Annotated in this window: 50 protein-coding genes and 3 pseudogenes (1 of these 53 cut by a window edge); 27 read left to right on the top strand and 26 right to left on the bottom strand. The window is 71.3% G+C overall.

Annotated features, from left to right (window positions below; genetic code table 11):
* Positions 1-45 precede the first annotated feature (45 nt).
* Both ACFVT5_RS20330 and ACFVT5_RS20325 read left to right on the top strand, forming a co-directional pair.
* Positions 46-417, top strand: a complete 372-nt coding sequence (locus ACFVT5_RS20330) for a helix-turn-helix domain-containing protein (protein ID WP_389889395.1) — start codon at positions 46-48, stop codon at positions 415-417.
* A gap of 210 nt (positions 418-627) precedes the next feature.
* On the top strand, positions 628-1,098 hold the full coding sequence (locus ACFVT5_RS20325; protein ID WP_389889393.1) for a Dps family protein: 471 nt from the start codon (positions 628-630) through the stop codon (positions 1,096-1,098).
* A gap of 460 nt (positions 1,099-1,558) precedes the next feature.
* On the opposite strand, the gene ACFVT5_RS20320 is transcribed toward ACFVT5_RS20325, so the two are convergent.
* The 3 genes from ACFVT5_RS20320 to ACFVT5_RS20310 form a co-directional block, all read right to left on the bottom strand.
* Positions 1,559-2,323: an SDR family NAD(P)-dependent oxidoreductase gene (locus ACFVT5_RS20320; RefSeq protein WP_389889390.1), complete on the bottom strand. Its 765-nt coding sequence runs from the start codon at positions 2,321-2,323 to the stop codon at positions 1,559-1,561.
* Between the two features lie 119 nt (positions 2,324-2,442).
* Positions 2,443-3,270: an Fpg/Nei family DNA glycosylase gene (locus ACFVT5_RS20315; protein WP_389889387.1), complete on the bottom strand. Its 828-nt coding sequence runs from the start codon at positions 3,268-3,270 to the stop codon at positions 2,443-2,445.
* Positions 3,271-3,343: 73 nt separating this feature from the next.
* On the bottom strand, positions 3,344-8,260 hold the full coding sequence (locus ACFVT5_RS20310; RefSeq protein ID WP_389889384.1) for an ATP-dependent helicase: 4,917 nt from the start codon (positions 8,258-8,260) through the stop codon (positions 3,344-3,346).
* Between the two features lie 80 nt (positions 8,261-8,340).
* Here ACFVT5_RS20310 and ACFVT5_RS20305 point away from each other — a divergent pair.
* The 3 genes and pseudogenes from ACFVT5_RS20305 to ACFVT5_RS20295 all read left to right on the top strand — a co-directional run.
* Positions 8,341-9,234 (top strand): annotated as a pseudogene (locus ACFVT5_RS20305) (AraC family transcriptional regulator); the annotation flags it as partial.
* Complete coding sequence (locus ACFVT5_RS20300) at positions 9,207-10,157, top strand: AzlC family ABC transporter permease (protein WP_389889381.1); 951 nt, start codon at positions 9,207-9,209, stop codon at positions 10,155-10,157. The pseudogene ACFVT5_RS20305 and the gene ACFVT5_RS20300, both read left to right, overlap by 28 nt.
* Positions 10,154-10,462, top strand: coding sequence for an AzlD domain-containing protein (locus tag ACFVT5_RS20295; RefSeq protein ID WP_389889378.1), 309 nt, complete (start codon positions 10,154-10,156; stop codon positions 10,460-10,462). The genes ACFVT5_RS20300 and ACFVT5_RS20295 overlap by 4 nt, the downstream gene beginning before the upstream one ends.
* Positions 10,463-10,534: 72 nt before the next feature.
* Here the strand turns inward: ACFVT5_RS20295 and ACFVT5_RS20290 are convergent, their stop codons facing one another.
* On the bottom strand, positions 10,535-11,527 hold the full coding sequence (locus tag ACFVT5_RS20290) for a hypothetical protein (RefSeq protein WP_389889375.1): 993 nt from the start codon (positions 11,525-11,527) through the stop codon (positions 10,535-10,537).
* Between the two features lie 79 nt (positions 11,528-11,606).
* Here ACFVT5_RS20290 and ACFVT5_RS20285 point away from each other — a divergent pair, with 79 nt between their 5' ends.
* Both ACFVT5_RS20285 and ACFVT5_RS20280 read left to right on the top strand, forming a co-directional pair.
* A complete protein-coding gene (locus ACFVT5_RS20285) occupies positions 11,607-11,801 on the top strand; it encodes a DUF3046 domain-containing protein (RefSeq protein ID WP_389889372.1) in 195 nt (64 codons plus the stop codon).
* 96 nt (positions 11,802-11,897) lie between these two features.
* Positions 11,898-13,223: an AI-2E family transporter gene (locus tag ACFVT5_RS20280; protein WP_389889368.1), complete on the top strand. Its 1,326-nt coding sequence runs from the start codon at positions 11,898-11,900 to the stop codon at positions 13,221-13,223.
* A gap of 65 nt (positions 13,224-13,288) precedes the next feature.
* On the opposite strand, the gene ACFVT5_RS20275 is transcribed toward ACFVT5_RS20280, so the two are convergent.
* Positions 13,289-14,029 carry a hypothetical protein gene (locus ACFVT5_RS20275; RefSeq protein WP_389889365.1) on the bottom strand — a complete coding sequence of 247 codons (741 nt, stop codon included), beginning with the start codon at positions 14,027-14,029 and terminating at the stop codon, positions 13,289-13,291.
* A gap of 412 nt (positions 14,030-14,441) precedes the next feature.
* Here ACFVT5_RS20275 and recA point away from each other — a divergent pair, with 412 nt between their 5' ends.
* Together recA and recX are read left to right on the top strand one after the other, a co-directional pair.
* Complete coding sequence (gene recA / locus ACFVT5_RS20270; protein WP_389889362.1) at positions 14,442-15,566, top strand: recombinase RecA; 1,125 nt, start codon at positions 14,442-14,444, stop codon at positions 15,564-15,566.
* Between the two features lie 3 nt (positions 15,567-15,569).
* Positions 15,570-16,388 (top strand): recombination regulator RecX, encoded by an 819-nt coding sequence (recX, locus tag ACFVT5_RS20265; protein WP_389889359.1) that lies wholly within the window; start codon positions 15,570-15,572, stop codon positions 16,386-16,388.
* A 45-nt stretch (positions 16,389-16,433) separates the two neighbouring features.
* Here recX and ACFVT5_RS20260 read toward each other — a convergent pair.
* Positions 16,434-17,260, bottom strand: a pseudogene (locus ACFVT5_RS20260) (M55 family metallopeptidase).
* A gap of 118 nt (positions 17,261-17,378) precedes the next feature.
* Between ACFVT5_RS20260 and ACFVT5_RS20255 the strand changes: the two are divergent.
* Both ACFVT5_RS20255 and ACFVT5_RS20250 read left to right on the top strand, forming a co-directional pair.
* Positions 17,379-18,038, top strand: coding sequence for an ArsR/SmtB family transcription factor (locus tag ACFVT5_RS20255; RefSeq protein ID WP_389889356.1), 660 nt, complete (start codon positions 17,379-17,381; stop codon positions 18,036-18,038).
* The gene (locus tag ACFVT5_RS20250) at positions 18,035-20,581 is read left to right on the top strand and encodes an FtsX-like permease family protein (protein WP_389889353.1); all 2,547 of its coding nucleotides are present in this window, start codon (positions 18,035-18,037) and stop codon (positions 20,579-20,581) included. Before ACFVT5_RS20255 ends, ACFVT5_RS20250 begins: the two co-directional genes overlap by 4 nt.
* A 100-nt stretch (positions 20,582-20,681) precedes the next feature.
* Here ACFVT5_RS20250 and ACFVT5_RS20245 read toward each other — a convergent pair whose 3' ends face one another.
* The 7 genes from ACFVT5_RS20245 to ACFVT5_RS20215 all read right to left on the bottom strand — a co-directional run bounded on the left by ACFVT5_RS20245 (position 20,682) and on the right by ACFVT5_RS20215 (position 27,547).
* Positions 20,682-21,077 carry a rhodanese-like domain-containing protein gene (locus ACFVT5_RS20245; RefSeq protein WP_389889350.1) on the bottom strand — a complete coding sequence of 132 codons (396 nt, stop codon included), beginning with the start codon at positions 21,075-21,077 and terminating at the stop codon, positions 20,682-20,684.
* Entirely contained in the window at positions 21,074-21,613 is a 540-nt protein-coding gene (locus ACFVT5_RS20240; RefSeq protein ID WP_389889347.1) for a cysteine dioxygenase, read from the bottom strand. The genes ACFVT5_RS20245 and ACFVT5_RS20240 overlap by 4 nt, the downstream gene beginning before the upstream one ends.
* Before the next feature lie 508 nt (positions 21,614-22,121).
* Positions 22,122-23,708, bottom strand: a complete 1,587-nt coding sequence (locus ACFVT5_RS20235; RefSeq protein ID WP_389889344.1) for an FAD-dependent monooxygenase — start codon at positions 23,706-23,708, stop codon at positions 22,122-22,124.
* A gap of 329 nt (positions 23,709-24,037) precedes the next feature.
* Entirely contained in the window at positions 24,038-24,973 is a 936-nt protein-coding gene (locus ACFVT5_RS20230; protein ID WP_389889341.1) for an amino acid ABC transporter permease, read from the bottom strand.
* On the bottom strand, positions 24,970-25,617 hold the full coding sequence (locus ACFVT5_RS20225) for an amino acid ABC transporter permease (RefSeq protein ID WP_389889338.1): 648 nt from the start codon (positions 25,615-25,617) through the stop codon (positions 24,970-24,972). Before ACFVT5_RS20225 ends, ACFVT5_RS20230 begins: the two co-directional genes overlap by 4 nt.
* Before the next feature lie 131 nt (positions 25,618-25,748).
* On the bottom strand, positions 25,749-26,669 hold the full coding sequence (locus tag ACFVT5_RS20220) for a glutamate ABC transporter substrate-binding protein (RefSeq protein WP_389889335.1): 921 nt from the start codon (positions 26,667-26,669) through the stop codon (positions 25,749-25,751).
* Between the two features lie 101 nt (positions 26,670-26,770).
* Positions 26,771-27,547 carry an amino acid ABC transporter ATP-binding protein gene (locus ACFVT5_RS20215; protein WP_389889333.1) on the bottom strand — a complete coding sequence of 259 codons (777 nt, stop codon included), beginning with the start codon at positions 27,545-27,547 and terminating at the stop codon, positions 26,771-26,773.
* A gap of 271 nt (positions 27,548-27,818) precedes the next feature.
* Between ACFVT5_RS20215 and ACFVT5_RS20210 the strand changes: the two genes are divergently transcribed.
* Positions 27,819-28,517 (top strand): response regulator transcription factor, encoded by a 699-nt coding sequence (locus ACFVT5_RS20210; protein WP_389889330.1) that lies wholly within the window; start codon positions 27,819-27,821, stop codon positions 28,515-28,517.
* A gap of 9 nt (positions 28,518-28,526) precedes the next feature.
* Positions 28,527-29,927, top strand: a complete 1,401-nt coding sequence (locus tag ACFVT5_RS20205) for an ATP-binding protein (RefSeq protein WP_389889327.1) — start codon at positions 28,527-28,529, stop codon at positions 29,925-29,927.
* A gap of 54 nt (positions 29,928-29,981) precedes the next feature.
* Here the strand turns inward: ACFVT5_RS20205 and ACFVT5_RS20200 are convergent, their stop codons facing one another.
* Both ACFVT5_RS20200 and ACFVT5_RS20195 read right to left on the bottom strand, forming a co-directional pair.
* Positions 29,982-30,977 carry a TAXI family TRAP transporter solute-binding subunit gene (locus tag ACFVT5_RS20200; RefSeq protein WP_389889324.1) on the bottom strand — a complete coding sequence of 332 codons (996 nt, stop codon included), beginning with the start codon at positions 30,975-30,977 and terminating at the stop codon, positions 29,982-29,984.
* Between the two features lie 97 nt (positions 30,978-31,074).
* Positions 31,075-31,341 (bottom strand): annotated as a pseudogene (locus ACFVT5_RS20195) (hypothetical protein); the annotation flags it as partial.
* A gap of 80 nt (positions 31,342-31,421) precedes the next feature.
* Here ACFVT5_RS20195 and ACFVT5_RS20190 point away from each other — a divergent pair.
* Complete coding sequence (locus tag ACFVT5_RS20190) at positions 31,422-32,117, top strand: hypothetical protein (protein ID WP_389889321.1); 696 nt, start codon at positions 31,422-31,424, stop codon at positions 32,115-32,117.
* Between the two features lie 61 nt (positions 32,118-32,178).
* Here the strand turns inward: ACFVT5_RS20190 and ACFVT5_RS20185 are convergent, their stop codons facing one another.
* The gene (locus tag ACFVT5_RS20185; RefSeq protein WP_389889318.1) at positions 32,179-32,631 is read right to left on the bottom strand and encodes a hypothetical protein; all 453 of its coding nucleotides are present in this window, start codon (positions 32,629-32,631) and stop codon (positions 32,179-32,181) included.
* A 67-nt stretch (positions 32,632-32,698) separates the two neighbouring features.
* On the opposite strand from ACFVT5_RS20185, the gene ACFVT5_RS20180 reads away from it, so the two are divergent.
* The 3 genes from ACFVT5_RS20180 to ACFVT5_RS20170 all read left to right on the top strand — a co-directional run bounded on the left by ACFVT5_RS20180 (position 32,699) and on the right by ACFVT5_RS20170 (position 34,066).
* Positions 32,699-33,100 carry a hypothetical protein gene (locus ACFVT5_RS20180; protein WP_389889315.1) on the top strand — a complete coding sequence of 134 codons (402 nt, stop codon included), beginning with the start codon at positions 32,699-32,701 and terminating at the stop codon, positions 33,098-33,100.
* Between the two features lie 116 nt (positions 33,101-33,216).
* Positions 33,217-33,495, top strand: coding sequence for a hypothetical protein (locus ACFVT5_RS20175; RefSeq protein WP_389889312.1), 279 nt, complete (start codon positions 33,217-33,219; stop codon positions 33,493-33,495).
* On the top strand, positions 33,488-34,066 hold the full coding sequence (locus ACFVT5_RS20170; RefSeq protein WP_389889309.1) for a GNAT family N-acetyltransferase: 579 nt from the start codon (positions 33,488-33,490) through the stop codon (positions 34,064-34,066). Before ACFVT5_RS20175 ends, ACFVT5_RS20170 begins: the two co-directional genes overlap by 8 nt.
* Positions 34,067-34,125: 59 nt before the next feature.
* Here the strand turns inward: ACFVT5_RS20170 and nhaA are convergent, their stop codons facing one another.
* Positions 34,126-36,030, bottom strand: coding sequence for a Na+/H+ antiporter NhaA (nhaA, locus tag ACFVT5_RS20165; protein WP_389889306.1), 1,905 nt, complete (start codon positions 36,028-36,030; stop codon positions 34,126-34,128).
* A gap of 36 nt (positions 36,031-36,066) precedes the next feature.
* Entirely contained in the window at positions 36,067-36,750 is a 684-nt protein-coding gene (locus ACFVT5_RS20160) for an NADPH-dependent F420 reductase (protein ID WP_389889303.1), read from the bottom strand.
* Between the two features lie 84 nt (positions 36,751-36,834).
* Between ACFVT5_RS20160 and miaB the strand changes: the two genes are divergently transcribed.
* From miaB to ACFVT5_RS20145, 3 genes are all read left to right on the top strand, one after another.
* Positions 36,835-38,373, top strand: coding sequence for a tRNA (N6-isopentenyl adenosine(37)-C2)-methylthiotransferase MiaB (gene miaB / locus ACFVT5_RS20155; protein ID WP_389889300.1), 1,539 nt, complete (start codon positions 36,835-36,837; stop codon positions 38,371-38,373).
* Between the two features lie 29 nt (positions 38,374-38,402).
* A complete protein-coding gene (locus ACFVT5_RS20150) occupies positions 38,403-38,669 on the top strand; it encodes a hypothetical protein (RefSeq protein WP_389889297.1) in 267 nt (88 codons plus the stop codon).
* A 97-nt stretch (positions 38,670-38,766) separates the two neighbouring features.
* Positions 38,767-39,537: a class III extradiol dioxygenase subunit B-like domain-containing protein gene (locus tag ACFVT5_RS20145; RefSeq protein WP_389889294.1), complete on the top strand. Its 771-nt coding sequence runs from the start codon at positions 38,767-38,769 to the stop codon at positions 39,535-39,537.
* A 150-nt stretch (positions 39,538-39,687) separates the two neighbouring features.
* Here the strand turns inward: ACFVT5_RS20145 and ACFVT5_RS20140 are convergent, their stop codons facing one another.
* On the bottom strand, positions 39,688-40,059 hold the full coding sequence (locus tag ACFVT5_RS20140; protein WP_389889291.1) for an antitoxin: 372 nt from the start codon (positions 40,057-40,059) through the stop codon (positions 39,688-39,690).
* Positions 40,060-40,114: 55 nt separating this feature from the next.
* Positions 40,115-40,498, bottom strand: coding sequence for a hypothetical protein (locus tag ACFVT5_RS20135; protein WP_389889288.1), 384 nt, complete (start codon positions 40,496-40,498; stop codon positions 40,115-40,117).
* 180 nt (positions 40,499-40,678) lie between these two features.
* On the opposite strand from ACFVT5_RS20135, the gene miaA reads away from it, so the two are divergent.
* The 6 genes from miaA (at position 40,679) to hflX (ending at position 48,932) form a co-directional block, all read left to right on the top strand.
* A complete protein-coding gene (miaA, locus tag ACFVT5_RS20130) occupies positions 40,679-41,617 on the top strand; it encodes a tRNA (adenosine(37)-N6)-dimethylallyltransferase MiaA (protein WP_389889285.1) in 939 nt (312 codons plus the stop codon).
* A 107-nt stretch (positions 41,618-41,724) separates the two neighbouring features.
* Complete coding sequence (locus ACFVT5_RS20125) at positions 41,725-42,231, top strand: hypothetical protein (RefSeq protein ID WP_389889458.1); 507 nt, start codon at positions 41,725-41,727, stop codon at positions 42,229-42,231.
* Between the two features lie 96 nt (positions 42,232-42,327).
* Positions 42,328-43,227: a diaminopimelate epimerase gene (gene dapF, locus ACFVT5_RS20120; protein ID WP_389889282.1), complete on the top strand. Its 900-nt coding sequence runs from the start codon at positions 42,328-42,330 to the stop codon at positions 43,225-43,227.
* Positions 43,228-43,415: 188 nt separating this feature from the next.
* A complete protein-coding gene (locus ACFVT5_RS20115) occupies positions 43,416-45,518 on the top strand; it encodes a RelA/SpoT family protein (protein ID WP_389889280.1) in 2,103 nt (700 codons plus the stop codon).
* Between the two features lie 145 nt (positions 45,519-45,663).
* Positions 45,664-47,166, top strand: a complete 1,503-nt coding sequence (locus ACFVT5_RS20110) for a M1 family metallopeptidase (RefSeq protein WP_389889277.1) — start codon at positions 45,664-45,666, stop codon at positions 47,164-47,166.
* Between the two features lie 257 nt (positions 47,167-47,423).
* Positions 47,424-48,932, top strand: coding sequence for a GTPase HflX (gene hflX, locus ACFVT5_RS20105; protein ID WP_389889274.1), 1,509 nt, complete (start codon positions 47,424-47,426; stop codon positions 48,930-48,932).
* 80 nt (positions 48,933-49,012) lie between these two features.
* On the opposite strand, the gene ACFVT5_RS20100 is transcribed toward hflX, so the two are convergent.
* The 6 genes from ACFVT5_RS20100 to ACFVT5_RS20075 all read right to left on the bottom strand — a co-directional run bounded on the left by ACFVT5_RS20100 (position 49,013) and on the right by ACFVT5_RS20075 (position 55,676).
* Positions 49,013-50,197 (bottom strand): trypsin-like serine peptidase, encoded by a 1,185-nt coding sequence (locus ACFVT5_RS20100; RefSeq protein WP_389889271.1) that lies wholly within the window; start codon positions 50,195-50,197, stop codon positions 49,013-49,015.
* Positions 50,198-50,492: 295 nt separating this feature from the next.
* Positions 50,493-51,713 carry a trypsin-like serine peptidase gene (locus ACFVT5_RS20095; protein ID WP_389889268.1) on the bottom strand — a complete coding sequence of 407 codons (1,221 nt, stop codon included), beginning with the start codon at positions 51,711-51,713 and terminating at the stop codon, positions 50,493-50,495.
* A 246-nt stretch (positions 51,714-51,959) separates the two neighbouring features.
* Positions 51,960-52,508, bottom strand: coding sequence for an MSMEG_1061 family FMN-dependent PPOX-type flavoprotein (locus tag ACFVT5_RS20090; protein ID WP_389889264.1), 549 nt, complete (start codon positions 52,506-52,508; stop codon positions 51,960-51,962).
* A 124-nt stretch (positions 52,509-52,632) separates the two neighbouring features.
* A complete protein-coding gene (locus ACFVT5_RS20085; RefSeq protein WP_389889260.1) occupies positions 52,633-53,598 on the bottom strand; it encodes an ABC transporter ATP-binding protein in 966 nt (321 codons plus the stop codon).
* Positions 53,595-54,677 (bottom strand): FecCD family ABC transporter permease, encoded by a 1,083-nt coding sequence (locus tag ACFVT5_RS20080; RefSeq protein WP_389889257.1) that lies wholly within the window; start codon positions 54,675-54,677, stop codon positions 53,595-53,597. The genes ACFVT5_RS20085 and ACFVT5_RS20080 overlap by 4 nt, the downstream gene beginning before the upstream one ends.
* 60 nt (positions 54,678-54,737) lie before the next feature.
* Positions 54,738-55,676, bottom strand: coding sequence for a FecCD family ABC transporter permease (locus ACFVT5_RS20075; protein WP_389889455.1), 939 nt, complete (start codon positions 55,674-55,676; stop codon positions 54,738-54,740).
* Positions 55,677-55,792: 116 nt separating this feature from the next.
* Here ACFVT5_RS20075 and ACFVT5_RS20070 point away from each other — a divergent pair, with 116 nt between their 5' ends.
* Positions 55,793-56,627: the 5' portion of a diaminobutyrate--2-oxoglutarate transaminase family protein gene (locus tag ACFVT5_RS20070; protein ID WP_389889254.1), read on the top strand. It continues 536 nt past the right edge of the window; 835 of the gene's 1,371 nt are visible here — the first part of the coding sequence; it begins with the start codon at positions 55,793-55,795; its stop codon lies beyond the right edge, outside the window.

Raw genomic sequence — 56,627 nt, 5'->3', positions numbered from 1 at the left:
GGGGCGTGAAGGATGCGGCTACACGGTCCGAGGAGGGAGCCACCGATGATTCTGCTCCGTCGCCTGCTGGGTGACGTGCTGCGTCGGCAGCGCCAGCGCCAGGGCCGTACTCTGCGCGAAGTCTCCTCGTCCGCCCGAGTCTCGCTCGGCTATCTCTCCGAGGTGGAGCGGGGGCAGAAGGAGGCTTCCTCCGAGCTGCTCTCCGCGATCTGCGACGCGCTTGACGTACGGATGTCCGAGCTCATGCATGAGGTGAGCGACGAGCTTGCCCTCGCCGAGCTGGCCGAGTCTGCGGCAGCCGAGCCGGTCCCCGCGCCGGTACGCCCGATGCTCAATTCCGTATCGGTGGCCGGTGTGCCACCGGAACGGGTCACGATCAAGGCCCCATCGGAGGCGGTCGACGTAGTCGCCGCCTGATTCGCTTGGGATGCCCCGGCCGGGGCGGCTCCGTGGGAGACCACGGGGGCGCTGTGGTCGGGGTTTTCGCATGTCCGGAGGCTTTCTCGCGTCTTCGGATGATTTGGCGTCGAGTGACCCGTTTCGGGCGGTTGTGCCATGGTTGACGGGGGAGTCGATTCAGGCAAAACCCGATCAAGAAAACCCGATCAAGGAAGCCGGAGGATTCGGATGTACGTCGTGAAGAGCCCGTTGTCCGACGCGGACCTGAAGACCGTGGCCGACGCCCTCCAGGGCGCGCTCGTGGACCTGGTGGACCTCTCCCTGGTCGCCAAGCAGATCCACTGGAACGTGGTCGGCCCCCGCTTCCGCTCGGTCCACCTTCAGCTCGACGAGGTCGTCGACACCGCCCGGAAGCACTCCGACACCGTCGCGGAGCGGGCCTCCACGCTCGGTGTCTCCCCGGATGGACGTGCCGGCACTGTCGCGCGTACCAGCGGCATCGGTGCCGTACCGGAGAGCTGGGTCAAGGACGCCGACGCCGTGGGCACCCTCGTCGGCGCGCTCGCCGCGGTGATCACCCGCATGCGTGAACGGGTCGAGGCGACCGCCGAGCCCGACCCCGTCAGCCAGGACATCTTCATCGGCATCACCGCCGACTTGGAGAAGCATCACTGGATGTTCCAAGCCGAGAACGGCTGACGCCCTCTCCGGGCCGGATTCATGACAGGGCGAATAGCGTGGCGGGCCACCGCGGTGGCCGTGGGCGCAATGTGGTGGTGGGCCGTGCTGCGCCTCGCCCTGGCGCCTGACGCGGGCGTCCTGGAGGGCATGGTGGCCGCCGGCGGTTGGGGGCTGAGCCTGTTGCCGGTGCATTGCGTGCCCAAGCCGCAGTCGAAGTCGAAGTGGCGGCGGAGGGCGGGGTCGGGACAAGGGGCGGGATCGGATGCTCCGGATGTTCCGGCGGTGGGGTCGGTGGGGCTGGGGTTCGCGGGTGCCGGGGACGATGGCGGGGCCCCGTACGGCGAGGATGCGGCTCGTGCGGCTGGTGGGCCCGGCGGGTCCTGTAGGACCGGTGAGGCCGGTGGGGCTGCCGTGTACGGCACTGATACGCGACCTGCGGTGGATGCGGCCGGCGGGGTCTCGTCGCGTCTGGGGCGGGTCACCAGGGCATGGCGACGCCGCCGTTCGGACGGAGGATCTGACCCGTCGTGAAGGCGGAGGCGTCGGACGCCAGATACAGCACGGCGTGCGCGATGTCCTCCGGTTCGCCGACCCGGCCCAGAGGTGTCCTGCGGATCATCGCGGCCTCGCTGTGCGCCTGCGCCGCCGCGTCGTGCCGGTCGGTCATCGGCGTACGGATCCAGCCCGGCGCGACCGCGTTCACCCGGATGCCCTGCGGCCCGATCTCCGTCGCCAGGGTCTTGGTGAGTTGGACGACGGCGGCTTTCGCGGCGCTGTAGCAGAGCAGACCGGGGCCTCCGGTGTCGATGGCGCCCGAGGCCATGGTGACGATGCTGCCGGGCACGCCGTTCGCGATCATCGAGTGGGCGGCCTCCTGGCATGCGTACAGGACGCCCTTGAAGTTGACGTTCAGAACGCGGTCCAGGTCCTCGTCCCGGGTCTCCAGGACCGTACTGCTGTGCATGATGCCCGCGACCGCCGCCATGACGTCGAGCCGGCCGCACCCCTCGACGGCCTCCTTGAGGCGCGCGCGGTCGGTCACGTCGAGCGGGTGGAGGTGGGCGGTTCCGCCGTCGCCCTTGATGACGGTGGCGGTCTCGTGCAGTCCCTGGGCGTCGCGGTCCGCGCAGTGCACGGTGGCACCGGCACGGGCGAGCAGCGCGGCACTGGCGCGCCCGATGCCGCTCGCGGCTCCGGTGACGAAGGCGGTGCGTCCGGTGAGGTCGTACGCGTCGACGGGCATGCAGCGACCGTACGGGCAGATCTGACGGTCCGTCAATTGGTCGTAAGTGAGAGGTATGGAAGGGGATCGAGGGGGATGTCGAGGGGGGTACGGAGTTTCAGATCCGAGTCAGATCCGTGTCAGATCCGTCCTCGGAACGGGGTCGCGCGGCGGCCCGGCGCCGGGCCGGACTGACAGGTGGGGCACCAGTACGTGGGGCGTTCGCGGGAACCGTCGCCCTGGTCGGCCTGTCGGACGGGTGTTCCGCAGCGCAGACAGGGGCGCGGGGCGCGGCCGTAGACGAAGTGGTTCTGGTCGCGGACGCCTGTCGTGGAACGCGCCGGCCGGTCCCGGTTCGCTTCCAGCAGCTTCTTCGCGAGGCCCGGGATTCGGGCGGCGGTGTCGGCGGGCAGCTCTCCGATGGGCAGCCAGGGGGTCGCGCGGAGCAGGAAGCACAGTTCGGACTTGTAGACATTGCCGATTCCGGCGAGGTTGCGCTGGTCGAGCAGGGCTTCGCCGAGGGGACGGGCGGGGTCCGTGAGGAGGTTCGTCAGGGCTTTGTCGGGGTCCCAGTCCGGGCCGAGGAGGTCGGGGCCGAGATGTCCGACGGCCCGCTGTTCGTCGGCGGTACGGAGGAGTTCGAGTACGGGGAGTCGGTAGCCGACGGCCGTGTGGTCGGCGGTGCCCAGGATCGCGCGGATCTGGTGGGTGGGGCCGCCGCGCCAGGGTTCCCCGGGGGCGTAGATCTTCCAGGAGCCGTCCATCCGCAGATGGGAATGCAGGGTCAGGCCGCCCTCGATCCGGGTGAGCAGGTGTTTGCCGCGCGGGGTGACGTCCAGGACCGTACGGCCGGTGAGGTCGGCCGTGGCGAACTTGGGGACGCGCAGGTCGGAGCGGGTGAGGACGTGCCCCGCCAGGGCGCGGTGCAGACGCCCTGCGGCCTGCGAGACGGTGTCTCCTTCGGGCATGGGTACAGGGTTGCATGGCGCGGTGACATGTCGGGCTCGCAGCTTCTCGGGAGTCTCTCGGGCCCTCAAGCCGTCAAGCCCTCAGGCGCAACCCCCTCGGTGTCGCGTGGAAGCCCGCCGTTTCGAGGAGGGTGCCGAGGGGTGACGTCAGGGACGATGCGCCGTTGACGCGTTCCACGGTGACCGTGCCGAGGGAACCCGCGCGCGCGGCGGCGGCGAGGGCGTCGGCCGCCGCGGTGAGGCGTCGGTCGTCGGGGTCCGCCGGAGCGTCCGGCTGTGCGGGCCAGGCCAGCAGTGTCTTGCCGCCGCGCTCCATGTACAGCGTCAGCTCGCCGTCGACCAGGACGACGAGGGACCCCGCCTTGCGGCCCGGTTTGTGCCCCGCACCGGTCGGCGGCTCGGGCCAGGGCAGCGCGGCACCGTACGCGTTCGCGGGGTCGGCGGCGGCCAGGACCACCGCGCGCGGTCGGTCCGCGGCGTGGTTCCCCCGGGCGCGGAAACGGTTCGGGGCGGTGTACGGGACCGGGTCGGTGTACGGGAGCGGGCCCGGGAAGCCGTCTGTGTCGCCGGTGTTGTCGGAGTCCATGGCGTCCCCGGAGTCCATGCCGCGCCGGGCGTGCGTGCCGTCCGTGGGGAAGCCGTGCGGATTGGTGCCGGGGAAGCCATGGGCGCCGTCGGCAGGGAAACCGTACGCGCCGGCGTTTGCGTCGCCGCCGGACGGCCCCGGTAGCGTTTCTCCCCGCTCGCGGGCGTTGGCCGTGGCCCGCAGGCGGTCGACGGCGCCGTCCATCGCGAACTGCGCGGCGCCCAGTCCCTCCACGACATAGCCGCGTCGCGCCTGACCGCTGTCCTCGAACGCCGACAGCACGCGATACACCGCCGAGAACCCGCCCTCGACGCCTTCCGCCGCGACCGCGCCCCTGGTCACCACGCCGTGCCGGTCGAGGAGGGTGCGGGCCAGGGCGTGCGCGCGCAGCGTCGTGTCGGGCTCGACCGGCGGCAGCAGGGACCACCGTCCGGCGACGGTCGGCGGGCCCGTACGCGACGCGGGGCGCGCGGCGGCCGTCAGGCTGCCGTACCGCCCGCGGGGCACGGCGCGTTTGGCGCGGTGGGCCGTGGAGCCCGCAGTACGGCCCGAGCCGAGCAGGGAGCGCATCGGGGCCAGCGTGTCGTTCGTGAGGCGTCCGGACCACGCCAGGTCCCAGACGGTGTCCGCGAGTTGGGGGTCGGTGGCGTCGGGGTGCGTGGTGGCGCGGACCTGGTCGGTGATCTGACGGAAGAACAGCCCGTACCCCCCGGAGAGGGCGTCCAGGACGGACTGGTGCAGCGGCGTCAGCTCCAGGGGGTGCGCGGGTGGCAGCAGGAGCGGCGCCGCGTCGGCCAGGTAGAGCGAGACCCAGCCGTCCTTGCCCGGCAGGGCGCCCGCACCGGCCCACACCACCTCGCCCGCCGCGGTGAGTTCGTCGAGCATCGCGGGCGTGTAGCCGGACACCCGCGAGGGCAGGACGAGTTTCTCCAGCGCCGACGCGGGCACCGACGCGCCCTGCAACTGCTCCACCGCGCGGACCAGACCGTCGACCCCGCGCAGCCCGCCGCGCTCGCCGACGTGCTGCCACTGCGGCAGGAACTGGGCGAGCGCCGCGGGCGGTACCGGCTCCAGCTCGTGGCGCAGCGCGGCCAGGGAGCGCCGCCGCAGCCGGCGCAGGACGGTCGCGTCGCACCACTCCTGGCCGATGCCCGAAGGATGGAACTCTCCCTGCACGACCCGGCCGCTCGCCGCCAGCCTCTGCAGCGCGCCTTCCGTGACGGCGATGCCCAGGCCGAAGCGGGCCGCTGCCGTCGCCGAGGTGAACGGGCCATGGGTACGGGCATGGCGCGCGAGGAGGTCGCCCAGCGGGTCCTTGACCGGCTCCGTGAACGCCTCGGGGACGCCCACCGGCAGCGCCGTCCCCAGGGCGTCCCGCAGCCGTCCCGCGTCCTCGATCGCCGCCCAGTGGTCGATACCGGCGATACGGACCCGGATCGCGCGCCGCGCCCCCGCCAACTCCTCGGCCCAGCCCGCTTCGGCGCCGCGCTCGGTCAGCTCACCGGGCGTCAGCGGGCCGAGGACGCGCAGCAGGTCGGCGACGCCCTCCGTGTCCTTCACCCGGCGGTCGTCGGTGAGCCATTGCACCTCACGCTCCAGCTCCGTGAGGACGTCCGCGTCGAGCAGCTCCCGCAGCTCGGCCTGGCCCAGGAGTTCGGCGAGGAGCCGCGAGTCCAGCGACAGGGCGGCGGCGCGCCGCTCGGCGAGCGGGGAGTCACCCTCGTACAGGAACTGGGCCACATACCCGAAGAGCAGGGAACGCGCGAAGGGGGACGGCTCGGGGGTGGTGACCTCGACAAGGCGGACCTTGCGGGACTCGATGTCGCCCATCAGCTCGCTCAGGCCGGGCACGTCGAAGACGTCCTGGAGGCACTCCCGCACGGCTTCGAGCACGATCGGGAACGAGCCGAACTCGCTTGCCACCTGGAGCAGTTGCGCGGCACGCTGGCGCTGCTGCCAGAGCGGGGTGCGCTTGCCGGGGCTGCGGCGCGGCAGCAGCAGCGCGCGGGCGGCGCACTCACGGAACCGGGACGCGAACAGCGCGGAACCGCCGACCTGGTCGGTGACGACCTGATCGACCTCGCCTTTGTCGAAGAGGACGTCGGCGGCTCCTACGGGCGCCTGCTCCGCGTCGTACTCCGTGCCGGCCTTCAGCGGCTCCTGGTCGAGCAGGTCCAGGCTCATCAGATCGGCGTCCGGCAGGCGCAGCACGATGCCGTCGTCGGCATGCATGACCTGTGCGTCCATGCCGTACCGCTCGCTGAGGCGGGCGCCCAGGGCGAGGGCCCACGGCGCGTGCACCTGGGCCCCGAACGGGGAGTGCACGACGACCCGCCAGTCGCCCAGTTCGTCGCGGAACCGCTCCACGACGATCGTGCGGTCGTCCGGGACGTGCCCGCACGCCTGGCGCTGCTCGGCGAGATACGCGAGGACATTGTCGGCGGCCCACGCGTCGAGCCCCGCGGCCAGCAGCCGCAGCCGGGCGTCGTCCTTCGGCAGCGCGCCGACCTCCCGCAGGAACGCGCCGACCGCGCGCCCCAGTTCGAGAGGGCGGCCCAGTTGGTCGCCCTTCCAGAACGGCAGCCGTCCCGGAACCCCCGGCGCCGGGGACACGAGCACCCGGTCGCGGGTGATGTCCTCGATCCGCCAGGAGCTGGTGCCGAGCGTGAACACATCGCCCACGCGCGACTCGTACACCATTTCCTCGTCCAGCTCGCCGACCCGGCCGCCGCCCTTCTTGGGGTCCGCGCCGGCGAGGAACACCCCGAACAGGCCGCGGTCGGGGATCGTGCCGCCGGAGGTGACGGCGAGCCGCTGCGCGCCGGGGCGGCCGGTGACCGTGCCGGCGACGCGGTCCCACACCACGCGCGGGCGCAGTTCCGCGAACGCGTCCGACGGATAGCGCCCGGCGAGCATGTCCAGGACCGCCGTGAACGCCGACTCGGGCAGCGCCGCGAACGGCGCCGCGCGGCGGGCCAGTGCCAGCAGGTCGTCGACCTGCCAGGTGTCCATCGCGGTCATCGCGACGAGCTGCTGCGCGAGGACGTCCAGCGGATTGGCGGGCACCTTGAGCGATTCGATGGACCCCGTACGCATGCGCTCGGTGACCACCGCGGCCTGCACCAGGTCACCGCGGTACTTCGGGAACACCACGCCCGTCGACACCGCGCCCACCTGGTGACCCGCGCGCCCCACGCGCTGGAGGCCGGAGGCGACCGACGGCGGGGACTCCACCTGGACGACGAGGTCCACCGCGCCCATGTCGATGCCCAGCTCCAGGCTCGACGTGGCGACCACCGCGGGCAGGCGGCCCGCCTTCAGGTCCTCCTCGACGAGAGCGCGCTGCTCCTTCGAGACGGAACCGTGGTGGGCGCGCGCGATGACCGGCGGCGCGCCCTGGGCCGCCCCGGAGCCGCCCATCAGCTCGGCCGGGGAATGCGCCTCGCCCAGCGTGTGGCCGGTCGCGCGCTCGTACGCGATCTCGTTCAGCCGATTGCACAGGCGCTCCGCGAGGCGGCGGGAGTTCGCGAAGACGATCGTCGACCGGTGGGACTGGACGAGGTCGGCGATGCGCTCCTCGACATGCGGCCAGATCGAGGGCCGCTCCGCGCCGTCGTCGGAGTCGGCGACCGGGGAGCCGCCCAGCTCGGCCAGGTCCTCCACGGGCACGACCACCGACAGGTCGAACTCCTTGCCCGACGGCGGCTGGACGATCGTCGCGCCGCGGCTCGGCGACAGATAGCGCGCGATCTCGTCCACCGGTCGGACCGTCGCCGACAGGCCGATGCGCCGCGCGGGGCGGGGCAGCAGCTCGTCGAGCCGCTCCAGGGTGAGCGCGAGATGCGCGCCGCGCTTGGTGCCCGCGACCGCGTGCACCTCGTCCAGGATGACCGTCTCGATGCCCGTCAGCGCGTCCCGCGTGGCGGACGTCAGCATCAGGAACAGCGACTCCGGCGTGGTGATCAGGATGTCCGGGGGCCGGGTCGACAGGGCGCGGCGCTCGGCGGGCGGGGTGTCGCCCGAGCGGATGCCGACCTTCACCTCGGGCTCCGGCAGGCCCAGCCGGACGGCCTCATGGCGGATGCCGGTCAGCGGGCTGCGGAGATTGCGCTCCACGTCCACCGCCAGGGCCTTCAGCGGAGACACATACAGCACCCGGCAGCGCTTCCTCGGGTCGGCGGGCGGTGGGGTCGACGCCAGCTGGTCCAGGGCGGCGAGAAACGCGGCCAGGGTCTTGCCGGAGCCCGTCGGGGCGACGACCAGGACGTCCGAACCCGCGTCGATCGCCCGCCACGCCCCGGCCTGGGCGCTGGTGGGCGCGGGAAACGCCCCCGTGAACCAGCTGCGTGTCGCGGGGGAGAACCCGTTGAGGGCGCCGTGAGACTCGTGAGCGGACCTGACCATGCACCCATCCTGCACCCAGCCACTGACAACGCCCGTCACCTGCGCAAACGCCCGGGGCGGCGGTGACGCAGAATGGGGGCATGGCAGGTTCGGGGGCGGAGCGGGCGCGGCACTGGCAGTACGCGGAACTGCCCGGTGTCGACCTGCTGCGGGCCCGCTACATCCACAAGACGTTCGTGCGGCACACCCACGAGAACTTCGTGATCGCCGCGATCAGCGACGGCGTCGAGGTCTTCCACCACGGCGGCGCCGACCAGTACGCGGGCCCCGGCTCGCTGGCCCTGGTCAACCCCGACACCCCGCACACCGGCCGGGCCGCGCTCCCCGAAGGCTGGCGGTACGGCGCCGTGTACCCGGCGCCCGACCTCGTCGCCGGTATCGCCGCCGAGACCACCGCGATCCGGGGCACGCCCGGGTTCACCCGCCCGGTGCTCGACGACCCGTACGCCGCGTCCCTGGTCCACCGGGTGCTGCGCGCCGTCGACGAGGGCAACGCGCTCGCAGCCGACACACTGCTGCGGGTCACCGTGACCCGGCTGCTGCGTCTCAACGGCGGGACCCTCCCGCAGCGCGCCGTCCGCTCGTCGGGCGCCCGCGTCGCGGCACGCGCGCGGGCCGTCCTGGAAGAGCGGATGGCCGAGCCGCCCACCCTGGAAACGCTCGCCGCCGACCTGGGCACCAGCCCCTTCGCGCTGCTGCGCGCCTTCCGCGACACCTACGGCATGCCGCCGCACACCTGGCTCACCGACGCGCGCGTACGGCGCGCCCGGCGCCTCCTGGACACCGGGACGTCGCCCGCCGACGCGGCCGTCGCCGTCGGCTTCACCGACCAGCCGCACCTCAACCGGCACTTCACCCGGATCGTCGGGGTGCCCCCGGGCGCGTACCAGCGGGAGCGCAAGAACGTACAAGACCCCGGCGGCCCGCTGCTCGTACCGTCCGGGACGTGGCAGAACAGACAGCACCCGCGGACATAGCGGATACAGGCGACGACCCGCACAGGCCGGACGCCCCAGGTGACTCGGGCGCCTCAGGCAACTCGGGTGGCTCGGTCGGACCGGACGGCTCGGAACCCGCGAAGAGCGACGCGGCGGTCGTCCGTGACGCGCTCGGCGTGGGCGTCGCCGTCGGGCTCTCCGGATTCGCCTTCGGGGTGACATCGGCGGGCAGCGGCCTCACCGTCCTCCAGACCTGCGTGCTGAGCCTGATGGTCTTCACCGGCGCCTCACAGTTCGCTTTGGTGGGCGCGCTCGCCGCAGGGGGCAACCCCTTCACGGCCGCGGCGGGCGCCTTCTTCCTCGGGGTGCGCAACGCGTTCTACGGGCTGCGCCTTTCGCAGCTCCTCGCCCTCCCGCGCGCGGTGCGCCCGTTCGCCGCGCAGTGGGTCATCGACGAGACCACGGCTGTCGCCCTCGCCCAGCCCACCAGACGCGCCGCCCGGATCGGGTTCACGGTCACCGGACTCACCCTGTATCTGCTGTGGAACCTCACCACCCTGCTCGGCGCGCTGGGCGCCGAGGCGATCGGCGACACCGACGCCTGGGGGCTCGACGCCGCCGGACCGGCCGTCTTCCTGGCCCTGCTGGCGCCCATGCTGCGCACGACCACGGAGCGCGCGGTCGCGGCCTTCGCGGTCCTCCTCGGACTCGGCCTGCTGCCCGTCCTGCCCGCGGGAGTCCCCGTCCTGGTCGCGGCACTCGCCGCCCCGGTGGTGCTCTACGCGGAGGGGCGCAGGGCGCGTGGGAACGGAGCGATGAGTACCGGCCGGAAGGGCACACAGGGCGACTCGCGGGACGACGCGGACGCCCGGAACGACTCGCGGAGTGCCCCACAGGCCGACATACACAACGACGCGTACAACGACACAGACAACGACGCACCGAGGGAAGACCGTTGAACATCTGGAGCGCCATCGGCCTCACAGCGGTCGGGTGCTACGCCGTCAAGCTCATCGGCCTGCTGGTGCCCGTGGGCGTCCTGGAGAGGCCGCTCGTGAAGCGGCTCGCCGCGCTGCTGCCGGTGGCGCTGCTCGCCGCGCTCACGGCCCAGCAGACGTTCGCCGACGGGCGGGTCCTCACCCTGGACGCCAAGAGCGCAGGGCTCGCGGCGGCGGCCGTGGCGCTGCTGTTCCGGGCGCCCTTCCTGCTCGTCGTCGGGGCGGCCGTCGTGGTCACGGCGGGAGTACGCGCGATGGCGGGCTGAGCCACGCCGCTCCCGCCCCGCTCCCGCCCCGCTCTGCCCGTCTCCGCCCCTGCGCTCGTCCCCGGAGGACGCTCAGTCGATGCGCCGCCCGTACGCGCGCAGGGTCCGCAGTGCGTCGATGCTGACGATCGGGCGGGACTCCAGGGCGCTGCCCGGCGCCCACCGGCGCCATCGCACCGGCCAGCCGCCGTCGTCCTGCTGCTCGCCCTCCAGGTGGTCCAGGGACAGCGCCATCTCGTCGTCCGTGAACCACGCGCGTGCCACCGACTCCGGGACCCGCGCGAAGTCGTGCGGGAAGTGGTGCTCACCGGGCGCGTAACCGGGGGACACCGGAAACGCGTCGAGCCGCTTCGGATCGACGACCGCGAGCCCCTGTTCCCGCACCAGCCGGCCCAGGCGGTCGGCGGCGGCCTCCGCGCGCGGGCGGTCGGGTACGCCGTCGAGAAAGGCGACGGCCGCCGCCACCTCGTACGGATGGGTCGTGCCCAGCGACTCGACCGCCTGCCAGCAGAAGTCCGTGGCCCGGAACAGCCACGCGTGCCACACGTTGTTGCCGTGCAGAAGCCCCACCACGGGACCCGTCGCCAGCAACTCGCCCCGAGGGTTGTCCACCATCGGCACGAAAGGCGCCGCCGGATAGCCGCGTTGACTGGGCAGCACCGCCGGGAGCGCGCCGGCGGGAGTCGAAGCGGAGGTCAGATACCGGCACACCCGCTCCACCCGTTGCCCGCCACAGCGCCCGATCGAGTCCAGCACCCGCAACGCGTGCCCGACGTGCAGCGGCTGGCTGACGGGCCCCCGCAGATCGGGTTCGAGCGCGTGACCGTAGCCGCCGTCCGCCGTGCGGTAGGCGTCGAGCGCCGTCTCCACCGCGTCGGCGGCACCCTCGCTCCGGGAGCCGATGAAGTGATACGCGAACCTGCGCTGCTCCAGCACGCGCGCGGTGAGCCACACGAACTGCTCCGCGCGGGCCAGCGCCGACCGGGGCGAGGACGACGAGGGGTGTACGGATGCCGAGGACGACAGGGGACGCGGGGGACGTACGGATGCTCCGGAATCGGCCATGTCCCGACCGTAGGACGGAAGGGCCGCACAGGGGGCCACCCGGGCAGGGCTGCACCCTCAGGAGCGGGATACTGGAGGCATGCGGTTGACGGTCTTCTGGCAGCAGATGGCGGACCATTTCGGTCCGGGATACGCCGACACCTTCGCGCGCGATCACGTGCTGGCGGGTCTCGGCGGGCGCACGGTGCACCAGGCGCTCGACGCGGGCTGGGAGGCCAAGGACGTGTGGCGCGCGGTGTGCGACGCGATGGACGTACCTGCCGAGCGCCGGTGATCCGGCCGGCCCGCGGACGCCCGCCGCGACCGTGCCGGACGGCCCGATGTGGAGGGGCGGGGTCGGATTGTCGGAGGCGTGGGCGAGACTTGCTCCGTGGCACCCACTGACGACACCGCGCAGACGACCCCGACGCCGTTCGGCACGACGCCGGCCGAGCCGCCTCCCGAGACGGGCACGGCGGGCCGAGGCGCCCGCATGCCGCGCTGGCTGCCGCGCGCCATGGTGCTCGCGCTCACCCTCGTCGCCTGCTTCCAGCTGGGCAGTTGGGCCTTCCACCAGCTCACCGGGCTGCTGATCAACATCTTGATCGCGTTCTTCCTGGCGCTGGCCGTTGAGCCCGCCGTGAGCCGGATGGCCGCCTCCGGCATGCGCCGTGGACTGGCCACCGCGATCGTCTTCCTCGGCGTCATGATCGCGAGCGCGGGCTTCGTCGCTCTGCTCGGGTCGATGCTCGCGAACCAGATCATGAGCATCGCGGAGGACTTCCCGAAGTACCTCGACTCGGTGATCAACTGGATCAACTCCACCTTCCGCACCGAGCTGAACCGGGTCGCCGTCCAGGACAGCCTTGTCCACTCCGACTGGCTCCAGAAGTACGTCCAGAACAGCGCCAGCGGCGTCCTGGACGTGTCCGCGCAGGTCCTCGGCGGGCTCTTCCAGCTCCTGACGGTCCTGTTGTTCTCGTTCTACTTCGCCGCCGACGGACCCCGCCTGCGCCGCGCGCTCTGCTCCGTCCTGCCGCCCGCCCGGCAGGCCGAGGTGCTGCGCGCGTGGGAGATCGCCGTCGACAAGACCGGTGGCTATCTGTACTCCCGTGGGCTGATGGCGCTGATCTCCGGCATCGCGCACTACATCCTGTTGCAGGCCCTGGGCGTGCCCTACGCGCCCGTGCTCGCCGTCTGGGTGGGCCTGGTCTCCCAGTTCATCCCCACCATCGGCACGTATCTCGCGGGCGCCCTGCCGATGCTCATCGCGTTCACGGTCGACCCCTGGTACGCGCTGTGGGTCCTGATCTTCGTCGTGGTCTACCAGCAGTTCGAGAACTACGTGCTCCAGCCCAAGCTGACCGCGAAGACCGTGGACATCCACCCCGCCGTCGCCTTCGGCTCGGTGATCGCGGGCACCGCGCTGCTCGGCGCGGTCGGTGCCCTGATCGCCATCCCGGCGGTCGCGACGCTCCAGGCGTTCCTGGGCGCGTACGTGAGGCGGTACGACGTCACGGACGACCCGCGCGTGCAGGGGCGGCGGCGAGGGGGCGAGGGTCTGCTCTCACGCGCCCGTGGCGTCTGGCGCGGCCCGTCCGGCGGCCCGGAGCCCGAGGCAGCGGGCGCGGGTGCGATGCGGGCCGAGGCGGAACCCGGGCCGACCGGCGTCATACGCACGGAACCGGAAGCCGACGGCGCGACGGGCAACGGCTGACGCACGGCGCACTCACGCTGCTCACGCCACATCCAGGCCGCTCAGGCCGGCCGCATCCAGGGTGCTCAGTACGTCATGAGTGCCCACACGCCCGCGCCGGTCACCGCCGCCGTGTAGCAGCACACCGCGCCGAGCATGGCCTTCTCCTTGGTGCCGTCCCGCCAGCCGGTGCGGGACATCAGCCAGGCCAGGGCGGGCAGTACGAGGATGGCGTGCAGACTCACCCCGTGCAGCGGCTTGAGTGGCGCCGTCGAGTGGTACGCGGCCTCCTGGTGACCGGTCCGGGTGAGCACCACCCCGCGCGCGATCATCGCGGCGCCCGACACCAGGGCGACGATCAGCACCGCGAACCCGGAGCGCCCGGCGAGCGCCATACCGGCCGGTCCCTCGGGACGGCGCCGGAACGACACGACGGCGAAGGCGGAGAGCAGCACCACGAGCACCCCGCCGCCCACCGCCAGGGACATCGACACCCGGCTGTCGAAGGCGGTCTCCATGTTGAGATGCGACGGCACCCGGCGCCACGCCTGATGGGTGATCCCGCCGACCTCCAGAACGCAGTCGGCGGCGAACACGACCAGCAGAACGTTCCGTACGCGCGCGCCCATCCGCAGATACGACGTCACCCAGGTGATCGCCATCAGCGTCAGCCCGAAGGAGAGCCCGAACGTGACCGGCTTGCGCCAGGAGACGGGCCCCTCCCAGGGACCGCCGTCGACGGCGAACACCACCAGGTGCGCAAGACCGGACAGGACGAGAGCGGCACCCACCGCGTAGCAGAGGCGTTCGGCGGGACGCGGTGTCATCGGGATCTGGGGAGTGTTGCGGTACGGCTTTCCATGGGCTCCAGCTTCGGGCGGTCACGCGGCCCGGTCGTCCTCCGGCCGGAGACTCCCGCGATACGCCCTGGGGAGTAGGGCGGCCGGGGTCGGGACTGCCGGGGTCGGGACTGCTGGGGTGGGGTCGGTCGGAACCGTGCCTGCCGGTGTCGGATCCAGCGATGCGTCGGGCCCGTGATGTCGGACCGCGAACGTAGGCTCGGTGGTGCCGCGTGGTGCGCTTGACACCAAAATCGAACATCCATTCTTATTGGGGAGTGGTCGAGGCCGTCGGGCCCGAGTTATCCACAGGCTGGAGGGGCGTCGGGGCGCATTGTCAGTGGCAGGCGCTAGCGTCTGTGACGTGAAGCGATCGACTCAAGCAAACCGGGTGGAACCCATGGCAGGAACCGACCGCGAGAAGGCGCTCGACGCCGCACTCGCACAGATTGAACGGCAATTCGGCAAGGGCGCGGTGATGCGCCTGGGCGAGCGGCCGAATGAGCCCATCGAGGTCATCCCCACCGGGTCGACCGCACTCGACGTGGCCCTCGGCGTCGGCGGCCTGCCGCGCGGCCGAGTGGTGGAGGTGTACGGACCGGAGTCCTCCGGTAAGACGACCCTCACGCTGCACGCGGTGGCCAACGCGCAGAAGGCCGGCGGCCAGGTGGCCTTCGTGGACGCGGAGCACGCCCTCGACCCCGAGTACGCGAAGAAGCTCGGCGTCGACATCGACAACCTCATCCTGTCCCAGCCGGACAACGGCGAGCAGGCCCTGGAAATCGTCGACATGCTGATCCGCTCCGGCGCCCTCGACCTGATCGTCATCGACTCCGTCGCCGCGCTGGTACCGCGCGCGGAGATCGAGGGCGAGATGGGCGACTCGCATGTCGGCCTCCAGGCCCGGCTGATGAGCCAGGCGCTCCGGAAGATCACCAGCGCGCTCAACCAGTCCAAGACCACCGCGATCTTCATCAATCAGCTCCGCGAGAAGATCGGTGTGATGTTCGGCTCCCCGGAGACCACGACCGGTGGCCGCGCACTGAAGTTCTATGCCTCGGTGCGTCTGGACATCCGTCGTATCGAGACCCTGAAGGACGGCACCGACGCGGTCGGCAACCGCACCCGCGTCAAGGTCGTCAAGAACAAGGTCGCGCCGCCCTTCAAGCAGGCCGAGTTCGACATCCTCTACGGCCAGGGCATCAGCCGCGAGGGCGGCCTGATCGACATGGGCGTGGAGCACGGCTTCGTCCGCAAGGCCGGCGCCTGGTACACGTACGAGGGCGACCAGCTCGGCCAGGGCAAGGAGAACGCCCGTAACTTCCTCAAGGACAACCCCGACCTGGCGAACGAGATCGAGAAGAAGATCAAGGAGAAGCTCGGTGTCGGGGTGAGGCCCGAGGCCCCGACCACGGAGCCCGGCGCGGACGCGGCCGTCGCCGCCCCCGCGGACGACGCGGCCAAGGCCGCGCCCGCACCGGCGGCCAAGGCAGGCAAGACCAAGGCCGCGGCGGCCAAGAGCTAGTCCGTGACACGGCGAACCGATTGGCCGGACTCCTCGGGTCCCGCCGACCGCGCGGGCCGCGGTCGTGCGGCCGGCCACGATCCCTGGGACGCGGGGGACGACGACCGGCGACGACGTGAGGACAGCGGGGGAACGGACCTGCCCGGAGACGGCCACGGGGACGGCCGGCGCCGGGAAGGAAGCGGCGACACCGAGTGGGGCGACGAGGCGGACGGACGCCGGGGCGGTGGCAGGCGACGACGTGGCCGCTCCGGCCGACCCGGCGGCCACCAGGACAGCGGTTCCCCTCTCTCGTCGAGGGCCGAGAAGGGGGAGCCGCCAGGGGACCCGGCTGAGCGGGCGCGCGGCATCTGCCTGCGCCTGCTCACCGGGACCCCGCGTACCCGCAAGCAACTCGCGGACGCCCTGCGCAAGCGGGAGATCCCCGACGATGTCGCCGAGGAAGTGCTGTCCCGCTTCGAGGAAGTCGGTCTCATCAACGACGGTGCCTTCGCCGATGCCTGGGTGGAGTCCCGGCACCACGGCAGAGGTCTGGCCCGGCGCGCCCTCGCCCGGGAGCTGCGTACCAAAGGCGTCGACTCCACACTGATCGACGAGGCCGTGGGGCAACTCGACTCCGAGCAGGAGGAGGCGACCGCCCGCGAACTGGTCGCCCGCAAACTGCGGTCCACCCGAGGACTGGACCGAGACAAACGCCTCCGCCGCCTCGCCGGCATGCTCGCCCGCAAGGGCTACCCCGAGGGCATGTCCCTCAGGCTGGTCCGACAGGCCCTGGAGGAAGAGGGCGAGGACGTGGGGGACTTGGGGGACGACGGGGGTTGAGGGGGAGGGTGGGGACGGGGGGAGGGGGGAGGGCCCCCAGGAGCCCTAGCTCGGTTTGATGGTGGCGAGTTGGGTGAGGAGGAGGATCAGGCGGTAGGCGTCCGGGTAGGTGGCCGTGGTGAAGGTGATGGTGCGGGCGCCCTTGGTGCGTGAGACTCCTGGTACGAGTGTGGCGAGATCGACCATGTAGGGGCCGTAGAGATCGACCTCGCCGTCCAGCGGGCCGGTAAAGGTCAGTGGCGAGACCCGTGGGTGTCGTTCCATGGCTTCGGTGGCAGCTCGGCGTAGGCGTTCCCGGGCTTCTTCGGGGTGCAGGGCGATGGCGGCGCCCTGGCCGAGGGCCTGCTTGACCGCGACGGTGAGCGCGGAGGGGACCAGCTCGGACAGTTCGGCGCAGGCGGTGTCGTCGCCACTGAGGAGCACGACCGGCGCGCCCATATGCCCGGCCATGGCGGCGTTGAGACCGATCTCGCCCAGGGAACGTCCGGCCACGCGCACGTCCAGGATGCCGTTGTTCATGGTGTGCGCCAGCACGGCCGGTCCGCCGCCGGCGCGGGCGTGGTAGCCGATGAGCATGACCGCGTCGGTGTGTTCGTCGAGCCCGCCGAGCATGCCCAGGGGACGTGGCTTGCCGCGCACCAGATGAGCCCGTCGGTCGAGTTCCTCCGGCAGCACGTTGCGGAAAGGCCCGTGTGCGTCGGCGACCAGGACCACGGCTGTCGGGTCGGCGTCCAGGACACCGGCGATCACAGCGTTCGCCTCGGCCGTCATCAACGCACGGCCCGCTCGTAGTCGTAGCGATCCGGATTCGTCTCGGTGGGATGCACGATCCCCGAGATGCCCTCCATGTCAACAGAGATCAACACCCTCATGAATCGGTGAGCTTACGTGCCTTGAGTACCGTGCGGCCCGATGGTGGGGATAACCCCCGCACATACATGCCTGGTCGCCGGAGTGCACAGATATCTGTGCACAGGCGACTGTGTACGCATGGCACAGGAACCCGAGATCGTCGAGCTGTCCGATCTCGCCGCGTTGAAGGCGTTGGCCCAGCCGCGGCGGCAGTTGATGTTGCAGCACCTCACCGTGCACGGTCCGGCCACGTCGGCGACGCTCGGCCGGGCGCTCGGGCTCAACACCGGTTCGACCAGCTACCACTTGCGGGAGCTGGCGCGGTACGGGTTCGTCGCGGAGGTCGAGAGGAGGGGGCACGGCCGGGAGCGGTGGTGGCGGGCCGTACCGGGGGACCGGCGGTTTCCGCCCCGCAGTCGGCAGAGCCCCGAGATGCGGCTCGTGATGGAGGAGTTGGACCATCTCGCGTACGCCGCCGACCTGGAACTGTTCGCCCAGCTCCGGCGCGAGGCGGACGCCGGGGGAGAGCCGGCCGCCGAGGGAGAGCCGACCGCTGCCTCCGAGGTGACCGCTGCCTCCGAGGTGACCGACCTCGCCTGGGCCGATGCCTTCCCCTACTCGCGCGGCACGATCCGGCTGACCGTGGACGAACTGCGGGAGTTCTTCGAGGCGTACATCGCCCTGCTCAACCGGTACAAGCGGCCCGAGGCCGAGACCCCCGCGGAGGCCAGGACGGTGCTGACCCGTTTCCTCGCCTTCCCCGCGCCCCAGGACAGAAGCGAGAGCCACGGATCATGATGCTGCGCTATGCACTCCGGACCGTCCGGGCCCGTAAGGGCGGGTTCCTCGGAGCCTTTCTCGCCCTGATGTGTGCCGCCGCCCTGATCACCGCGTGCGGGACGCTTCTCGAAACGGGTCTGCGCGGCACCATCGGCACCGAGCGGTATGCCGCCGCCCCCGTCGTCGTGTCCGCCGATCAGAACGTCCACCAGACCACGGTCAAGAAGAAGGGCAAGGTCAAGCACAAGGCGAAGCCGATCGCCGAGCGCGCCTGGCTGTCGGACAGCGTGACGCGGACGGTGGAGGACGTTCCCGGGGTAGGTCGGGTCGTCCCGGAACTAACCTTCCTCGCCCAACCGTTGACCACACGTACGGGCACCGTCACCCCCGACCCCGCCCGCCCCTCCTACGGCCACTCCTGGGAGTCCGCCGCCCTCACCCCGTACACCCTCACCGAAGGCACCGCGCCCCGGGCCGCCGGTGAGATCGTCATCGATCGCGGGCTGGCGGACCGGGCCGGGCTCGCGACCGGGGACCGGCTCACCGTGCAGTCGACGCAGGCACCCCGCACATACCGCGTGACCGGGGTGGCCGCCCCGGAAGGGGTGGCGGTACGGCATCAGACCTCGCTGTTCTTCTCCGCCGACGAGGCACGGCGGCTGGCCGACCGGCCCGGTCAGGTCACCGCGCTCGGAGTGGTCCCGGACCCCGGCACCGACACCGCGCGGCTGAAGGCGGCCGTCGCCGAGGCGCTGCACGGCACCACGGCGCAGATCAGTACCGGTGACGAGCGCGGCCCGGTGGAGTTCCTGGATGCCGCGAGCGCCCGAATCCGGCTGGTGAGCATGGGCGGTGCGATGGGCGGTACGTCGCTGCTGGTCGCGATTCTCGTGGTCGTCGGCACCTTCGCGCTGTCCGTGCAGCAGCGGCACCGTGAACTCGCCCTGCTGCGGGCCGTCGCCGCCACATCCGGGCAGATCCGGAGCCTGCTCAGCCGTGAGGCGCTGCTGGTGGGTGCCCTCGCCGGGACGGCCGGCGCGCTGGCGGGGCTGCCGCTCGGCGGGTGGCTGTACGGACGGTTCGTCGCCATGGGCGCGGTCCCGGCGACGCTCGAACGGGCCGTCAGTGTCTTCCCGTTGCTCGCCGGCTTCGGTGCGACACTGCTCGGTGCGTGGGCCGCCGCCCGCGTCTCGTCCCGCCGTATCGCGCGGATCCGCCCGGCGGAGGCTCTCGCGGAAGCCAAGGTCGAGCGGCCCCGCCCGGCTCTGGGACGCGTCGTCGCGGGTCTGGTGTTCCTGGCCGGGGGAGTGGTGCTCGTCGCCGTACTCAGCAGGCTGCGGACCGAGCCGGCGTCGACTCCCGTGACATTCCTGTCCGTTGTGGTGCTGGCCAGTGCCGTGTCGCTGCTCGGCCCGCTGCTCGTCAGGGCCGCCGCCGCGGTGCTGCGCGGCCCGCTGCGGCTGACCGGCCCCGGCGGACGGCTGGCCGCCGCCAACCTCGGGGGCAACGCGGCCCGCATGGCGGCGGTGGTCACCCCGCTCACCCTGCTGATCGGCATGACCTGCACCGTCCTGTTCGTCCAGCCCACCCTCGGTGACGCGGCCCGCGCGCAGGCACGCGAAGGCATCCGCGCCGACTGGGTGCTGGCGGCGCGCGGGCCTGGTGTGCCCGAGCAGGCGGTACGGGCCCTGCGTGACGCGTCGGGTGACGGCACCGTCGCCACCGAGGTCGTCCGCACCACGGTCCGCGTCGGCCTCGACAAGTACCCGGCGCAGGGCGTCACCCTCGACGGTCTGACCCGCACCTGGGACCCGGACGTCACCCGGGGCACGCTGCGGGACCTGCGCGAGGACCAGGTCGCCGTCAGTGAACTCGCCGCCGACCAGCTCGGATTGCGGCCGGGCGGCACCCTGAAGCTCACCCTCGGCGACGGCACGCCCGCCACTCTCACCGTCGCCGCGGTGTACGCCAAGGGCCTTGGCTTCGGGGACATCACGCTGGCCCATGACCTGGTCTCCCGGCACATGGACAACCCGCTCGCCACCACCGTCCTCGTGCGGAGCGACCGTACGAAGGAACAACTCGCGGCGGCCGTCCAGGAGTTCCCGGGGGTGCGGATTCTCGCTCCGGCCGCCGCGGACAACCTTCAGGCGGAACGGCAGCAGGCGAACGCCGAGGTGAACTATCTCGCCATGGGTCTGGTCCTCGCGTTCACGGCCATCGCCGTCGTCAACACGCTCGCCATGTCCGTGTCGGAGCGGATCCGTGAGTTCGCGATGCTCAGGCTGGCGGGCGCGACCCGGCGTCAGGTGCTGCGGATGCTGCGCACCGAGGCGTTGTCGGTCCTGCTGATCGGTACGGCGCTGGGCAGCGGGATCGCGCTGGCGGTGCTGACCGCGTTCAGCGTCGGTATGACCGGTAGTGCGGCACCGTCCGTGACACCGCTGCTGTACGGGGTGGTGGTCGCGGTCGCCGGGCTGCTCGCCCTTGTCGCCACGGCATTGCCGGGGCGGGTGGCACTCAAGCCCCTTCCGGTGTCCGTGGCGACGGCCAAGGAGTAGGCGACTGCCCAGGAGTAAGGGGCACTACACAAGGGTGGGCGCCCCTTACCGAGGGGCACCCACCCTTGCGTATCGCTGTGTGTTTACGGGGCAGTTGGGCCTACGCCGGCTCCGTGACCGGGAGTCCCGCCGCCTTCCACCCCTGGAAGCCGCCGACCAGGTCGGTCGCCCGGTGGAGGCCCAACTGCCGCAGGGACGCGGCGGCGAGACTGGACGCGTAGCCCTCGTTGCAGAAGACGACGATGCGCAGGTCGTGGCCGGTGGCCTCGGCGGCGCGGTGGCTGCCTTGGGGGTCGAGTCGCCACTCCAACTCGTTCCGTTCCACGACGAGGGCGCCCGGTATCAGTCCGTCGCGCTCGCGCAGGGCCGCGTACCGGGTGTCGACGAGCAGCGCCTCGCCCGCCTCGGCCGCCGCGTAAGCCTCTTGGGGGTCGATTCGGTCGAGGCCCGCGCGGACCCGCTCCAGATGGTCGTCGATGGAGATCTCCCCGGTCACTGCCAGTCCTCCGGGCGCTCGACGTGTTCGAGCCGCAGGACCGGTCCGGTGCGGCTGTAGCGGCGGATCTGGGGGAGCGGCGGGTAGTACGCGTGCACGGAGACGGCGTGGTCCTCGGTCGACTCGTTCATCACCTCGTGCACATGGTGCTGTCCGAAGGCGCGGCCCTTGCCGGTGGGCAACTGCCGTACGCGGTCGACTCCTTCGCTCAGTTCGAGGGTCTGCCAGCCGTCGGCGGGCAGGCGCGCGGCGAGGGAGTTCTCCTTCAGCTCCCCGGCCGCGGTCAGGAACGCGCCGATGGACTCGGCGTGGTCGTGCCAGCCGGTCCCGGTGCCGGGCGGCCAGCCGATGAGCCATGCCTCGCTGCCGCCCGGTCCTTCGAGGCGGACCCAGGTGCGGCCCTCGGGGTCGAGGGGGAGCGAGGCGATGATGTCGGCGTCCGCCGCGACACGGCGGACGTAGTCGAGGAGGTCCGCCTGGTTGGGCGGCGCGACGGCCGGGGCGGAGGACGTCGCGGATGCTGCGGGGTGAGACACGGGTGCCGTCCTGGGGTTCGCTGGGACCACGTCGCCAGGTGCGGGCCGGGACGTCTGCGTAGCGGGGTACGCGCGTTCAGGACCGGGCCGTACGGAGGCCGCGTGGAGAGGGGGAGAAGGCGAAGGTGCGAAATCAGTCAGGACAAACGACACACGCAGCCCAGATAGCGGACTAGGTCCATATGGACCCTCCGCCATAGGCGCACCTCGGTGTCGGTCACGATCCGGAGTACACCATGGCGGTGTGCCCCGGTCAACTCGGTGTCACAGAACGGTACGCGTTCCGTGAGGTTGGCGGGTTCGAGGGCCGTTCCGCGCGGGGCGGACTCTCGCTCACCGGCCGGGCGCCGGCCTCTTGCCGTGGCCGACAATCGCCGCTTTCCCCGGCGCGACGCCCCCTCGTACCGCCCACGCCACCGCCCCTCCCCGCACGTCCGCCACCGCCCGCCGCGCACGCCCCGCCACGGACCCCCCGTACGCCCCGGGCCGTGCACCCGCGCGGCGGCGGCTACCGCGAGCTACCGGCCCGTTCCGACTCCGTCGCTCCCCCCAGCGTCGCCTCCGCCGCCGCGTACAGCTCCGCCGGGCGGACGCCGGTGAAGGCGTCGACCAGGTGGCCGTCGGGGCGGATCAGCAGGACGCTGTGGGCGGCGGCGCCCGGGTAACTCTCGGTGACGAGGAGTTCGGCGTGGTGCGGGAGCGCCGTCACGGCGGCGGCCAGCCTGGGCATGATGCCGGCGGTCACCCAGTGCCTGCGCTCCCACACACCGGTGCCCGGCGCGACCAGGAGGACCACCAGGTGCCCGAGCCCCAGGCGCTCCCGGAGCATGACGAAGGTGCCGTCCTCGGCGGTCACGCGGACGTCCACGACCGGCGCCCCCGGCGGGGTGCGCACCTCGGTCGATGCGTCCGTCGTCGCGGGCATCAGGGGCGAGCCCGCGTACCCGCCCGGCGCGCCCAGCGGGCCGCGTCCCAGGTGACCGTCCGTGAGCAACGCGTCATGGCCGCGCGCGGTCCCCGGTACATACGCGCGCAGCCCCGCGCCGCCCCGCAGTATCGGAAGGGACTGGTCGGCGGCGCGCAGCCGGGCGGCGACAACGGCGCGGCGCTCGGCCTGATAGCCGGCGAGGAGCGCCTCGTGCGGGCCGTGGTGCCAGGCGTGCGCCAGCTTCCAGGCGAGGTTGTCCGCGTCCCGCAGCCCCTCGTCGAGGCCCTGGGTGCCGAGCGCGCCGAGCAGGTGCGCGGCGTCCCCGGCGAGGAAGGCACGGCCGACGCGCCAGCGGCGGGCGAGCCGGTGGTGCACGGTGTGGACCCCGGTGTCGATCAGTTCGTACGGCGGTGTGCTCCCTCCGCTCCAGCCGGCCAGTGTCTCCCGGATGCGCGCGACGAGGGACTCGGGGGTGACCAGCTCGCCGCGCGGCGGGAGCAGCCAGTCCAGGCGCCACATCCCGTCGGGGAGGGGGCGTCCGGTCACCTCGCTGCCCGACAGCCGCCACGGCGGCATCCGATGCAACAACGCTTCACCGGGCCACGGAAGTTCCGTCCGCAGCGCGGCGACCGCGTGCCGTTCGACGGCGGTGCGGCCGGGGAAGCGGATGTCGAGGAGTTTGCGCACGGTGGAGCGGGGGCCGTCGCAGCCGACCAGGTAACTGCCGTGCCACCAGGTGGCCTTGGGCTCGCGGGTGTGGACGGTCAGCCCCGCGGACTCCTGCTCGATGGAGTCGACGCGGCTCTCGGTGGCGACCTTGACGAGCCGTTCGCGCGCGACGGCGGCGCGCAGCGCGGTGGTGAGGGCGTGTTGCGTCAGGTGCAGGGGAGGCGGATTGTCGTCACCGAACGTGACGTGTTGCATGAGTTGTTTGCGGCGCATCGACCGCCATCCGCTCCACCGGGTGCCCGTCGCGGTGGACGGCGATCCGGTGAGCCGCTGGACGAGCGCCGCGGTGTCCTCGCGCAGGACGGCGGTCCGCGCGGGGCGCTGTTCGTCCTTGCCGGGGCCCTCGTCGAGGAGGACGGAGGGGACGCCGTGGCGCGCGAGCGCGAGGGTGAGCGTGAGCCCCACGGGGCCCGCGCCGACGACGATCACCGGGTCCACGGCGCGGCGCCTCCTGCCCGGCGGGAAGTCCGTGGGGTCGTACTGCGGCAGACAGGCGGGGCAGGGTGCGCGATCACAGAACGTATGCAACCCATTGCCGGTGTCCCCGTCAAGCGATGGAGGCAGTGGCGATCATGCCACTGCCTCCTTGGGCCACGCATTCGGCTCACACGGCGTCAGATCCGGTAAGTGCGCGCGGGACGCGGTACGCGCGCGGGAGATGCCGTACGCCTGCGAGAGACACGGTACGCGCGCGGGAGACCCGTGCTTACGCGCGCGAGGCCGTCACCGCCGTACGTCCCGTCAGGTGCTCTGTCCGCTCCGTCCGCTCAGTCCTTGGTGAGCGCCCCCGCGGTGGAGCCGTCGCCGGGGCGCTGGCCCGGGACGACGTCCGATGTGACGGGCTCGGCCGCCGCGGCCACGGCGACCCCGGTCTTCGCGCGCCGTCCGCGCCGCTCGATCCAGCTCGCCAGCGAGGACAGCGCCAGACAGAGGGCCACATAGATCGCGCCGACGACGATGACGACCGGCGTGATCGGGTTCTCGCCGTTGACGATGATGTTGTTGGCCATGTTCCGGGCCGCGTACAGCAGCTCGGGGTAGAGGATCATGTAGCCGAGGGATGTGTCCTTGAGGGTGACCACGAGCTGGCTGATCACCGTCGGCAGCATGGACCGTACGGCCTGCGGCAGCAGCAGTGTCACCATCACCTGCGACTTGCGCAGGCCCAGCGCGTAGGCCGCCTCCACCTGGCCGCGCGGGACGGCGTTGATGCCCGCGCGCAGCACCTCGGCCTGGACGCAGCCGTTGTAGACGGTCAGACCGATGACGAGGGCCCAGAAGGCGGTGCTGTCACCGATGACACCGAGATTGTCCCGGTAGGTCAGGAACACGACCCACAGGCCGTAGATGGTGATGAGCAGCGGGATCGCGCGGAACAGCTCGATGAAGCCGGTCGCGAACCAGCGGACCGGCTTGTGGTCCGACAGCCGGGCGACGGCGAGCAGCAGACCGAAGACCATCGACAGCACACCGGCGAGTGCGAACGCCTTGAGGGTGGCCAGGACGCCGTCACGGATGTTGGCCCGCACACCGGCGTTGTTGAAGATGTTCCAGACCTCGGGCTCCAGCTGGCCCTTGACGTTCAGCCGGTAGATCGCGAAGACGATCAGCCCGAGCACGGCCGCCGAACCGACGACGGTGTAGATCAGGTTGCGGACGCGGGCCTTGGGGCCCGGTGCGTCGTACAGGACGCTCGAACTCATCGTGCGACCCCCATGCGCCGCTCCAGCAGCCGGAACAGACCGCTGATGGTGAAGGTGATGACCAGGTAGCCGAGTGCCACCCAGAGGAAGATCCAGGCGATGTCGAAGCCCTTGTCGCTGAGCAGCTTCTGCACCCCGAACAGTTCGGCGGTGCTGAAGGCGCCCGCGATGGCCGAGTTCTTCGTCAGCGCGATGAAGATCGAGCTGAGCGGCGGGATCACCGTGCGCGTGGCCTGCGGCAGCACGATCAGGCGCAGCGTCTGGAAGAACGTCATCCCGATCGAGCGGGCTGCCTCCGCCTGGCCGAGGGGCACCGTGTTGATGCCGGAACGCACCGCTTCACAGACGAACGACGAGGTGTAGAAACTCAGGGCCAGCAGCGCCTTTGTCCACGGGCTGAGTCCCGGCATGAAGATCACCGGGATGACGAACCACGCGACGAGGAACAGCAGGGTCAGCGGAGTGTTGCGGAAGAGGGTCACCCAGGCGGTGCCGAAGAACCGCAGGGGTGGCACGGGCGACACCCGGAATCCGGCGATCATGACACCCAGCACCATGGCGAGAACCCCGCTGGCCAGGGTCAGCAGGATGGTGCCTATGAACCCCTCGCGGAACTCCGGGAGATGGTCGAGCAATACGTTCACGGGGATGTCCTCGTGGGCGGCGGCGGACGGGCAGGAGGGGCCGCCGCCGGGCGCGTCACGCGGACGCGCCCGGGACGGACGGTGTGCTGCCGGGAGAGCCGGCGGCGCCCGGGGGCACCGCCGGCGGTCACTCAGTAACGCTCAAGCGCCGGCGGCTCGGTGTACGTCGAGCCGGACAGGCCCAGCGTCGCGTCGTACGCCTTCTTGTAGTCGCCGTTCTTCTCGTGCGCCTCGATGGCGTCGGAGACCGCGTCCCGCAGGGCCTTGTCGTCCTTGTTCATGCCGATGCCGTACGGCTCCTCGGTGAACGGCTTGCCGACGACCTTCAGCTTCGTGGGGCGCTGCGCCGCGTAACCCTTGAGGATGGCGTCGTCGGTGGTGACGGCGTCGACCTCGTTGTTGAGGAGCTGCTGGACGCACTCGGAGTACTTCGACAGCTCGACGGTCTTGGCGCCGTACTTGGGCTTCTTGATCTCCTGGAGCGGGGTCGAGCCCTTGATCGAGCAGACCGTCTTGCCCTTGAGCGAGTCGGGGCCCGTGACGGCGCTGTCGTCCTTGCGGACCAGGAGGTCGGCGCCGGCCAGGAAGTACGGGCCCGCGAAGCCGACCTGCTTCTTGCGCTCGTCGTTGATCGTGTACGTGCCGACGTACAGGTCGACCTCGCCCTTGGAGATGGTGGTCTCACGGACGTTGGAGTCGACGGTCTCGAACTGGATCTGGTCGGGCCCGAAACCGAGGTCGGCGGCGACCATCTTGGCGATTTCGATGTCGAAGCCGGACCGCTTGCGGTCGGTGTCCTCGAAGCCGAGGAACGGCTGGTCGTTCTTGGCGCCGATGACGATCTTGCCCGCGCTCTGCGCCTTCTTCAGCGTCGGCGAGTCGATGCTGACGTCCTTGGCGACCGTGTACGTGGGCAGCTTCGGCGCGTCCTTGCCCGTGGACGCGTCGCTCGGCTTGTCACCGGCGTTGCCGGAGTCGCCGCCACAGGCGGTGGCGGTCAGCGCGAAGGCGGCGATCGCCGCGGCGACGGCGGCGCTCTTACGGAGCTTCATGGTGAAACATCCTTAGTGTCGAGAGATTCGGCGGATACGACGGTTGGGGACAAGACGCACCGTCGCAGGGCGTCACACTTCGGCGAGGAAGGATCTTCGACTCAGTGGTGCAGGATCTTCGACAGGAAGTCCTTGGCCCGGTCGCTGCGGGGGTTGCTGAAGAACTGGTCGGGGACGGCCTCTTCGACGATGCGGCCGTCGGCCATGAACACGACGCGGTTGGCGGCGGACCGCGCGAAGCCCATCTCGTGGGTGACGACGACCATGGTCATGCCGTCCCGGGCGAGCTGCTGCATGACCTCAAGGACCTCGTTGATCATCTCGGGGTCCAGGGCCGACGTCGGCTCGTCGAACAGCATGACCTTGGGGTCCATGGCCAACGCCCGTGCGATGGCGACGCGTTGCTGCTGCCCGCCGGAGAGCTGCGCCGGGTACTTGTCCGCCTGGGTGCCGACGCCGACCCGGTCGAGGAGGGCGCGGGCCTTCTCCTCGGCGGTCTTCTTGTCGGCCTTGCGGACCTTGATCTGGCCCAGCATCACGTTTTCGAGCACCGTCTTGTGCGCGAAGAGGTTGAAGGACTGGAAGACCATGCCGACGTCGGCGCGCAGCCGTGCCAGCTCCTTGCCCTCCTGGGGCAGGGGCCTGCCGTCGATCGAGATGTCTCCCGAATCGATGGTCTCCAGGCGGTTGATGGTGCGACACAGGGTGGACTTGCCGGAACCGGAGGGCCCGATGACGACGACGACCTCGCCACGGGCGATGGTCAGATCGATGTCCTGGAGCACATGCAGCGCGCCGAAGTGCTTGTTCACGGTCTTCAGCACGACCAGTTCGTCGGCCGCGGGTACGGCGTCCTTGGCCACCGATACATCCGTCATCGACTTATTGCTCCGTCCTCCTCGATTGGGAGGACAGTAATGACGTGGTAATGCCACCGTCAGTACATCTGAGGGGAACTTGAGCATCACGATCCGGTCGCAATCGTACACATGCTGTGAGGGCGCCTTTCCCGGCGCTCCCGCACAGGCGCGCGTACCGGGTGCGTAACGGAACGTGTGCGGCGCCCGATCCCACTTGACGGGGTCCCTGTCGATCGGCGTGGATGCCTAGGGCAGCAGGGGAACGAACGATGAACCGAAGGGGGCCGCCATGAGACTGCTTCTGGTCGAGGACGACGATCACGTCGCGGCGGCCCTGTCGGCGGTTCTGGCACGGCACGGCTTCGACGTCGTCCACGCGCGCAGTGGCGAGGAGGCGCTGCGGGCGCTGCTCCCGGACGCGGCCCCGGCGCGGGCACCCTTCGCGGTGGTCCTCCTGGACCTGGGCCTGCCCGACCAGGACGGGTACGAGGTCTGTGGCAAGATCCGCAAGCTCAGCAGCACCCCGGTGATCATGGTGACGGCCCGCGCGGACGTACGGTCCCGGATACATGGCCTCAACCTGGGCGCCGACGACTACGTGGTCAAGCCGTACGACACCGGTGAACTCCTCGCCCGTATCCACGCCGTCAGCCGCCGCAACGTCCCCGACGAGGCCGGGACGCCCGCGGACAGCGATCTCAGGCTGGGGCCCGTGCACATCGAACTGCCGACCCGCAGGGTCAGTGTCGACGGCGCCGCCGTTCAGCTCACCCGCAAGGAGTTCGACCTGCTCGCGCTGCTCGCGCAGCGGCCCGGTGTGGTGTTTCGCCGGGAACAGATCATCAGTGAGGTGTGGCGGACCAGTTGGGAGGGCACCGGACGCACCCTGGAGGTCCATGTGGCGTCCCTGCGCTCCAAGCTGCGGATGCCCGCCCTCATCGAGACCGTGCGGGGCGTGGGCTACCGGCTCGTCGCTCCCACGCCCTAGAGGCCGCGGGTGGGTGCCCGGCTCCTTCCGCTGCTGATCGTCCTGATGGCGGGGGTCCTGCTCGCGCTCGGCTTCCCGCTCGCCGTGAGCCTCGCCGCGCAGGAGCAACAGACCGTCGTCGTCGACCGGATCGACGACACCGCGCGCTTCGCGTCGCTCGCGCAGTTCGTCACGCGCCAGACCAGCGGTTCCCGTGTCGCCGTCAAGGACGAGCGCCAGGACACCCTCCAGAAGGAACTCGCGCGCTACTACGAGGTGTACGGGATCCGGGCGGGTGTCTTCTACCGCAATGACGAGCCCATGGCGCACGCCCCCGAGAACTGGTACCTGCCGGACGAGGGCGCCGTACGGGACACGTTCCAGGAGGCCCTTCTCTCCCGCCCCGGGCACAATCCCGACCAGGTGTGGCCCTGGCAGGACGGGCGCCTGGTCGTCGCGTCGCCGGTCATCCGCGACGGTGACGTGATCGCCGTCGTCGTCACGGACTCGCCCACCGGACAGATGCGGTCCAAGACGCTGCGGGGGTGGCTGGTCCTCGGTGCGGGTGAGGTGGCCGCGATGCTCCTCGCGGTCGGGGCGGCGCTCCGGCTGACCGGCTGGGTGCTGCGGCCCGTGCGTGTGCTCGACGCGACGACCCACGACATCGCGACGGGCCGCCTCAAGTCCCGGGTCGCGGCGGCCGGCGGACCCCCGGAACTCAGACGCCTGGCCCGGTCGTTCAACGAGATGGCGGACAACGTCGAGGACGTGCTCGAACAGCAGCGCGCCTTTGTCGCCGACGCGTCCCACCAACTGCGCAACCCGCTCGCGGCGCTGCTTCTGCGCATCGAACTCCTCGCCCTCGAACTCCCCGAGGGGAACGAGGAGATCGCCTCGGTGCGCACCGAGGGCAAGCGCCTCGCACAGGTGCTCGACGACCTGCTCGATCTGGCGCTGGCCGAGCATGCCGACTCCGACCTGAAGTTGACCGACATCGGCGCGCTGGCCGACGAGCGCGTCGCGGCCTGGCGCCCGCTCGCCGAGGACAAGGGCGTCCGGCTGACCGGGCGGTGTCCCGCCGTCACCGCCTGGGCCGACCCGGTGGCCCTGTCCAGCGCGCTGGACGCGGTCGTCGACAACGCCCTCAAGTTCACGCCGGCCGGTGAGGAGGTCCGTGTCACGGTCGCCGCCGACGGTCCGACGTCGACCGTGGTCGTCACGGACGGCGGCCCCGGCCTCGCCGACGACGAACTGTCCCGTGTCGGGGACCGCTTCTGGCGCAGCGGACGGCACCAGAACGTGAAGGGTTCGGGCCTCGGCCTGTCCATCTCGCGGGCGCTGCTCGCCGCGGGCGGCGGCACCATCACGTACGAGCGCCATGAGCCGCACGGCCTGAGGGTGACGGTGTCGGTGCCCCGATCGGCGCCGTGACCGTGACCGGGCGAGGCACGGTGGCTACGGCTATGGCTACGGCGATGGGTATGGCTACGGCTTGACCGAGCGGTAGTAGCGCCGCGCTCCCTCGTTGAGTTGCAGCGGGTCCGTGAAGAGGGCCGTGCGCAGGTCCACCAACTGGGCCGCGTGCACCTCGGCGCCGATGTGGTCACGGCTGTCGATCACCGTACGGGTCAGCTGCTCGGTCAGTCCCGGGTCGGCGCGGTCCGTGGTGACAAGCAGGTTCGCCACCGCCAGCGTGGACACGGCGTCACCCTGCTGGGCGGCCGGATAGGCGTCCGCGGGCATCACGGACCCCCGGTAGTAGCGCGAGGCGCCCCCCTGCGCGTGCAGGGCGTCCACCAGGTTCCCGAGCGGGACGAACCGGATGTCGTACCGCTCCGACAGAAGCCGTACCGACGTGGTCGGCAGGCCGCCGGACCAGAAGAACGCGTCGATCTCGCCTTTCTCCAGCTTGCTGGGCATCGTGTCGATACCGATCGACACCGGGTCGATGTCCTTGGTGGCGTTCAGGCCCGCCGCCTTCAGGACCCGGTCCGCGATCAGCCGCACCCCGGAGCCGACTTGGCCCACGGCCACCCGCTTGCCCGCCAGGTCCTTCGCCGACTGCACATCCGACAAGCGCGGCACGACGAGCTGCACATAGTCGTCGTACAGCCGTGCGCAGCCACGCAGATCGGCCGCGCCCTCCTTGTCGTCGAGACGGTACTTCTCCACCGCGTCGGCGGCGGCGATGGTGAAGTCGGCCTCGCCCGTGGCCACCCGCTGGACGTTCTGCTGTGAGCCCTCGCTGCTGGTCAGACGCACCTTGAGGCGGGGCAGATCGCGCGCGAGGGCGGCCTCCAGGAGCTTGCCGTAGCGCTCATACACGCCGGAGCGCACTCCCGTGCTGAAGGTGACGGTGCCGCCGGGAGTGTCCTTCTCCAGCGGGTACAGCCACCACAGCAGCAGCCCTAGCGCGACGAGCCCGGCGACAGTGCCCTGGAGGGCGCGACGCCGGGTGATGCGGGGGAGTGCGGGGACCATGCGGGCGATCCTGCCAGTTGGGGCACCGGCCTGGCCAGGGTCGGCGGCCGGAGGGACGGCGGGGGCGGAGGCGGCCGGGGCGGAGTCAGCCGAGTCCCTCCAGGACGCTCACCGTGTTGGTGTAGATCAGACGGCGCTGGCCGAGGGCCGCGTAGTTCGACCAGACCGACGCGAGGTTCCGTTCCGTGATCGCGCTGCGGTGCGGGTCGTCGGCGGGCGCCGGATGGATCTGGTCCATGAAGTCGCCCTCGACCAGGCAGTGCGCGGTGTCCGTCGCCTGCAACAGCTCGGACACCTCCCACGCGACGCTTGTCTTCCCGACCCCGGAGCCGCCCCCGATGAGCAGCAGTTCATATGTCGACATGGCTCGCCACCCTGACAGGGCGGGCGCACGGCGGCATCCGAATTCCCGGCGGCCCATGTCGTGAACGGGCCCTCGGGGGCATGGGGTTGGATGTCCGCGTGACCGTTCATGAGGTGGCCCGGCAACTGCCGGCGATATCCGTCGTGCGTGACCTGAGCCGTGCGATGGCGATGGCGGAGGCGATCCTGTGCCCGGACTGGGCGGACCGCCACTACTCGTTCGACGCGCACTGGTCCGACGGCGAGGAGATGGCGTCGATGGGCGACGGCTCGGGCGACGAGTACGCCGTCGTGTTCTCGGCCGCCGGGGCGTACGCGCGGGGGTTCGCGCACGAGTCGTGGATGAGCCCCTATGCGGGCGACGGGCCGTGGCCGGGCGTACTCGACGAGGTCCCCGACGTGTTCCGGCCGTGCGTGGAGGACCCGGCGTTCTGCGACGAGGACGGGACGCCGGTGGTGACGGCGTGCCTGTGGCGGCAGGCCGGGGACGATCAATGGCGTGCGGGGAAGATCGAGTTCCCGGAGGGCCGGGACGACCCCGACGGCGCGCGGGGCCTCTTCCGCCTCCTCGTCGCCGGCGCCCCCGAGGCGTACCGGGACTTCGCCGAGGACTACTACGACGTCCCGGTCCCGCTGTCGGCGATCCGCGACCTCTACGCGCTGCGCCCGCTGACGAGCGAGCTGGTAGCGGCCCTGAACCCGGCGCTCACGCCGGCGGATCTGACCGCCGACGCCACCGTCATCGGCTACCCGACAGCCGCCCGCCCGGACCGCTGAACGGCCACTGAACGGCCGCTCAGTCCCGGCCACTGAGTCCCGGCCGCTCAGTCCCGGCCGCTCAGTCCGTCGCCGGACGGGGCGCGAAGAGCAGCGGCCATTCCTCGGCGGCGTTGATCGCGGCGATGACGTCGTCGTCCGTGTCCGAAGGCTCCGCGAACCACACCGCGACGGCCTCGTCGCCCCCTGGGCAGAGCGCCGGGTCGACCGTGGTCCGTACGCGCAGCAGCCGGTGCGCCTCCGGGGCGTGCGCGGACATCTCGGTGAACGCGGTCACGTCCAGGTCCGTCAGCGGATACGCCATCACGTCCGCCGTCAGCACGTCACCTTCGCGCGTGTGCTCGATCCACGCGTCGGTCGCGACGATGTACAGCACACCGTCGCCCTCGTAGCCGTAGTTGCCGAGCGCGAGAACCGCCTGCTCGCCGACCGAATCCGGTTCGTCCAGGACGAGCACGAGCTGCCGCGCGCCGTCCGTCGCGTCGATCCGGTCGGTGATGATCGCCCGTGTCATACCCGCACAGTACGGGGACGGAAAAACCACCGTGCGAGGCGTACCGGGACCGTGGTTGGTTGGCGCGATGACCGATCTGACGCCCGCCGACGAGTTCGCCGCGTTCCTCGCCCGTATCCGTGCGGATCCGGAGGTCGTCGGGGCGATCCTCAGCGGCTCCCGGGCCAAGGAAGGCACCGCGACGCCGCACTCGGACCACGATGTGTACCTGGTGGCCGCCGACGGCGCCGAGTCGTCCGTCGCCAGGGAGGTACGCCGCGACGCCCGGCTCGACGTCTCGGTCATGCCGCTGAGGGATTTCCGTACGCATGCGCTGCCCGGGTCGGGCACGGAGTGGAACCGGTACGCCTTTGCTCACGCCAAGGTGCTCAAGGACACCCCTGACGGCCTCGTCGCGGACCTGGTCCTCGCCAACTGGCACCCGAGGAGGCCGCACGGACGGCGCCCGAGATCCTCGACGGCTTCCTGAACGGGGTCTACCGCTCCCTGAAGAACGACCGCAACGGTGACGTCACAGCGGCCCGGCTGGACGCCGCCGAGGCCCTGCCTTTCCACCTCGGTTACGTTTTCGCGCTCCACGCGCGCGTGCGGCCCTACAACAAGTACCTGGGCTGGGAGCTGCGCCACCACCCCCTGAGCCGTCCCGAGTGGCCCCACGACCACCTCCTGCCGCTGCTCGAACAGGCGCTGTCCCCATCGCCCGCCCCCGCCCTGCGGCAGCTCTTCAACGAACTGGAGCCGCGTGCCCGCGTCGCCGGACACGATCAGGTGCTGGATGCCCTGGGGCGACGACCTGCTGCTGATGCGGGGGTCGCGGTGACCATCGTCTGTGCGTCTCCTGTCGTAGCCTTCCGGTATGGCTGAGTCCGAGCACCGTGTGGTCGTCGAAGAGGGCCGGATCACTACGCCGAGGGTCGTGTTGCGGCGGTGGACGCCGGACGACGCCGAAGCCGCCCTGGAGATCTACGGTTCCGACGAGGTGGCGCGATGGCTGGCGCCCGCGATGGAACGGGTTCCCGATGTCACGGCCATGCGCGAGGTCATCGAGGGATGGATCGCGAGCTGCCGGGAGCTGGAGCCGCCCCAGGGGCGCTGGGTGATCGAACGGCGTGACACGGGTGCACTGATCGGCGGAGCGGCCCTGCTGACGCTGCCTCCTCAGCACGTCGACCTGGAGATCGGCTGGCAGTTGGCGCGCAGCGCCTGGGGCCAGGGACTGGCCGCCGAGTCGGGGCACGCGGTGGCGCACTACGCCTTTGAGTCCGGCGCGTCCGAACTGTTCGCGGTGGTACGCCCCCGCAACGAACGGGGCGCGGCCACGGCACGGCGCGTGGGCATGGAGTGGGTCGGCGAAACGGAGAAGTACTACGACCTCCGCCTCCAGGTGTACCGCCTGCGCCGGGGGGAACTGGACCTCCCTGGCCCCTCCTCCTGACATCCCCTCTGCCTGACGCCCCGTCTTCGTGACGCACCCGCCCGCAGAGGGATCGTCGGTCACGCCTTTGCTGAGCCACCCGCGCCCGTACCCGTACCCGCCAGAGCCCGCTGCCGCGCCAGCTCCACCGCTTCCGACAGCGACGCGATGTCGTACGCCCCCCGGTGCCGCCGTCCGTTGATGAAGAACGTCGGTGTTCCCGACACGTCGCTCAGGTCGGCGGAGTCGACGTCCTCGGCCACCCGTCGCGCGCCGCGATGCCGGCGCAGATCGCGGCGGAAGGTCTCCTCGTCCAGGCCGAGTTCCCGGGCGTACCGTAGCAGATCGGTGACGGCGAGCGCGTCCTGGTGCGCGAGGAGCAGGTCGTGCATCTCCCAGAACGCGCCCTGTTCGGCCGCCGCCTCGGCCGCCTCAGCCGCGAGCTGCGCGCGCGGGTGGACGTCGTTCAGCGGGAGATGTCGCCACACATAGCGCACGTCGCCGAAGTCGGCCAGCAGCTCCCGGACGACGGGTTCCGCCTGCCCGCAGTACGTGCATTCGAAGTCCCCGTACTCGACCACGGTCACCGGTGCCTTGTCCGGGCCGCGCACACGGTCGTGCCGGGGGTCGACGGCCACCGCCAGATCCGTCAGGGGCTCCGACGTACCCAGCAGCGCGCGGGCCCGGCGTGCGGCCGGCAGCAGCCCGATGACGCCGGAGACCACCCACCCGGCGGCGTAGGCGCAGGGCAGCGTCGCCAGGATGCCGATCCGGGCCTCGTTGAGGTCCTTGCCCGTGAACGCCAGCGACGCGATGAGCAGGGACACCGTGAACGCCGCCCCGGCCACCGCCCCGCCCGCGGTCACCGCACCCCAGCCGACGTTGGGACGCAGCCGCCCGCGCGTGGCAGCGCGTGCCGCCGCCATGGACCCCACGATGCCGACGGTCTTCCCGATCACGCTGCCGCACAGGATGCCCAGCGTGATCGGTGAGGTGAAGGCGTCGGCCAACTCCCGTGCCCCCAGCGGGATACCCGCGTTGGCCAGCGCGAACAGAGGGACGATGACGAAGCTGACCCAGGGCAGAAAACGCTGTTCCAGTCGCTCGTTCGGCGAGATGGCCGAGGTCAGCCCCTGGACCGCCGACCGCTGCAACTCGGCCGTCGGCTGCTCACGGAAGAGCCGGAACAGCCCGCTCGCCCGCTCCAGATCCCCGCGCGGCGGCGGATAGGCGATCACCAGCGCGCCCACCGCGAGCCCCGTCACCACCGGATCCACCCCGGACTCCAGCAGCGCCACCCAGACCACCACGGACAGCAGCGCGCACGCCCCGCCACCGCGGATGCCCAGCACGCGCAGACCGACGATCAGCAGCAGTACGCCGATGGCGACGAAGAGGGCCGTCAGATGGATCTCGGCGCTGTAGAAGACCGCGATGACGACGAGCGCGACCAGGTCGTCGACCACCGAGATCGACAGCATGAAGGCGCGCAGCGAGGCGGGCAGTCGCGTACCGAAGAGCGCCAGGATGCCCAGCGCGACGGCCGTGTCCGTGGACATGGCCGTCCCCCAGCCGTGCACCGAGTCACGGCCCGCGTTGAAGCCGAGGTAGATCACGACCGGAACGACCATGCTGCTGAGGCCGGCGATCAGCGACAGGACCACCCAGCGTCTGTCCCGCAGCTCGCCCATGTCGAATTCCCGGCGGGCCTCCAGGCCGACGACGAGGAAGAAGAGCGCCATCAGGCCGCTGTTGATCCACTCGTGCAGGTTCAGCGACAGGCCGTAGCGGCCGAGACGCAGCGAGAAATGGGTGTCCCAGAGCGTTTCGTACGAGTGGAGGTCGACGTTCGCCCAGATCAGGGCGGCGGCGACGGCCGCCAGGAGCAGGGCGGCGCTGCCCGCCTCGGTACGTGCGAAGGTTCGCCAGCGGGCGGCGGTGACAGCCGAAAGCGGTCGGCCCGCGCTGTTCGCTGTCCCGTTCACGTCCCTGTCGGCCGACGCCGGTCGCGGGCGTCGGGGTCAGCCGCGCCTGGCGGCGGCGAGAGCGGCGCGCAACTCCTCCGCGTCGACGGGCTTGCCCGGATCGTTGGGCAGGTCCTGCGGGTTGCGGGCGTACGGCCGCACATAGGCGGGCATGTCGCGTTCGAACCGCCAGCTGTCCGCGAGGCTTCCGGTGTCGACCGCGTCGTACCCGAGCAGGTCGAGCAGACGGGTGGCGGACGCCTTGGCGTCGGCGTCGTCGCCCGCGATGGGGAGCGCCGCGCGCTGGGGCGAGCCCGCGGGCCGCGCGAGTGTGGCCAGATGCTTGAAGAAGATGTTGTTGAACGCCTTGACCACCTTGGCGTCCGGCAGATGACGCTGGAGCAGCTCGCTGGTGGTGACCTCGCCTTTGTCGAGTTCCGGGACCGACCCGTCGCGCTGGGGGTAGTAGTTGGTCGTGTCGAGGACGACCTTCCCGTCCAATGGGTGCACGGGCACCTGGCGGTCGTTCTTGAGCGGGATGGTCACCACGACCCAGTCCCCGGCCGCCGCCGCGTCGGTCGCGGTCGCCGCCCGTGCCTTCGGTCCGAGTTCCGTCACCAGGTCTGCCAGGGTGTCCGGGCCACGGGAGTTGCTGAGGACCACGTCCAGTCCGGCGGCGACACCGAGCCGCGCCAGAGTGCCGCCGATGTTTCCGCTGCCGATCAACCCAAGAGTGCTCATAGCGGCATTAAACCGGATATATGGATGTCCTACTCGTCAGGCTCCGGGGCCGGAGGCGGTGAGGGGACCACCTACCCTGGTGACATGAGTGGGAGTGACCGGAGTCAGGCAGTGGACGGATCGACGACGTACGACGGATCGAAAACGTACGAGGTGCGCACCTACGGGTGCCAGATGAATGTCCACGATTCGGAGCGGCTGTCCGGCCTGCTGGAGGACGCGGGGTACGTGCGCGCGCCCGAGGGCTCCGACGGGGACGCGGACGTCGTCGTCTTCAACACCTGCGCGGTCCGCGAGAACGCCGACAACCGCCTCTACGGCAACCTCGGCCGGCTCGCCCCGATGAAGACCAAGCGGCCCGGCATGCAGATCGCCGTCGGCGGCTGCCTCGCGCAGAAGGACCGCGACACCATCGTCCGCCGCGCCCCCTGGGTCGACGTCGTCTTCGGCACGCACAACATCGGCAAGCTCCCGGTACTCCTGGAGCGCGCCCGCGTGCAGGAAGAGGCCCAGGTCGAGATCGCCGAGTCCCTCGAAGCGTTCCCGTCGACGCTGCCCACCCGCCGTGAGAGCGCGTACGCCGCCTGGGTGTCGATCTCGGTCGGCTGCAACAACACCTGCACGTTCTGCATCGTGCCCGCACTGCGCGGCAAGGAGAAGGACCGCAGGACCGGTGACATCCTCGCCGAGATCGAGGCCCTGGTCGGCGAGGGCGTCTCCGAGATCACCCTGCTCGGTCAGAACGTCAACGCCTACGGCTCGGACATCGGCGACCGTGAGGCGTTCGGCAAGCTCCTGCGCGCGTGCGGCGCGATCGACGGCCTGGAGCGCGTCCGCTTCACCTCACCGCACCCGCGCGACTTCACCGACGACGTCATCGCCGCCATGGCCGAGACGCCGAACGTGATGCCGCAGCTCCACATGCCGCTCCAGTCCGGCTCCGACACCGTCCTGAAGGCGATGCGCCGCTCCTACCGCCAGGAGCGCTACCTCGGGATCATCGACAAGGTGCGCGCCGCCATCCCGCACGCGGCCATCACCACCGACATCATCGTGGGCTTCCCCGGCGAGACCGAGGAGGACTTCGAACAGACCCTCCACGTGGTCCGCGAGGCACGCTTCACGCAAGCGTTCACGTTCCAGTACTCCAAGCGGCCCGGCACCCCCGCGGCCGAGATGGCGGACCAGATCCCCAAGGAGGTCGTCCAGGCGCGGTACGAGCGCCTGGTCGCGCTCCAGGAGGAGATCTCCTGGGACGAGAACAAGAAGCAGGTCGGCCGCACCCTGGACCTCATGGTCGCCGGGGGGGAGGGCCGCAAGGACGGCGCCACACACCGTCTCTCCGGCCGCGCGCCCGACAACCGTCTCGTGCACTTCACCAAGCCCGACGAGGACGTGCGCCCCGGTGACGTCGTGACCGTCGAGATCACCTACGCCGCTCCGCACCACCTCCTCGCCGAGGGCCCCACCCTGAAAGTCCTGCGCACGCGCGCGGGGGACGCCTGGGAGAAGCGCAACGCCCAGGAGGCCGCCAAGCCCTCCGGCGTCATGCTGGGGCTGCCGAAGATCGGCGTACCGGAGCCGCTGCCCGCGGCGACGGGCGGGGCCTGCGGCTGCGACTGACAGCGTGCCGGGGCGGGAAGGAGACCGTCATGGCGTACAGCGTGGAATTCACGGAGCGCGCGGCACGGGTCCGGGACAGCCTTCCCGAGGAGCGCCGGGCGGTCCTGGAACGCGGCCTCGCCATCCTGGTCACCGAACCGCGCCACAAGTTGTCGCACGCCGTCGGCGGCGACGAGTCCACGCGCGAGATCGCGCTCTCCCGCAGCCTCGTCGTCGAGTACGTCATCAGTGACGGCAAGCTGGTCGTGCTGCTCGTGACAGTGATCGATCTGACGGATGTCCTGATCGAGGAGTGACGCGCCTCGCCTCCAGGGCGGGGTCTCGGCGCTGCGTGACCCACGTCCCTGCCAGGAGTGCCCCACCGCTCCCGCGCGCGGGGTTACGCTGCCGATCATGCTTGTTGCCGCCGCTGTCTGCCCCTGTCCTCCGCTGCTGGTGCCCGAGGTCGCCGCGGGTGCCGCCCCCGAACTCGACGGGTTGCGCGCGGCATGCGACGAGGCGGTGCGGGCGGTGCTCGCGGCCGACCCCGAGCTGGTCGTCGTGGTCGGCCCCGCCCCTGCCTCCGCCTCCGCCGCGGCTTCCGGAACCGGCGCCGTGACGTACGAACAGGGCACCCCGGGCACCTTCCGCCCCTACGGCGTGGCACTGGACGTATCCCTGGGCAAGCCGGGCTCCGGGACGCCCGACGACCGGCTTCCGCCGTCGCTCGCCGTGGGCGCCTGGCTCCTCGACCGCGCGGGCTGGAGCGGGCCCGTACGCGGCGTCCAGGTGCCCGACGGCATGGAGCGTGCCGCCAACGCCGCGACCGGGGCCGACCTGGCCCGGCTCGCGGACCGGGTCGGCCTGCTGGTCATGGGCGACGGCAGTGCCCGCCGCAGCCTCAAGGCACCCGGTTATCTCGATGAACGGGCGGCGGAGGTCGACGCGCGGATCGCCGCCGCACTCATCGCCGCCGATGTTGGCGCCGATGTCGACGTGGACCTCGACGTCGACTCGGGGGATTTTCTCGCCGCGCTGGACGCCGACCTCGCGCGGGACCTGATGATCTCCGGACGCTCGCCCTGGCAGGTCCTGAGAGGAGCGTCGACGGGCGATCTGACCGGGCGCCTGCTCTACGACGAGGCGCCGTACGGGGTGGGGTACTTCGTCGTGTCCTGGGTGTAGGGCCCGAGAGGCGCCTATCGCGAAACGGCATCCCCGCGCGCGTGGCGCCGTTTCTCACCCTGAGGGCAGAGACGCCGACGGCCGCGAAACGGTGGGTCCGTTTCGCGGCCGTCGTGGCGACGCGGGGCAGTGGGCGTCCGGTCCGGCGCGTCAGGCGGCCGGAGGCGTCGGCGGTGTCGTCGGGGGGCCGGCCGGAGGGGTGCCGGAAGAAGTCATGCCCCCTTCGGACGGGCCATTCCCGCTCGCGGTCCCTCCGCTCGCCGTGCCTTCGCCCGTGTCGCCCTCGGCCGCACCGCCCGCGGTGTCGCCCGGCTCCTTGCCCGCGAGGCGGCCCAGGGCACCCTTGGCCTTGTCCGTGCCCGTGTGGATCTTCTCGCTGTACTTGCCCTTGGTCTTGTCGTCGACCATCTTCGCGGCCCGTTCCAGACCGTGGTCGATCTTCTCCCCGTGCTGGTGCGCGAGGTCCGAGACCTTGTCCTTGGCAGGCGCGAGCTTCGCTTTCAGCGTGTCCAGGATGCTCATGGTTCGCCTTCCCTCGCGGGGGTCGTGTCTCGCGGGAACCGGTCCCGCGAAGGAACTACTTGCGGACGCTTTCACCGGCCTCGTTGTCGGCGGCAGCGTCCACGGACTGCTGCTTGGGGATCTCCACGCCCTCCACCGTGTCCGTGTCACTTCCGGCGGCTTCGGCCGACTCCGGTTCGGAATCCGTCCCGGTAGCGGGAGCGGTCGAAGGCGAGTCCTCCGTCGACGCGACGTCAGTGGTGGACGAAGCCTTCGCCTCCTCAGACGTGCGTTCCGCCGTCGCGGTGACCGCCGACTTCTCGGCGGCGGACGCCCCGGCGGCAGCTCCCTCGGCTCCTTCTGCTCCCTCGGCGACCGTTCCCACGGCGCCGGATCCCTCAGCGGTCGACGCTTCCTCCGCACCCTTCGGCTTACGGAGGAAACGCTCAAAAATACCCATAACCACTCCATATCGTACTCGTGTGGGCGAAATCCCGCGCTACCCGGTGCGCCCCATTGCGTCGACCGGGCCACCGGCACTCGAAACCGCCACCGGAACCTCGCAACTGGCAACGACCCCGCGCGTGCGGCGTCACGTAACTCGTTCGGGAAGACCTCTGAGGTTTGCGAGACTGGTGCGGTGAGCAGTGAAGCCCCCGCCCCGCGGGTCATCGCCGTCGTCGGGCCGACCGCGGCCGGAAAGTCCGATCTGGGCGTCTTCCTCGCCCAGCGCCTCGGTGGCGAGGTCGTCAACGCCGACTCGATGCAGCTCTATCAGGGGATGGACATCGGCACCGCCAAGCTGACGCCCGGGGAACGCGGCGGGATCCCGCACCACCTCCTCGACATCTGGGACGTGACCGTCACCGCGAGCGTCGCCGAGTACCAGCGCCTCGCGCGCGGGGAGATCGACCGGCTGCTCGCCGAGGGCCGCTGGCCGGTCCTCGTCGGCGGTTCCGGGCTGTACGTGCGCGGAGCCATCGACCATCTGGAGTTCCCCGGCACCGACCCCGTCGTACGGGCCCGACTGGAGGACGAACTCACGCTGCGCGGCTCCGGAGCGCTGCACGCGCGCCTGGCCGCCGCCGACCCGGAGGCCGGCCGGGCCATCCTCCCGAGCAACGGCCGCCGTATCGTGCGCGCTCTTGAGGTCATCGAGATCACGGGCCGGCCCTTCACGGCCAACCTCCCCGGCCACGACTCGGTCTACGACACCGTGCAGATCGGCGTCGACGTGGTCCGCGCCGAACTCGACGAACGCATCACCACGCGCGTGGACCGCATGTGGGACGCCGGACTCGTCGATGAGGTGCGCGCGCTGGAGGCCCGTGGACTGCGGGACGGACGCACCGCGTCGCGCGCGCTCGGGTACCAGCAGGTGCTCTCCGCGCTCGCGGGGGAGTGCACCGAGGAGGAGGCGCGCGCGGAGACCGTACGCGCCACCAAACGCTTCGCCCGCCGTCAGGACTCGTGGTTCCGGCGCGACCCGCGCGTGCACTGGCTGAGCGGCGCCGCGGAGGACCGAGGGGAACTCCCGGCACGGGCGCTGTCGTTGCTCGAACGACCGGTCACAGCCTGATCACGTGATGGCATCGGGACGCTCCGGCCGTCATCGGGGCCCTCGGCGCCGTGCCATCATCGACCCACGATCGACCAGTGGAGTCCGGAGTGGGAGGGCGCGTGGCGATGGAGGCCGGCCCTCAGAACACCGCACCGGGCGGCAGGCAGCACACCGCGCGCGGTGACGCCGACCGCTCGGCGGACACCGCGGACGGACTGAGTTCCGACGGCCCCGACGCGACGCCCGACGGTGTCGCCGACGACGGCCCCGGGCCCGACGAGCTGGACCCGCAGACCGAGGTCGAGGTCGAGCTGCGCCCCCAGCGCCGACTGCGGATCTGGCAGCTCGCGCCGATCGTGGCGCTCGCCGCGGGCGGCTCGCTGATGTTCGCGTTTCCGCTGGCGTTCGAGTTCGGCGACGGCGGTGCGATCGTGGCCATGCTCGGCCTGCTGATCTGCTCCTGCGCGGCCGGCTGGGGCATGATGGCCGCCCGCCGCGTCGGGTACACCTGGCCGGGGCTGCCGCAGCGCGGCTCGGGGAGCCGCCCGGACTGGCGGGTCGTGCTCACGTACGTCCTCGTGGTCGGCGCCGTCGCCGTACTCGCCGTCTGGCGCGTCGCCCGCCTGCGCTGAGCCCACGGTCCGCCCGCGCCGAGCCCACCCGCCTGCGCTTATCCCACAGCGCACTGTCACGCCCCCGCTGTCGCACCCACCCCGTACGATCGAGGAATGAGCCAGCGGATCGCCTTCCTCAAAGGTCACGGGACCGAGAACGACTTCGTGATCGTTCCCGACGCCGAGAACGCCTTGGAGCTGCCCCCGGCCACCGTCGCCGCCCTGTGCGACCGTCGCGCGGGCATCGGTGGCGACGGTCTGCTGCACGTCGTGCGGTCCGCCGCCCACCCGGAGGCCAGGGCGATGGCGGACCGGGCCGAGTGGTTCATGGACTATCGCAACGGTGACGGCTCGGTCGCCGAGATGTGCGGCAACGGCGTGCGGGTCTTCGCCCGCTATCTCCAGCGCGCGGGACACATCACCGAGGGAGACCTCGCCATCGCCACCCGCGGCGGTGTCAAGAGCGTGCACATCGCCAAGCCGGTCCCGAACAGCGGTTCCCCCGAGGGTGACATCACCGTCGGCATGGGCAAGGCCCTGCTGCCGGAAGGCGACATCACGGTGTCCGTCGGCGAACTGACCTGGCCCGCGCGGAACGTGAACATGGGAAACCCGCACGCGGTCGCCTTCGTGGACGACCTGGCCCAGGCCGGAAGGCTCCTGACACCGCCTCCGGTCAGCCCGGCGACGGCCTACCCGCAGGGCGTGAACGTCGAGTTCGTCGTCGACCGCGCCCCGCGCCATGTCGCGCTGCGGGTGCACGAGCGAGGCTCCGGCGAGACCCGCTCGTGCGGCACGGGCGCGTGTGCGGTGGCCGTCGCGGCGGCCCGCAGGGACGGCCTCGACCCGAGCCGCACCGGCACCCCGGTGACGTACACCGTGGACGTCCCCGGTGGGCGACTGACCGTCACCGAGCGGCCCGACGGCGAGATTGAGATGTCCGGGCCCGCCGTGATCGTGGCCGAGGGCGAGATCGACACCCTGTGGCTGGAAACCGTCAGCGGGCGCGCGTAACCCTAAACCCTTGATCGTTCCCTCGAATGGGTGATCCGTTTCACGCTCGGCGGGAGGCGGTCATGGGCGCGTGGTGGGGTCGGTAGCATCAAGCACCGGCCCGGTCGGGAGTCCCTTCGCCCTCCTTCAGAGCTGAACGCCTGGAGGCACCCGCTCCGTTCCGCCGGTCGACGCAGCCGGAGGTGCCCATGAGTGCGGAGGCGACAAACCCTGCGATGCCGGGCTCCACGACGCCCGGAGTCCACCGCAGACGCACCCGCCCCCGTATCGACCTGCGCCGACTCGGCCGGGCCGCCCTCCTCGGCCCGGCGACACGGGACCGTCTGCCGGACGCCATCGGCCATGTCGTGGAGGCCCATCGGGCGCACCACCCCGAGGCCGACCTCGACCCGCTGCACCGCGCGTACGTACTCGCCGAGTCCTCGCACCGCGGACAGATGCGCAAAAGCGGCGAGCCGTACATCACCCACCCCCTCGCCGTGACCCTGATCCTCGCCGAACTCGGCGCGGAGACCACGACGTTGACCGCGTCGCTGCTCCACGACACCGTCGAGGACACCGAGGTGACGCTCGATCAGGTACGGGACCAGTTCGGCGACGAGGTCTGCTTCCTGGTCGACGGCGTCACCAAACTGGAGAAGGTCGACTACGGCGCCGCCGCCGAACCCGAGACGTTCCGCAAGATGCTCGTCGCCACCGGCAACGATGTCCGCGTCATGTCGATCAAACTCGCCGACCGGCTGCACAACATGCGCACCCTCGGCGTGATGCGCCCCGAGAAGCAGGAACGCATCGCCAAGGTCACCCGCGACGTGCTCATCCCGCTCGCCGAACGGCTCGGCGTCCAGGCGCTCAAGACCGAACTCGAAGACCTCGTCTTCGCGATCCTCCACCGCGAGGAGTACGCGCGCGTCAGCCGTCTCATCATGGACGACGCCGCGCGCGCGAAGAGCCCTCTCGCCGACACCGCCGAAGCGATGCGCGCGGTCCTGCGGGACGCCGACATCGCCGCCGAAGTCCTGATCCGGCCCCGGCACTTCGTCTCCGTGCACCGGGTCTGCCGCAAACGCGGGGAGTTGCGCGGAGTCGACTTCGGGCGGCTCCTCGTCCTCGTGCAGGAGGACGCCGACTGCTACGCGGTCCTGGGCGAACTGCACACCTGTTTCACGCCGGTGGTCTCGGAGTTCAAGGACTTCATCGCCGTGCCCAAGTTCAACCTGTACCAATCGCTGCACACCGCGGTCGCCCGCACCGACGGATCCGTGGTCGAAGTCCTCATCCGTACGCACCAGATGCACAAGGTCGCCGAAGCCGGCGTCGTCGCCCTCGGCAATCCGTACGCCCCCGGCGCCGACGATCCCCTGGACGGGGAGCGTGCCGACCCCACCCGGCCCGGCTGGCTGTCCCGGCTCCTCGACTGGCAGCGCGCGGCCCCCGACTCCGACACGTTCTGGTCGACCCTCCGCGAGGACCTCGCCCAGGACCGCGAGGTCACCGTCTACCGGCTCGACGGCGGCACCCTGGGGCTGCCCGCGGGCGCCAGTTGCGTCGACGCGGCCTACGCGCAGTACGGTGAGGACGCGCACGCGTGTATGGGCGCGCGCGTCAACGGCCGTCTGGCCACGCTCAGTACGGTCCTGCACGACGGCGACACCGTGCAGCTCCTCATGGGCCAGGACACCGCGTCGGGCCCCTCCAAGGAGTGGCTCGACCACGCCAGGACGCCCGCCGCGCGCATCGCCATCGGCCGCTGGCTCGCCGCCCACCCGGAGGACCCCCAGACCCCCGAGACGGCTCCCAGGGCCCCTGTCACGGCGCCCGCCGTGCGTCCGGCCGCCGCGGGAGCCGTCGTCGACCGGGCGGGCGCCTCCGTACGCCTGGCGGGCTGTTGCACACCGGTGCCGCCGGACGACGTCACCGCCTTCGCGGTGCGCGGTGGTGTGGTCACCGTGCACCGCGTGGCGTGTTCGGCCGTGGCGCGGATGAAGAGCGCGGGGCGCGCCGAGGTCGGCGTGCGCTGGGGGGACACCTCCGAGTACCGGGTCACGCTGGTCGCCGAGTCGTTCGGCCGCCCTCATCTGCTCGCCGACCTCACCGAGGCCATCGCCCAGGAAGGCGTCGCGATCGTCTCGGCGACCGTCGAACCGCCCACCCAGCAACAGGTCCGGCACACCTACACGCTCCAACTCCCCGACGCCGCCTCCCTTCCCGGCCTGATGCGCGCCATGCGCAATGTCGCCGGTGTCTACGACGTGAACCGCGCGCAGTACTCGGCGACAGCAGCCCCGTAACAGAACTGACGGACCGTCACTCAACATCGCGCGCCTGTCGTCTGTCGTGTCTCCCGCGCGCGTGCAGGGTGTTGGACGATCTCGTTCGGGTGGGCGCGGCGCGCGCCGTCACGGTGTGGTGCGTGCGCGCTGGTAGCGGTAGTTCATGCTGTTTTTCGCCCGCTCCCGGGCCCCACGACCGTCACGACCCGCGGGCCCCAAAGCTCCCCGCACCAGAGGCGTTCTGCTCGCCGTCGCGACCAGCGTCACGCTCGTCGCCGCGAGCGCGCCCTCACCGGCCGCACCGCTCGGCGTCGGGGACCGCCTGTTCCCGCACCTCGGCAACCCCGGATACGACGTGACGTCGTACGACCTGTCCTTCACCTATCCCGGCGTCAACGACAAGCCGATGGCGGCCGTTACCGTCATCGACGCGCGCGCGACCGCGCGCCTGGAGAGCCTCAACCTGGACTTCTCGCACGGCAAGGTCGGCTCCATCGACGTCAACGGCGCTCCCGCGCGCTTCACCACCGCCGACGAGGACCTGGTCGTCACGCCCTCGCGGCCCGTGCCCGTCGGCGGACATCTCCGGATCGTCGTCCGGCACACCAGCGACCCCCGGCCGGCCAAGGGCACCGACTCGGGCTGGGTGCCGACCAAGGACGGTCTGGCCATGGCCAATCAGGCCGACGCCGCCCACCGCGTCTTCCCATGCAACGACCACCCCTCCGACAAGGCCGACTTCACCTTCCGTATCACCACCCCGAAGAGCCTCACCGCCGTCGCCAACGGGCTGCCCGTCGCCACCGATCGCCGCGCCAGCGCCACCACCTGGACGTACCGCACGCGCCACCCCATGGCCACCGAGCTGGCCCAGGTGTCCATCGGCAAGTCCACCGTCGTGCACCGCGCGGGACCGCGAGGGCTGCCCCTCCGGGACGTCGTCCCGACCAAGGACCGCAAGGTCCTGGAGCCGTGGCTGCGCAAGACCCCGGACCAGATCGCCTGGATGGAGGGGAAGGTCGGCCGCTACCCCTTCGAGACGTACGGGCTGGTCATCGCCGAGGCGAGCACCGGGTTCGAGCTGGAGACGCAGACGCTCTCGCTGTTCGAGCGTGAGCTGTTCGTGCGGCCCGAGATCCCCTCCTGGTACGTCGACGCGATCATGGTCCACGAACTGGCCCATCAGTGGTTCGGCGACAGCGTCAGCCCCCGCACCTGGTCCGACCTCTGGCTCAACGAAGGGCACGCCACCTGGTACGAGGCCCTGTACGCCGACGAGAAGGGCCACTACGCGCTCGACAAGCGCATGAAGGACGCCTACGGGAGGTCGGACGCCTGGCGGGCCGCCGGAGGACCGCCCGCCCACATCAAGGGGCCCGAGGCCGGCCAGAAGATCAGCATCTTCCGCCCGGTCGTCTACGACGGCAGCGCCCTGGTCCTCTACGCGCTGCGCCAGGAGATCGGTCGCCCCGCCTTCGAACGCCTGGAACGCGCGTGGGTGAGCACCTACCGTGACGACACCGCCACGACCGGCGACTTCGTCGACCTCGCGTCCGCCACCGCCGGACGCGACCTCAGCGGGTTCTTCGACGCGTGGCTGTACGGGGCCAAGACGCCGGCGATGCCCGGACACCCGGACTGGAAGCAGCAGGCGCCGACGAAGTAGGACGACCAAGTGGGCGACGGGAAATCCGCGGAGCGGCGGGTCGGAAAACCTGGGTGCCGAGACGGGCCGTGCCGTGCGACCATCGTCAGGTCGACAGCGCGGCCGGCCCGGAGAACGGGACGGCGCCGGGCGGTACGGGATCCCGTGACGGGGAATCCTCGAAGTGCCCCGAGCGTTGTCGGAGTGTCGGGCGAGTGCCCGGCACCGGTGGACGGGCGTCCACCGACCCTCGCAGTCCCCATCGACGTAAGGATCCAATGACCTCCTCTTCTTCCCCTTCCCAGGATGCGCAGAGCTTCGCTCAGAACCACCCCGAAGGTCTTCGGGCCGATGCCCTGATGGAAGAGGACGTCGCCTGGAGCCATGAGATCGACGGGGAGCGGGACGGCGATCAGTACGACCGTTCCGACCGTGCGGCGCTGCGCCGCGTCGCGGGTCTCTCCACCGAGCTGGAGGACGTCACCGAGGTCGAGTACCGGCAGCTCCGTCTGGAGCGGGTCGTACTCGTCGGCGTGTGGACGTCGGGGACCGCGCAGGACGCGGACAATTCGCTGGCCGAGCTGGCCGCACTCGCGGAGACCGCGGGCGCGCTGGTTCTCGACGGTGTCATCCAGCGCCGCGACAAGGCCGACCCGGCGACCTACATCGGTTCCGGCAAGGCCCGTGAGCTGCTCGACATCGTGCTGGAGACCGGCGCCGACACCGTCATCTGCGACGGTGAACTCTCCCCGGGCCAGCTCATCCATCTCGAAGACGTCGTCAAGGTCAAGGTCATCGACCGTACGGCCCTGATCCTCGACATCTTCGCCCAGCACGCCAAGTCCCGAGAGGGCAAGGCGCAGGTCGCGCTCGCGCAGATGCAGTACATGCTGCCGCGACTGCGCGGCTGGGGTCAGTCGCTGTCCCGTCAGATGGGCGGCGGCAAGGGCGGCGGCCTCGCCACCCGTGGCCCCGGTGAGACCAAGATCGAGACGGACCGCCGTCGGATCCGCGAGAAGATGGCCAAGATGCGCCGTGAGATCGCGGCCATGAAGACGGGCCGCGAGATCAAACGCCAGGAGCGACGCCGCAACAAGGTGCCGTCGGTGGCGATCGCCGGGTACACGAACGCGGGCAAGTCGTCCCTGCTCAACCGCCTCACGGGCGCGGGTGTGCTGGTGGAGAACGCCCTGTTCGCCACCCTCGACCCGACCGTGCGCCGGGCCGAGACCCCGAGCGGACGGCTGTACACGCTGGCCGACACCGTCGGATTCGTCCGGCACCTGCCGCACCACCTCGTCGAGGCGTTCCGCTCCACGATGGAGGAGGTCGGCGACTCCGACCTCATCCTGCACGTGGTGGACGGAGCACATCCGGCGCCGGAGGAGCAGCTCGCCGCCGTGCGCGAGGTCATCCGTGACGTGGGCGCCGTCCGGGTGCCCGAGATCGTGGTGATCAACAAGGCGGACGCGGCCGATCCGCTCGTACTCCAGCGGCTGCTGCGGGTCGAGAAGCACTCGATCGCGGTGTCCGCGCGGACGGGAGCGGGCATCGACGAACTGCTCGCGCTCATCGACGCCGAACTGCCCCGCCCCTCGGTCGAGATCGAGGCGCTGGTGCCGTACACCGAAGGCCGCCTGGTCGCCCGTGCCCACAGCGACGGCGAGGTGATCTCCGAGGAACACACCCCGGAGGGCACCCTGCTGAAGGCCAGGGTGCACGAGGAACTGGCAGCGGACCTGGCCCCGTACGTACCGGCGTCGACCGTCCCGTCGGCTCTGGCCTGACCGGCACCCGGCCCGCTTCGCGTCGGTGGCCCGCTCCCCCTCGGGGGAGCGGGCCACCGACGTCACCGGTCAGCCGCCTGTTACCGGCTGCCGTACTTCTCGCTCATCATGTCGAACAACTCCTCGGCACCCGTGCCCAGTTGCGGCCCCGCGAGCCAGGTGTTCCCGGCCGGGCCGATCGACGTGTTCGAGATCAGGACGGTCTTGCCGTCCCGCACCCGGAACCAGCCACCACCGGACGACCCGCCGGTCATGGTGCAGCCGATGCGGTACATCGTCGGCTCACTTGAGTTCACCGTCAGACGGCCCGGCTTGTCGAGGCACTTGTTCATCTGGAGACCGTTGAACGGCGGCGCGGCCGGGTAACCCCAGGCGCCCATGCTGCTCACCGACGGCACGGACGGGGTCGAGAAGTCCACGTCCAGCGCGGCACCGACCGTCTCCTCCAGGGACTTGGTGCCCTGCTGCGGCTTCACATGCAGCACCGCGTAGTCGTACGGAGCGCCGGCGCCGCCCGACGAAGCGCCCTCGGCGATCCACTCGTTGGAGGTCGCGACCCAGTCCGCCCAGTACTGGCCGTAGGGCGCGATCTCCTGCGGCGCGGCGTTGGACAGCTCCGCCTCGGACTTGCCGAGGTCGTTGTAGGCCGGGACGAAGGCGATGTTGCGGTACCAGCCGCCGCCCGTACCCGCGTGCACGCAGTGGCCCGCCGTCCACACCAGGTTGGACTTGCCCGGGTTGCGCGGGTCCTTGACGACCGTGCCCGAACAGACCATCGAGCCCTCGGGCGAGTCGAAGAACACCTTGCCGACCGGGGCGGCGTTCTTGTGGTACGGGGTCTTCTCCGGCTCGGCCTGCACCGGTGCGGGCTCGGGGTCGGTGACGCCCTGGTCGTTCACCGCGTCCTTGGCGGTGATCGTCTTGTTCGGCTCCTTGGCCGACTTCATCCGCTCGGGCTTCCACAGGCCCTCGATGACCGGGTTGACGAAGTCCTTGGCTTCACGCAGCCACTCGTCCTTGTCCCAGTTCTTCCAGCCGCCGTCCTTCCACTGGTCGACGTCGATTCCGTGCTCCTTGAGCCGGTTGGCGAGATCGGCGGGCAACTCGACGCCGCCCGACTCCTTGTCCGTGCCCTTGTCGGCGCCCTGCGACGCGGTCGTGTCGGACGCGCCGCCCGCCTTGTCGTCACTCGAACCGCAGGCGGTGGCGGTGAGCGCGAGCGCCGCGACCAGACCGGTGGCGGCGACGGTACGAATGGAACGCATGGTGCTGTGACCCCCCGTGAGAACGAATGTCTGTCATACGAGATGTGCTGTGCGGTCTGCCTCGGGTGCGCGGTGCCGGTGCCTGGTGTCCAGTGCTCGGTGCTCGCGCGCCCGGAGGCGAGTGGGTTGGGTTGCGTGGGTTGGTGTCATGCGCTTGTCAGATGGGGAGGCGGCTCACCGCCGCGGCTCCCGCGCACGACACCCCACTATGCCCGGACGGACGGGGACGAACGGCGGCGGGGTGGTGAAGATTTCCCGGCCCCGCCGCCACAGCCCTACGTCACCGAAGGTCCGCTCACTGCCCGGCGAACTTGTCGCTCACCGCGTCGTACACGCCCTTGGCCTCCTTGCCCAGGTGCGGCCCCGCCAGCCAGCCGGCGGTCACCGGGCCGATCGACGTGTTCGACACCAGCGCCGGCTTGCCGTCGGAACCCTGCGCGACCCAGCCGCCCCCGGACGAACCGCCGGTCATCGTGCACCCGATGCGGTACATCGTCGGATCCGACTCGGTCAGCGACAGACGTCCCGGCTTGTCCGGGCACTGGTACAGCTTCTGCCCGTCGAACGGCGACGCCGCCGGGTAGCCCGTGGCCGTCATGGTCGCGATCTTCGAGACGGCGGGCGCCTCGAAGTCGACCGGCAGGGCCGAACCCACGGTCTCCTCAAGCGACTTGCCGTCGCCGCCCTTCTCGGGCGTCACATGCAGGACCGCGAAGTCGTACGGGGCACCCTGACCACCCGTCGGACCCCCCTGCTCGATCCACTGCTCCGACGTCTGCGCCCAGTTGGACCACCAGACCCCGTACGGGGCGACCTCCTCGCGCGGCGCGCCCTGCAACTGCGCCGCCGACTTGCCGGCGTCGTTGTACGAGGGCACAAAGGCGATGTTGCGGTACCAGCCGCCGCTCTTGCCGGCGTGCACGCAGTGGCCCGCGGTCCACACCATGTTCGACTTGCCCGGGTTCGCCGGGTCCTTGACCACGGTCGCCGAGCAGACCATCGACCCCTCGGGCCCGTCGAAGAAGACCTTGCCGGCCTCCGCCGCGTTGCTGTGGTACGGCGTCCCCACGGGCTTCGCGTCCACCGGCTCCGGGGTCGGATCGGTCACGCCCTGGTCACCGGAGATGTCGCTGTCGTCGACGCCCTTGTCGGGGTCGTCCGCGTCCCGCATACGGTCCGGGTCCCACAGCCCGGCGATGATCGGGTTGACGAAGTCCTGCGCCTCGCGCAGCCACTTGTCCTTGTCCCAGTCCTTCCAGGCGCCGCCCTTCCACTTGTCCAGGTCGATCCCGTGCTCCTTGAGCCGGTCCTTGATGTCGTCCGGGATCTTGACCTTGCCGTCGCCCGCCTGGGAAGCGGTCGCGGTCGGCTCGCCGCCGGCGTTGTCGTCGCCCGGCCCACAGGCCGTTGCGGTCAGCACGAGTGCCGCGCCGAGTGCGACGGTCGCGGCCACCGGCGTTCTGCGGCGCGCGCTCCTCCCACGGTGTGCGGTGAAGAGCGGGCGTATGGATCGCATGGTGTGACTCCCCCTGGCTTCGGGTGCTCTGTTCTGCCGGACAGCGCGGCCGGTCCGACGGCCGGTCGCCGCCCGGGTCCGGTCCTGCTGAACGGCCCCCCACACTATGCCGGAGCCGTCGGCGCCCGCCGACCGAACAGCAACGGTTCCGTCACAGGCGGCCTGACCTGGTGGCCAACCCGTAACCCGCCCATATGACGCCTTCTCATGTTCGGTCCGGTGCCGGGCTGTCGGCGACCAGCGAGGTCAACGTCCGCTTTCTGTAGGTGAGTTCCACAGGCCCGAGCGGCGCAGGGACTGGGGGCAGTGCAGATAGATCTCATCGATCTCGATCAGGACCGCGAGATCGGGACGCCGGCCCTTCGACGCCATCGCGGCGAAGAAGGGGGCGTCGGTGAGGATGCGGGCCCTGCCGTTGATCCGCAGGACGTCCCCGCTGCCGGGAATCAGATAGAGCAGTCCGGCGTGCGGGTTGGCGAGCATGTTCTGGAGGCTGTCGCCCCGCCGGTTGCCGGGGCGCTCCGGCAGGGCCACGGTGCCGGGATCGACGATGTGGGTGAAGCCGGGGGCGTCGCCGCGCGGGGAGACATCGCAGGCGCCCCGCGCGTCGGAGGTGGCGATCAGGCAGAACGGGGAGCGGGCCAGGAGGGCTTGGTCGTCCTCGTCGAGTCGGGCGTGCACCTTGTCGATGACGATGGGTTGCGGTTCGCCCAGCAAGTCCCTTAGTTCCGCGGGTGAGCGCAGCTCGGTGAAGCCGGGGCGGGAGGTGGCCGTGACGGCGGTTCTGCTGGGCATGGTGACTCCCGGTGGTGGGTGTGGCGGGCGGGCCGGTATCCGTGGACCGGGTGGCCGGGTGGCCGGGTGGCCGGGTGACCGGAGGCGCGTACGCCCTTGATCCGTTGGCCGTACGATCCGTTCGTCAGCGGGACTCGCGCGCCGCGACGGGACCGAGCGACGCCCCGTCCGTATGCGATACCCCGTCCGTACGCGACACCCCACCTGTAGGCGACACCCCCTCCGTAGGCGCCACCCCCTCTGCGGGAGGATCCACAGGAGGAACCGGTCCGGCCGGAACTCGCTCCGTGGACCTGACGCCGTGTCGCCCGATAGGGAGCATGAGGGGCCGCCCCGATACCGGGTCCTTGATGATGCGGCTGTCGAGGCCGAACACGGCGCGGACGTTCTCCTCGGTCAGCACCTCGTGCGGCGGCCCGGCCGCGTGCAGCCTGCCGGACGCGAGGGCGACGACGTGATCGGCGTACCGGGCGGCGAGGTTGAGGTCGTGCAGGACCATCACGACGGTCGTGCCCCGCTCGTGGTTCAGATCCGTCAGCAGGTCGAGGACTTCGACCTGGTGGCTTGCGTCGAGGAAGGTGGTGGGCTCGTCCAGCATCAGGATGTCGGTCTGCTGGGCCAGCGTCATCGCGATCCACACCCGCTGCCGCTGGCCGCCGGAGAGTTCGTCCACGCTGCGGTCGGCGAGCGGCGTGGTGTCGGTCGCCGCCAGGGCCGCCGCCACGGCCGCGTCGTCCTCGGCGGTCCAGCGCGAGAACATCCGCTGGTGCGGATGGCGTCCACGGCCGACGAGGTCGGCGACGGTGATCCCCTCGGGGGCGATCGGCGACTGGGGCAACAGCCCGAGCGTGCGCGCGAGTTCCTTGGCGGGCCGACGGTGCACCTCCTTGCCGTCCAGGACGACGCGGCCCTCGCGGGGCGTCAGCAGTCGGGACATCGAACGCAGCAGCGTCGACTTGCCGCAGGCGTTCGCGCCGACGATCGCCGTGATCCGGCCCGGCGGCACGGTCAGGTCCAGGGACGCGATCACGGTGCGGTCGCCGTAGCCGAGGGTGAGCCGTTCGGCGCTCAGGGAGTGGTGCGTGGTCACAGGGAGCCTCCCGCCCGGTTGGTGCGGATGATCAGATAGACGAGATAGGGCGCGCCGAGCACACCGGTGACGACGCCGACCGGGAAGCGGGTGTCGAAGGCGAACTGGCCGGTGAAGTCGGCGACCAGGACCAGCAGGGAGCCGACGAGACCGGCGGATACGAGCGGTGAGCCGCCTGGGCCGGTGATCCGTGCCGCGATGGGTCCGGACAGGAACGCGACGAAGGCGATGGGCCCGGCAGCTGCCGTGGCGAAGGCGATCAGGCCGACAGCGGCGACGATCACCGTGACGCGGGTGCGTTCGACACGGACCCCGAGGGCCGACGCGGTGTCGTCGCCGAGTTGCATCGCCGACAGGTTCCGGGCCCGCGACAGCAGTACGGGGCACAGCGCCGCCAGCGCCACCGCGGCGGGCAGGGTCTGGTCCCAGGTGGTGCCGTTGAGGCTGCCGGTCAGCCAGCGCATCGCCTCCTGGAGGTCCCATTCGGCGGCCTGCGAAAGCACGTAGGCGACGACACTGTCCAGCATCGCGGCGATCCCGATACCGATGAGCACGAGCCGGGTGCCGACCACGCCGTCCTTGAACGCCAGGGTGTAGACGAGCAGCGCCACGGCGAGCGCGGCGACGATCGCGATCACGGACACCTGTGTCTCGCCGAGGGACAGCGTGACGATCGCGACGGCCGCCGCCGCGCTCGCGCCCGAACTGATACCGATGACGTCCGGGCTGGCGAGCGGGTTACGGAGCATGGTCTGGAAGGTGACGCCGGCAAGGCCGAAGCTGAAGCCCGCCACCACGGCGAGCACCGCCCGCGGCAGCCGCAACCGCCCGACCGTGAACGACGCCCCCGGTACCTGTTCCCCGAGGACCACGCGGACCACGTCGTCGAGCGGGTAGTACGTCTGCCCGGCCATGAGGGTCAAGGTGAACCCGGCCACCACGAGGACGGCGAGCAGCAGGATGACCGTACGGCGACGGAGCGCGCGCCGGGCCCGGCCGCGTGCCACGGCTTTCATGGCCTCCACGGTCTCCATGGCCTCGACGGAGGGTGGCCGAGGGGTGAGAACGACGGTGCTCACAGCGCACGCACCTTCTGTTGGACGGCGCTCATCGGGCACGCCCCTTCTGTCGGACGGCGCTCACAGCGCACGCACCTTCTGCCTACGGACGATCCAGATGAAGAACGGGGCGCCGATCAGCGCCGTCATGATGCCCACGTCGACCTCGGCGGGCCGGGCCACGACCCGGCCGACCACGTCGGCCGCCGTGAGCAGCGCCGCGCCGAGGAGCGCGGCGAAGGGCAGCAGCCAACGGTGGTCCACGCCGATGAGCAGCCGGCAGGCGTGCGGGACGACGAGCCCGACGAAGGAGATCGGTCCGGCGACGGCGGTCGCGGCGCCGCACAGCACGACGGCGCCGAGCGCGGCCACGCCCCGGGCGACGGCGACCCGCTCGCCGAGCCCCGCCGCGAGTTCGTCCCCCAGCGCCAGCGAGTTCAGGGCCTTCGCCGACAGCAGGCAGATGGCGAATCCCGCGCCGAGGAAGGGCAGTACATGCCCGATACGGTCGTAGGAGGCGCCGCCGACGCCACCGATCTGCCAGAGCCGGAAGCCCCCGGCGATGTCGTTGCGGGGCAGCATGACGGCGGTGACCAGCGAGGCGAACGCGGCCGAGGTCGCGGCCCCGGAGAGCGCCAGTTTCAGGGGCGTGGCGCCGCCCCGGCCGAGGGTGCCGACGGTGTACACGAACAGGGCCGACAGTGCCGCCCCCGCCATCGCGACCCACACATATCCGGTCGGCGAGGAGAGCCCGAAGAACGCGACGGCGGTGACCACGGCGAGCGACGCACCCGTGTTGACGCCGAGGATGCCGGGATCGGCCAGCGGGTTGCGCGTCACCCCCTGCATGACGGCGCCCGCGAGGCCCAGCGCCGCGCCGATCAGCACCGCGAGCAGCGTACGGGGGATCCGCTTGCCGGCCGCCGCCTGCTCCAGGGTCGGGGCCCGTGCCCGGAGTCCGGCACGCGGAGCGGGTGGCGGTGGTTGCTCGCCGCCAAGGATCTTCCGATTGCCCGTGATCCCCGGGTGCCCCCGTCGTTGGTATGTACGGGGGAGTCGCTTTCGGCGCTCCCTCCGCGTCAACTCGCCCTCGCCCGGCGGGACATCGCCCCTGTTCAGCGGGAGGAACGACAAACGTGGCCGTGACCGAGCCGGCGTCCGCGGCGATGGCCGCAGCACCCGACCGCAGCGGATCCGAAGGGATCCTGCGCCGCCAGTCGGCGCGCGAATCGGCGGCGCGCACCTACGCCCGCGCCCTGCCCATCGTGCCCGTCCGCGCCCGCGGCCTGACCATCGAGGGCGCCGACGGCCGCCGCTACCTCGACTGTCTCTCCGGCGCCGGCACCCTGGCGCTCGGGCACAACCACCCCGTCGTCCTCGAAGCGATCCGTGCGGTCCTCGACTCGGGCGCCCCCCTGCACGTGCTCGACCTGGCGACACCGGTCAAGGACGCCTTCACCACCGAACTGTTCCGCACGCTGCCCCACGGCCTCGCCGAACACGCCCGCATCCAGTTCTGCGGGCCGGCCGGGACGGACGCCGTCGAAGCCGCCCTGAAACTGGTCCGCACGGCCACCGGCCGTGAGGGCCTGCTCGCCTTCACCGGCGCCTACCACGGGATGACGGCAGGGGCGCTCGAAGCATCCGGGGGAGCGCGCGACGTACGGGTCACCCGCCTGCCCTATCCGCAGGACTACCGCTGCCCCTTCGGAACCGGCGGCACCCGCGGCGCCGAACTCTCCGCGCGCTGGACCGAGAACCTCCTCGACGACCCCAAGTCCGGCGTACCCGACCCCGCCGGGATGATCCTCGAACCCGTCCAGGGCGAAGGCGGCGTCATCCCCGCACCCGACGACTGGATGCGCCGGATGCGCGCCCTCACCGCCGCACGCGGCATCCCTCTCATCGCCGACGAGGTTCAGACCGGCGTCGGCCGCACGGGTACCTTCTGGGCCGTCGAACACAGCGGCG

Source organism: Streptomyces sp. NPDC058001 (assembly GCF_042886315.1).
Lineage (GTDB): Bacteria > Actinomycetota > Actinomycetes > Streptomycetales > Streptomycetaceae > Streptomyces.
The sequence above is the reverse complement of the archived record's forward strand: the minus strand, read 5'-3'. Positions and strand labels throughout refer to the sequence as shown.

Coding starts and splice junctions, on each gene's coding strand:
- ACFVT5_RS20215 (WP_389889333.1), bottom strand. CDS start 27,547: ATGACGGATGTATCGGTGGCCAAGGACGCCGTACCCGCGGCCGACGAA.
- ACFVT5_RS20310 (WP_389889384.1), bottom strand. CDS start 8,260: ATGGTCAGGTCCGCTCACGAGTCTCACGGCGCCCTCAACGGGTTCTCC.
- ACFVT5_RS20200 (WP_389889324.1), bottom strand. CDS start 30,977: ATGGTCCCCGCACTCCCCCGCATCACCCGGCGTCGCGCCCTCCAGGGC.
- ACFVT5_RS20275 (WP_389889365.1), bottom strand. CDS start 14,029: ATGACACCGCGTCCCGCCGAACGCCTCTGCTACGCGGTGGGTGCCGCT.
- ACFVT5_RS20115 (WP_389889280.1), top strand. CDS start 43,416: ATGAGTGCGGAGGCGACAAACCCTGCGATGCCGGGCTCCACGACGCCC.
- ACFVT5_RS20095 (WP_389889268.1), bottom strand. CDS start 51,713: ATGCGATCCATACGCCCGCTCTTCACCGCACACCGTGGGAGGAGCGCG.
- ACFVT5_RS20285 (WP_389889372.1), top strand. CDS start 11,607: ATGCGGTTGACGGTCTTCTGGCAGCAGATGGCGGACCATTTCGGTCCG.
- ACFVT5_RS20135 (WP_389889288.1), bottom strand. CDS start 40,498: ATGGGTATTTTTGAGCGTTTCCTCCGTAAGCCGAAGGGTGCGGAGGAA.
- ACFVT5_RS20190 (WP_389889321.1), top strand. CDS start 31,422: ATGGGGTTGGATGTCCGCGTGACCGTTCATGAGGTGGCCCGGCAACTG.
- ACFVT5_RS20210 (WP_389889330.1), top strand. CDS start 27,819: ATGAGACTGCTTCTGGTCGAGGACGACGATCACGTCGCGGCGGCCCTG.
- recA (WP_389889362.1), top strand. CDS start 14,442: ATGGCAGGAACCGACCGCGAGAAGGCGCTCGACGCCGCACTCGCACAG.
- ACFVT5_RS20100 (WP_389889271.1), bottom strand. CDS start 50,197: ATGCGTTCCATTCGTACCGTCGCCGCCACCGGTCTGGTCGCGGCGCTC.
- ACFVT5_RS20110 (WP_389889277.1), top strand. CDS start 45,664: ATGCTGTTTTTCGCCCGCTCCCGGGCCCCACGACCGTCACGACCCGCG.
- ACFVT5_RS20185 (WP_389889318.1), bottom strand. CDS start 32,631: ATGACACGGGCGATCATCACCGACCGGATCGACGCGACGGACGGCGCG.
- ACFVT5_RS20180 (WP_389889315.1), top strand. CDS start 32,699: ATGACCGATCTGACGCCCGCCGACGAGTTCGCCGCGTTCCTCGCCCGT.
- ACFVT5_RS20230 (WP_389889341.1), bottom strand. CDS start 24,973: ATGAGTTCGAGCGTCCTGTACGACGCACCGGGCCCCAAGGCCCGCGTC.
- ACFVT5_RS20330 (WP_389889395.1), top strand. CDS start 46: ATGATTCTGCTCCGTCGCCTGCTGGGTGACGTGCTGCGTCGGCAGCGC.
- ACFVT5_RS20160 (WP_389889303.1), bottom strand. CDS start 36,750: ATGAGCACTCTTGGGTTGATCGGCAGCGGAAACATCGGCGGCACTCTG.
- ACFVT5_RS20325 (WP_389889393.1), top strand. CDS start 628: ATGTACGTCGTGAAGAGCCCGTTGTCCGACGCGGACCTGAAGACCGTG.
- ACFVT5_RS20290 (WP_389889375.1), bottom strand. CDS start 11,527: ATGGCCGATTCCGGAGCATCCGTACGTCCCCCGCGTCCCCTGTCGTCC.
- ACFVT5_RS20320 (WP_389889390.1), bottom strand. CDS start 2,323: ATGCCCGTCGACGCGTACGACCTCACCGGACGCACCGCCTTCGTCACC.
- hflX (WP_389889274.1), top strand. CDS start 47,424: ATGACCTCCTCTTCTTCCCCTTCCCAGGATGCGCAGAGCTTCGCTCAG.
- dapF (WP_389889282.1), top strand. CDS start 42,328: ATGAGCCAGCGGATCGCCTTCCTCAAAGGTCACGGGACCGAGAACGAC.
- ACFVT5_RS20090 (WP_389889264.1), bottom strand. CDS start 52,508: ATGCCCAGCAGAACCGCCGTCACGGCCACCTCCCGCCCCGGCTTCACC.
- ACFVT5_RS20220 (WP_389889335.1), bottom strand. CDS start 26,669: ATGAAGCTCCGTAAGAGCGCCGCCGTCGCCGCGGCGATCGCCGCCTTC.
- ACFVT5_RS20315 (WP_389889387.1), bottom strand. CDS start 3,270: ATGCCCGAAGGAGACACCGTCTCGCAGGCCGCAGGGCGTCTGCACCGC.
- ACFVT5_RS20250 (WP_389889353.1), top strand. CDS start 18,035: ATGATGCTGCGCTATGCACTCCGGACCGTCCGGGCCCGTAAGGGCGGG.
- ACFVT5_RS20145 (WP_389889294.1), top strand. CDS start 38,767: ATGCTTGTTGCCGCCGCTGTCTGCCCCTGTCCTCCGCTGCTGGTGCCC.
- miaB (WP_389889300.1), top strand. CDS start 36,835: ATGAGTGGGAGTGACCGGAGTCAGGCAGTGGACGGATCGACGACGTAC.
- ACFVT5_RS20125 (WP_389889458.1), top strand. CDS start 41,725: ATGGAGGCCGGCCCTCAGAACACCGCACCGGGCGGCAGGCAGCACACC.
- ACFVT5_RS20140 (WP_389889291.1), bottom strand. CDS start 40,059: ATGAGCATCCTGGACACGCTGAAAGCGAAGCTCGCGCCTGCCAAGGAC.
- ACFVT5_RS20170 (WP_389889309.1), top strand. CDS start 33,488: ATGGCTGAGTCCGAGCACCGTGTGGTCGTCGAAGAGGGCCGGATCACT.
- ACFVT5_RS20150 (WP_389889297.1), top strand. CDS start 38,403: ATGGCGTACAGCGTGGAATTCACGGAGCGCGCGGCACGGGTCCGGGAC.
- ACFVT5_RS20255 (WP_389889356.1), top strand. CDS start 17,379: ATGGCACAGGAACCCGAGATCGTCGAGCTGTCCGATCTCGCCGCGTTG.